Raw genomic sequence first — 55300 nt, forward strand, 5'->3', positions numbered from 1 at the left:
GCAACCGAACCTGCGTACCCACCTTGACCTGCTGTCCCACTCTCGCCACAACCAAGATCATAACCCCACAGCACCTAAGTTAGCGGCATTGGGCCGCGACCCACGCCAGCCCGGCGTCACCCACCTTCGTCGCCAACTTGGCCGCAGCCAGATACGCGGCTGATTTCGTGTGCGCCGGAATGGCGACTGCGGAACCTTCGAGGCGACCGATAAGCGAGGGCAGAATGCGGGCGGCGCCGTCATAGTCGGCCCGCTGGTACAACCGGTGGGCCTCAACAACTCCGCTGTGGAAGTGCGAGGGGTTGACCTCGCCCGAGGACTCCCGGTTCTGTCGATGGCCGAGGAGCGACCGGCGCAGGCTCTCCAGCGGAGGCATGTCAGCACTCGGCGGGCCAGGAGCACCGTGGGCCGGGCCCGGCTGTCCTCTCAGCGCGGCAGCCCTGGCGCGGACGCAGGCGAGGCGCTGTTCGCGCTCACGTTGCTCGTACTCGGCCTTGGCCGCCTCCAGCTCCAGGTACGCGGCGACAAGGGCGCCCCCGGCATCACAGGCGGCGTCAACGGCCCGCCAGAAGCGCTCGTCCGCCCGTGCGCGGCCCTTCTCGATGTGCACGATCGTGGTGCGGTCGCAGAACGCGACCTTGGCGAGCTGGCCTTGCGTCAGGTCGGCCGCGAGCCGGAACGTCGCGAGCTGTCCGCCCAAGGAACGGCGTAGCTCCGCGATGGCCTCCGGTTCCCTCGCCATGTCGTCTTCCACGCTTCCCAGTGTCGGGTTTTCAGCGGCCGCAATCAGCGTAACCGCAGGTGACAGCGGGTGTGACAACCGCACCCACAGGATAACCCACGCTCTGTAGCACCTGATTCGGTGATCTTCAAGGCACCCGGCACCGGTTGATCGGCATGTCCCCCGCCATCGGCGCCCGCATCCCGGCGCCGGGTGCCACCCACAACGACGAACAAACGAGGGCCCGAATCCCGATGCAAGGCAGCATCCCACCACCAGACGAAGCCGCACACCAGGACAGCGTGCTGATCGCCGAACTCGCGGAGATCAACACCCTGATCGGCCGCTACATCCTGCGCTTCCTGGATGCAGACGCCGGCCGCACAGAGCCGATCAGCCCCGAGGACGAGCGCGCACTGGTCGACCGAGCGACCAGGGCGATCGACATCCTCCGAGCTCGAGCCGACCGCCGCGAGCATGTCTAACCGATCAACGGTGCGCGAACCGAACATCAACTACCGCGCACTCATCCCGTACACGCCGTACGTCACCACCTGGAGCGAGGAGCGCGACCAGCCCGCCCAACTCGTCGAGCGGCCAGGCCGAGGAATCGCCTACCTCGACGAGTCGATGTCCGACCGCGACAGCCACGGCGTGCTGTGGTTCCGCACCCCGTCCCGGCCGGGCCATGGCGAACCGATGTTCGCCAAGGTGCACCCGCTCCGTCGGCGCCGATGTATGCGCCGCCTGCTGTGCAACGTCTGCGCAGGCCCGGCCGACCAGACCGACGACGGCATCCTGTGGCTGCTCAAAGACCACCGCGACGACTGGCCGGGCTGGCCGGAGAACATGGCCGTCACCGAACCACCGATCTGCGTGCCATGTGCGAGGTTGGCCAGCCGCCTATGCCCTGCGCTGCGGAAGGGCGCTGTCGCCATCCGCGTGCGCCAGGCACCCGTCGCAGGCGTCCGCGGAATGCTCTACCGCAGCGGCGGCCTGATCCCGGTGCCCTTGGACGAGGCAACCATCGCCTACGACGACCCGCGCATCCGCTGGGTACGCGCCATGAACCTCGTGCGCGAACTACACGTCGGCACCGTCGTGCCGCTGGAGGACGTATGCCGAAGCTCAACCGCGAGCTGATACGCGGCTGGCTGGAGGATCACAACTGGACGGTCGCCCGCCTCACCGCAGAGTGCAACCTGATGAGCGACGACACCTTCTCCGAGGGCACAGTCCGCAACGCCGTGAACGGCATCGACCCGATGCGCCCAGGACGGATCAAGGTCATCTGCAGAGTGCTGGCTAAGTACGGGGACAGCGTCCTCCACGAGCGCCTGACGGACGCAAAGAAGAATGCAGAGTGACCACACCACGGACTCAGCCATGGTCACCGACGTGGAGCGCCTCGACGTCCCGTTCAGCTCCACGGGAAGGGTGAGTGGCTGACCGGGTGCACCCTCCCGGTGGAGTAGCGGTCGAACCGGAATGGCTCCAGCAGTGCCTGCGGTTCGCCGAGGATCTCGGCGGCGACGAGGTCGCCGACGCCGATCATCTTGAAGCCGTGGTTGGAATCGGCAATTACGTAGGCGTTTTGCCGGAACGTGTCGAACACCGGGAAACTATCCGGAGTGAACGCGCCGATGCCGCCGGAAGGCTCCCGTCGGTACAGTCGCCGACGGCCTTCGAACCGCTTGTGGCAATGGGCGAGCGCCGAGGTCCACATGCGCACGAAGTCGTCGCCCACAGCGAATTCCGGACTGGCGGGACCATAGGGATCGATTGCCACCTGCTCGGCTGGGCGGGTGACCGGCACCGGGGCCGCGCCGCCCTGTACCCCGTCGAAGTGGAAGTCGGGCTTGTAGTACACCCCCCACAGGGCATCGGTGATCAGGCCGCCGTCCACGTCGTCGTGAAGTGGGGCGTCCGAGTCCACGTGCACCACCGGCGGCGGCTTGCCCGCGTTGTCGGTGAACTCGCCCGGATCTACCCCCAATGTGCCTTCCTGCAACGCAAGGAACGTCCACATCGGAGTGTCTACACTGGCCACCTCGATGCTGGTTGGGAGCTCGAGCATCGCCCACAGGTCACGGATCCATGGCCCGGCGGCCACCACGAGCTGGTCGCATCCGACGCGACCGGCGTCGGTCTCGACCGCGGTGACCGCGCCGCCTTCCACCCGCAGGCCGGTTACCCGCACGCCGGTGCGGATGTCGACGCCGAGCGCCCGGGCCTTGGCTGCGAGACCGCGCAGCGTCGCTCGGTTGTTGGCGTAGCCGCCGCGTTTCTCGTGCAGCACAACGGAAACGCCCGGCGCCTGCCAGTCTGCGAACAATTCGGTCAGGTACGCACGAGTCGCCGCAACACCTTCGACCAGTACCGAGTCGTACCCGATCTCCCGCTGGGAGGCATGGATGCCGGCGACGTCCTCCGCCATCACCGGCGGCGCGATCTGCAGGTAGCCGACCGGATGGTAGGCGAACGCTTCCGGGTCGGACTCCCACACTGGAACCGAATGTGCCATCAGCTCGCGCATGGCCGGCTGGAAGTAGTTGTTGCGCACAATCCCGCAGGCCACCCCGGACGCGCCGGCGCCGATCTCGGCCTTGTCCAGCACCAGCACGTCCGCGCCGCTGCCGCGGCCGGTGACGCGCAGCCGCCTGGCCAGGTGCCAGGCGGTGGACAGCCCGTGGATACCCGCACCGACGATCACGTACCGAGTCATCGAGTCCCCTCAGAGTCGGCCCGCGTACTCCTGGTTCTTGCGCAGCAGCGAGCCTTCGGTGCCCAGGTAGGCGTGCTTGGACATGTCGGCGGAGTACCGGCTGGCCGGCGGGGTGCGGTCGAGCGCCTCCGCCATCGCGCGAACGTGGTGCGGCGCCGCACCACAGCACAGCCCGAAGTAGCGCACGCCCGCGTCGGCGGCCTGCCGGGTGAACTCGGCGATCTCGTACCGGTTGCAGGTGAACGGGTCCAGCGCAACTGGGAACGGGATGCTCGGACCCGCGAAGTCCGGCTCGCGCAGTGACTGGAAAGTCGGCTGTTCGGCTGTGGTGCGGTACGGCACCGGAAGCGCCGCGACCGGCACGTCGACCGCATCAACGAGCGGTGCGAGCAGCGGTGCCATGGTCGAAGGGCCGCGGTTGCAGTTCAGCCCGACGACATCCGCGCCGGCATCGGCCAGCCGCTGGCACGCCTCGGTAACCGGCAGGCCCTCGCGAGAGAGCCCGTCGTGGTCCGCGACCAGCGTGACCACCGCCGGGAGGCCGGTCTCGCGGATCACCTCCAGCGCGATCATCGCCTCGCCGTGGTAGCGCAGTGTCTCGGCGATCATGAAGTCCGCGTTCGCCTCGGCCGCCCACCCAACCTGCTCCATGAACATCGTCCGCACGCGATCGTGAGTGCCCGGGTCCGTGGGGTCGTAAATGTTGGTGTTGCACACGTTGCCCGCGAGCAGTGTGCCGGTAGCGGAGGCCACCGCGCCGGCGAGCTGCAGCGCCTGCCGGTTGAGCGGTTCGAGCAGGTCCTCCTTGCCGATCATGCGCAGCTTCTCGCGATGCCCGTAGTAGGTGAACGCCTCCACCACGTCCGATCCGGCGTACACGAACTCCTCGTGCAGTGCGGTCACGCGCTCCGGGTGTTCCAGCACCACCTCCGGCACGAACGCCCCGGCCTGCAGGTAGCCACGACGCTCCAGCTCGAACAAGTACCCTTCGGCGCAGATCACCGGCCCTTCGGCCAGCCGCGCCAACAGCCCGTGGTCATTCATCGTTCCTCCGCTCTTGTTGTGCCGTCCGACGGCATTGACGTTGATGTCGATCAGGAATGCGGCCGCTCACAACGCCCCCTCGCCCGCTTCGTGGTGCCGGAACGCTCCGCAGGCTCCGCTACACCGACACCCTCCGCAGACTCGGCGGCATCCTGAATGTCGATGCCTCGCTCCGCAAGCTCCGCTCACAACGCCCCCTCGCCCACTTCGTGGTGCCGGAACGCTCCGCAGGCTCCGCTACACCGACACCCTCCGCAGACTCGGCGGCATCCTGAATGTCGATGCCTCGCTCCGCAAGCTCCGCTCACGACACCCCCTCGCCCACTTCGTGGTGCCGGAACGCTCCGCAGGCTCCGCTACACCGGCACCCTCCGCAGACTCGGCGGCATCCTGAATATCGATGCCTCGCTCCGCAAGCTCCGCTCATGACTCGCGGTCGCCCTGTATCAATGATTCGCTCGCAAGCTCGCTCATGGTGTGGGCACGGGGTCGCCGCCGATCTCGATGCCGTACTCCGTCCCGAAGTCGAGCAGCGCGTCCCAGAGGGACTGGCCGCTGCTGCGCTCACAATGCAGCACGTAACTCGGCACGCTCTCCCGGTCGTCCCGCACCAGATCGGTGACGAGGCCTGCCACGTGGGTGCGCAGTGCCGCACCGTTCGGGGTGACGTCATCGGCCAGGTCGATCGCGCACACGGTTGCCAGCAGGTCGGTCGCGCGATCGCCGGTGAGCCGGACGAGCGCCCGGCCGTGTGTGAGGTCGACGACCGACGTGAACTCGCCGGCCTCCGTGGCAAGCGCGCACAGCCGCTCGAGCAGTTTGTCGCCCGTCCCGGTGGCGCCGAGAACCAGCCACTCGCCAGGGCCGGCGCCGACCACCAGGCTGCCGTCGGACTCGCGGGTGACGGCGCCGAACCGAGTGCCGAGCGCTGCGGCCATCGCGCCGTCGTGCGTCGCCCGGACGAGGACCTTGGCGAGCACGGAGTGGTCGGCGAGGACCAGCGACGGGTCCGCGGCGCCCGGCTGGCCGGGGGCGATGGCACTGCGCATGACGCGGGGCGGGTGCGGGCGGAACGTACCGGGCCGGCCGATGGTCCGCAGGCGGGCACCGTCCGGGTCGACATGCGCGAGGTGTTCGGTGACCGTGGCCGGGATCCGCCGGCCGTCCGGCAGCACGGTGACCTCGGTGCCCGGCTCGGCGAGCGCGGCGTCCACCTGGCCGAGGCAGATCGGGCGGCCCAGCGTCGGCGACATCCGGCTGGAGGTGACCCGGCCTCGGATCTCGTCGCCGGTGACAATCTGGCTGGCCTCCGGAGGCACGATCGTGCCGTCGACCGGCTGCAAGCCGACCAGGCGGAGGCCGTCGCGCCGCTCGTGCTGCCAGACCAGTTCCGGTTTGCCGGCGAAGTCGTCCTTGTCGAGCTTGACCAGCCGGTCCAGGCCGACGCTGAACGCGCGGGTGAGGCCGTCGGTGTCCTGCCCGACGATCAGGTGGCCTTTCTCGAGCCGCAGGATTCGCTGCGCCTCGACGCCGAACGTCCGCACACCGAGGTCCGCGCCGTGCGCCAGCAGCGTCTCCCACACGTGCAGCCCGTAGCCGGCCGGCACGTGCAGCTCGTAGGACGGCTCGCCGGTGAACCCGATGCGCCACAGCACGCACTCGTCCACGCCGGCCAGTCGCGCCGTGCGCACGTTCATGTAGCCGAACGCCTCCGGGTCGAGGTCCACGCCTTGGGCGAGCCGGCCCACGAGCTCGGCGGCGTGCGGTCCGGCCACGTTGATACTGGCGTACGCGGTGGTCACCGGCGTGACGTGCACATTCCAGTGTGGACGTTCGGTCTGCAGCCAGCGCTCGACCCACTCCCAAACCGCGGCGGCGCCGGAGGAAGTGGTGGACATGAGGTAGTGGTCGACGCCCAGCCGCCCGGTTACGCCGTCGTCGAGCACCACGCCGTCCTCGGCGCACATCATGCCGTAGCGCACCCGGCCGACCTCGAGCCTGGACCACTTGTTGACGTACAGCAGGTTCAGCAGCTTCGGCACGTCCGGCCCGCGCAGGTCGAGCTTGCCAATCGGGGTGACGTCGATGATCCCGACGCCGTCGCGGACCGCGCGTACCTCGGCCGCCGGGTCGCCGTAGTGGTCCGGCCGGATCCACTGCCCGGCGACCAGTGGCGCGGCGCCGTTGGCTTCGTGCCAGGACTGCATGGGAGACCGGCGAACCGGGTGCACCGCGCGGCCGGCCAGCGCACCCAGCGTCACCGGTGCGTACATCGGTCGCCACGTAGTTGTGCCAGTCTCCGCGATCGTGCGACCGGAGGCCTCGGCGACCATCGCGATGGCGTTGACCATTTCCAGCTTTCCCTGCAACGGCCCCATGGTCGCCGTGGTGTACCGCTTGGCCAGCTCCGCAGAGTCGTAGCCCTCGCGCACCGCGGTGTGAATGTCTCGTGAGGACACGTCTTCGGAGAAGTCGACGATGCCGTGCGTGCTGGCCCGGAACAGCTCCGGATGCTCGTACACCGGGAGCTCCGGAACACTCGCCGGCGTGTCATCCGGTGCGCTGCCCGGGGTGGCGGTGGGAATGCGGGTGAGCCGGCGGTGCCGGACCGCGGCGGCGTGCCGAGCCGCCTCGGCGCCGACCGCGGTGGCGTGCGCGCGCAATTCGTCGAGGGTGCCGTCGCCGGCGATCCCACCGACCGCGAACACGTCGGCGCTCGACCGGCCACCGGGCAGGAAGCGCGCCGCCGCGGGGCTGTACACCGGCACGTCACCGGCCTGGTTCAGCAGCGCGGTCGGCGCGGTCCAACCGGTCGCCGTCACCAGCAGGTCCGCCTCGACCCGCCGGCCTCCCGGCAGCTCGACCGCCCGCAGTCCGCGCCGGCCATGCACGCGCACGATGTCGCCGCCGATCCGGGCGTCGACCACCTCGGCGATCTCGACGCCGGCGGCCAACAGGTCCGCGGCGGCGGCGTCGCCATCCGAGTTGGCCGTCAGCACCACCGCCCGCTCCCCCGGCTTGACCGCGTACAGGTTGATCAGCCGACGGGCCGCGGTGGACAGCATGACGCCGGGCAGGTCGTTACCCGCGAACACATACGGCCGCTCGATCAACCCACCCGCGACGACGAGCACACCGGTCCGTGCCCTGATCAGCTGCTCGCCTCCGGCGCGCTGTAGCACCGCGACCCAGTTCTGGTCGTAGCGGCAGAGAACTACCGAGTCAGTGAGCACCTCGACGCCGCTCGCCGCAACCTCAGTCCGCAACTCGACAAGCTCGTCGGGCCTACGTGCGTAGCGGAGGTGCCCGCCGAGCTGATGGTCCTCCTCGACCAGCAGCACCCGCGCGCCCGCGCGAGCGGCCGCGACCGCTGCCGCCATGCCGGCCGGTCCGCCGCCGGCGACGAGCACGTCCGGGTGGGCGTGCCGCGCGGCGCGATGATCGGACACGGTGTCCGGCGAGATCGATCCCGCGTGGGTGAATCGCCTCAGCACCCGCTCGTAGACGGGCCACAGCCGCTGCGGGCGAATGAAGGTCTTGTAATAGAAACCGGGTCCGAGAAACCGTCCGAGCAGCCGGTTCACTCCCTTGACATCGAACCGCAGCGACGGCCAGGTGTCCTGCGAGGTGACCACCATGCCGTCGGTGACCAGACGATGCGCGCCGCGCACGTTGGGCTCGTCGCCCACCTGCACCATGCAGCCGGGGTCGTGGAAGCTCGCGGTGACCAAGCCGCGCGGGCGGTGGTACTTGAGGCTGCGAGAGAACACCCGCTCGCCCGCTGCGGCCAGTGCGGAGATGATCGTGTCGCCGGCAAAGGCGGCGTGCTCCCTGCCGTTCCAGAAGAAGCGCACCATCTGGTCGCGATCGATGACCTCGTCGGGTTGCGGCGGGAGGCGGGTCATCGCGCCTCTGTCACGGTGTTGGTCACGGCGTCGGTTCCGGTGTCGCGGTGCAGCCGGACGTACCGCCGGCAGCCCGCCGTGTGATACCAACGTTCCTCGACCGCACCAAGAGGGTTGCGCCGCAGGTAAAGGTAGGCGCGCCACTCCTCGGGCGTCGCGGTGGCGGGATCCGGCCGCGGCGTCACCTCGCCCAAGTACCGGAACTCGGTCACGTTGCGGGGACCGCACCACGCGCAGGGCAGCTCGATCATCAGTGGCCCACCGCCGCCGCGCCCTTCTCGCCGACGAGCTCACCGGAGTCAAACCGATCCAGGCCGAACGCCGCGATGATCTCCGGTGTCCGTCCACTTGCGACACACTCGGCCATCGCCTCGCCGGACACCGGACCGGCCTTGAATCCGTAGGTCCCCCACCCGACGTCCACATAGAACCCCTCAACAGGGGTGGGGCCCATGATCGGCGAGAAGTCCGGGGTCATGTCACACAGCCCGGCCCACTGGCGCAGCAGGCGAACCTTCGACAGCGCGGGCATCAGCTCCAGCACGTGGCCGGCCAGGCCTTCGGCGAACTCCAGCGAGCCGCTGGTCGAGTAGGAGGCGAAAGGGTCCACGCTGGCGCCGAACACCAGCTCGCCGCGATCGGTCTGGCTCACGTAGACGTGCAGGGTGCCGGATACCAACACCGTGTCCAAGAACGGCCGCACCGGCTCGGTCACCGCCGCCTGCAGCGGGAACGTGGTCACCGGCAGTCGCACCCCGGCCAAGTCGGAAACCAGCGTGGCCCAGCCGGCGGTCGCGTTCACCACGACCGACGTGGCGATCCGGCCACGGTTGGTGCGCACCCCGGTGACCCGGCCGTTCGCGACGTCGATGCCGGTCACCTCGGTCTGCTGGTGCAGGTGCACGCCCAGGGCGTCGGCGCCGCGCGCGTAGCCCCATACGACCGCGTCGTGCCGGATGATTCCGCCCGGCGGGTGGTACAGCGCGCCCAAGATCGGGTAGCGGGCATCGCGCGAGACGTCCAGGTAGGGCACCAGCTTCGCGATCTCGCCCGGCCCGATCACCTCGGAGTCGACGCCCTGCAGCTTGTTGACCTCGGCACGCCAGCGCATGGTGCGCAGCGAGCCGTCGTTGTGGGCCAGCGTCAGATGGCCGCGGCGAGAGAACATCACGTTGTAGTTCAGGTCCGCCGCGAGCGTCCGGTAGAGGGAGAGCGAGCGGTCGTAGAACCGCACGCCCTCCGGCGTGAGGTAGTTGGACCGCAGGATCGCCGTGTTCCGTCCCGACCCGCCGCCACCGAGATAACCCTTCTCCAGCACCGCGATATCGCGCACGCCATGATTGGCGGCGAGGTAGTAGGCGGTGGCCAGACCGTGCACGCCGCCGCCGACGATCACCACGTCGTAGCGGTCCTTGAGCGGATGCGACTGCCAGGCTCGCGGCCAGTCGGCGCCGGTCAACCCGTGCCGCAGCAGGCTGAGCGCGGAGTACCGCTTCCCGTTGCACCTTCCGCGCACGACCTGGCCTCCCCGAGCTCGGCGTCTCGCCGGTCACGCCTCGCTGTGTGACCGCGCCGTCGACGCTACCGGGAGCGAGTGCCTACCACGATCTTGCTTGCATATGGAGCAACATTTGTCTACCCGCCCGGCTTGCTGACGAAGCATTCGTCGACGAGCCGGTCCCGGGGTCCCGGGCAAGGACCGCTGTCCCCCGTCGATCTTGACCGAGAGTTCCATGATGGTCTCAGGGTTCGCCTGCTGCGAGGGTCGGCCTGCCCTATCCAGTTGCCGACCAGAACTTCGACCGCGACGGCTGGGCGATCACGAACTTTTCCTGGGTACGATCTTCACGGGCGCCTCGAGACCGTCCCACCCGAGATTCTTCGACAGATACCCGGCTGCGGCCTTCACCTGACGACCGGCGGACTCCAGGTCGTGGGCGATGCGGAACTTCGGACCCGAGATGTTGATGGCCGCAACGATCCGACCGCGGAAGTCCCGCACTGGTGCGGCGGTAGCGGCGAGGTCGGTGTCGAACTCGTCGATGCAGGTGGAGAACCCCTTGGCCGCGGCGCGCTGGACCCGGCCGATGAAGTCCTCCACGGTGCGGGGCGCTTTGGGCCCGCGCGCCACCAGTCGCACGCGGCCGAGAAGCTCGCGAATATCGTTCGCGGACATATCGAACAGCAAGGCCTGTCCGCATGAGGTGGCGTGCACCGGAGTGGCGTGGCCGACGAGGCTCACGGTCTGCACCGAACGTGTGGCGTTCTCCGAAAGGAGGGTGAGTGCGTCGGTGCCGTCCCGCACGGACAGGTGCACCCGCTCGCCGACCGTGCGGACCAGACCACGCATGATCTCAGGCGCGCAGGCGAGCAGCTGGTGGTCACCGGCGCGGGCGGCCAAGGAAAAGAAGCGCCAGCCAAGCCGGTAGCCGAGCGTATCGGGGTCTCGGTCCACCAGCCCGGACTCCGCAAGGGTCTTGAGTGTCCGGGAGACCTGGCTCTTCTCCCGGCCAACAACGCGAGCCGTCTCGATCACGCCCATGGTACGTTGATCGCCGGGATCCCACTCCCCCAACGCCGTCAGGATGGCGATCACCCGCCACACGCTGTTCGTGCCTTCCTCTGCCATGCGGCTATCGTTCGCAGGCGTCGCGTAGCCGGCAACTAGGCTTGCGAATGCAGCAACTGGGCCGGCGCACCCCGCGGCCCATTGTATTCGATCTGGACTTCCTAGACTGTGACGAGGCGTTCATACGTCGCCGCCCTCGTCTACCAGTCGTTTTACCTCACGCTGCACCAGGCCCAGCCGGGCCTCCGAGATCAACGGAAGCGTTCGGCGCACCCATCGAGCCTTGGTCAGGTCGATGTCTGCGACCAACACAGCCGGCTCGCCCATCGGTGCCTGCGCCACGATCGAACCGAGCGGGTCGATCAGCCGTGAGCCACCCCAGAAGGTCGCGCCGCGCTCCTCACCCACCCGGTTCACGAACCCGACCCAGGTCTGCTGCATCCGCGCGACATGCCGCAGCAGGTCCTGCCAGTAGTCCACGTTGTCCAGCATCGTGCCGCGTGGCGTGGTGCTGACACTGTTGGTCGGCGTGAGCAGCGCATACGCGCCGTCCTGCACCGCAAGCCATGGCAGCACCGGCTGCCAGAAGTCGTTGCACACCAACACTGCCATCCGCCCGAACCGGGTGTCGAACGCTCGCATCGCCTGCCCAGGAGTGAAATGCTTGCGTTCCTCCCACGTCAGATACGTCGGCAGGAACAGCTTGCGATGCACGTGGACGACCCGCCCGCCGGACACATAGACCGCCGAGTTGTACCGGCGCAGGTCGCCGTCCTCGTAGAGGCCAACGAGTATGTCGGGCCCAATCTCGGACAGCTCCGTCACCCGCCGATCGTCGGCGGCCACCGACACGTCCTCGTCCAGGGCGCCCAGCGTGTACCCGTGCAGGTTCAGCTCCGGAAATATCACCAGATCGGCGTCCTGCGCGGCGGCCTGTTTGATCGCTGCTCGCGCGGTCTCCAAGTTGGCCTCGAAATCGCCCAGCACGCAGTCCGTCTGCGCCAGCGCCACCCGCATTGTCACACCCCCGGAAGCAAGCTGAGCCCTCCGGCGTCACGGTAACACCGCGAGATCGCCAGAACGGTCCCCCGGCCGTTGATCACACAGCCGAGATCAGCTCGCGGCGAGAGGACCAACCGTTCGCGGCCATGTAGGCGGCCTGCATGTGCGCTGCGACGGTGGGACCGTTCGGTGCTGGCTGTCGGCGGGCTCGTGGGTCCGAGGTGGGTTTCGCGGAGTTCGTCCATGAAGGCCTCCCAGACCGGTGTGCCGCCGGCGGCACGCACCTCCGTCCGGGCGGCGTACTCCTCTGCCACGGGAAGGTGTCGGATCCCCCAGGCGCTGAGTTGGGCGAGGACGGGGACCAGCTCGATCGCCTGCTCGGTGAGGCTGTAGGTGACCTTCTGCTTGTGCGAGGATCGTCGGCCTTGGTCCGGTCCCTGATCCTGACCTCGAACCGCTCACCAGTCGACTGGTATCCACTGTTCCCAACCCCGTCGTCGCGGAATCCCTACTCGACCGACTGATCAACAACAGCCACCAACTCCTCATGAACGGAGTCAGCTACCGACCCGACAAACTCCCCCCGTTTCGGCGCTGCAAGAAGCCTGATCTCACGTGGACTGCGAGCTGCCGTCCGCATCCTGGGGACCGTCAGGCAGGCAACTGGCCGTCGTTACTGTGACGGCATGGCCGACTACCTGTACGCAGGCATCGCAGTCAACGACTACGCAGCGGCACTGGCCTGGTACGAACGCCTGTTCGGCCGCCCACCAACCTTCTTTCCGCACGACACAGAGGCCGTGTGGGAGCTCGCGGAATATCGCTCGGTGTACGTCGTACAGCGGCCCGAGCACGCCGGCCACGCCCTACACACCATCCTCGTCGACGACCTCGACGCCGTCGTCGCTCAGATCGCCGAACGAGGACTGGACCCCACGAAGCGCGAGACCTACTCGAACGGCGTGCGCAAGACCACCTACCACGATCCCGACGGAAACGAGATCGGGTTCGGCGGCGCCCCACTCCAATCGAGCTAACGAGCCGGCTACGCGGCTGCCACGTAAGCCTCGACCAGGTGGCGGGTGAGGAAGCGCCCGGAGCTCTCCAGCTCGAGCGCGGGTACGTCCCGGTGGCCGCCGGGGTTCGCATGCAAGGTCTTCTCCGGCGAGGCGAAGGCGTCGAACAGCGCCAGGCCCGACGCCCGCGGGACCATCTCGTCGTCCCACTGGAGCAGGAACCGGATCGGGACGGTGATCCGGGAAGCAGCATCGGCCAGGGACTCGTGACTCGCCAGGCCGAAGACCGCCGCGGTGATCCTCGGCTCGACCGCTACGAGCGGCACGCCTATGCCGGTGCCCATCGACACGCCCCAGTAGCCGACCGGACCTGCGCCGACGTCGTCGAGGTGCTGGAGGGCGTCCAATGTGATCCGCCACTCGGGGACGGCCAGGTCCGCCAATGCGGCGTTGTACTCGGCCAGCGGGCCGGCGATGGGCTCGCCTGCCGCCACCCGCTCCCTGACGACCGCGAGCAACCGGTCACCTTCCTCGTTCTTCGGGCGGTCGCCGTGCAACGGGGCGTCTATGGCCGCTGCCGCGAGGCCGCGGGTCGTCGCGTAGTGGTGGGCGTGGGCCAGTACGGCCGGGGCCTTCTTGTGCTGGCCGCCACCGTGGCCCAGCAGGACCAACGGGCGGCTGCCGGCGGCGTCGGCGGGGGTCCAGAGGACGCCGGAGATCTCGCCGAGGGTGAAGAGACGTTCCGAGACGCCGTTCGAGGTCGTCTCCGAGATGAACCGCATGGGTGCGTTGCCTTTCGGGATGCCGTATGGGCACTCCCGGGGCCACCTATGTCAGATGGACCGCACAGCGTGAGGGAGGGGAGCACCCAGCCTGATAGCGGTAATGGGTCTCACCTCCTCCGGTCGATCACCGCGGTGTGGCCGGACGGGCGTGGTTCCACCCGGCCGTGTCGTCCCGTGGCATCGCCGTGTCGTCCCCTGGCATCGCCGTGTCGTCCCGTGGCATCGCCGTGTCGTCCCGTGGCATCGCCGTGTCGTCCCCTGGCATCGCCGTGTCGTCCCGTGGCGATGACGGCAGGTGTGACGCCACACTGGTACGCCAGAAGCCAACTCGACCAACGCCAGAGGCCAACTCGGGCACGCCAGAGGCCAACTCGACGACGCCACCGGACGACACGGGCACGTCCGAGGCCGGGTCGGACAGGAGCACCGACAGCAGCGGCCCGCCGCGCCGGACCAGCCCGCGCGCGAGCTCGTCCGGCAGGACCGGCTGCACATCCCGCTCGGCGCGGTACTGCCGTGGACGAACGTCGACGAGGCGGCCGGCAGGCTCACCGCGCAGGGCGTGGACGGCAAGATCGTCCTCACGGTGCACTGACCGCCGCGTGCCGGGCCGGTGGCGGCTGGTCGATCGCGGGACGAGGTGGGAGTGGGTTCGGGTGGGTGGGGGGACCACCCGAACCCACTCCGTCCGGTCAGTTACCCGGGGCGGGCGTGGCGCCGTCGGGGGGAACGGCGGTTGGGGTGCCGGTCGCGGGGCTGACCGGAGCGTGTGCCCGGCTGGAGGGTGTCTGCGGCCGCGAGCTCGGCGGGTCGCCGGCGTGGCCGTTGCCGGGATCGGTCGGCGTCGGAAGGTCGGTCGGCTTGCCGTCCGGGTGCTCCGCCGCGGGGTCGTCCGCGGCGGCGGCCACCGCGTCGCAGTACTCGGGGACGTTCTCCGCGCCATTGGCCGCCTCGACCAGGGCGGTGAACGCGGGGCTGTCGAGCGCCTTGCCCGGGCTGGTGCCCACCTTGGCCTCGTAGGCCTTGCACAACCCGACCATCGACGGCGACGGGTCGCCGCCCGGGTCGGCCGGCTTGCCGGCGTCCGAGGGCCGCCCGCTCGGGGTGGCCTCGGCCGGTTTCGAGCTGGCGACCGCGGGAGGGTCGGCCGGGGTCTCGGTCCAGGGCGTGGGCAGGGCACCGCTCGTCGCGGCGAGCACGACGCCGGTGGTGCTCGCGGCGGCCAGGATGGCGGCGACCTTGACGGTGAGGATCTTCGCCAGGGTGGACTTGATCATGGATGGTCTCCGGGGTTCGGGTACGTGGTCGAGCTGAGCGGCGTCCCGGAAGGCGGTCAGTGCCGCCCGCTCCCCGGTCAACTCCTCCGGGTACGCGGGCGCGGCCGCCACGCGCAGCACCGCCGCGAGCGGCCGTGCCGCATCGACGGCGGCCGGCTCGCCGGCCAACAACCGCTCGGCGGCGTGCCGGTCGACTCCACGTGATCGGTAGCTACTCATCTCGCCTCCTTTGGCGTCACGTGCTCGGTTCGCGTCACATCCGGGTCGGCCGGCGCGGCCGCGGGCTGGGCGCGCTGGTCGAGCTGCGCGGCCAACCGGCGCAGGCCACGCCACGCCGCGGTCCGCACCGCTCCCGGTCGTTTGCCCATCACCCGCGCGGCGGCGTGGGTGTCCAGCCCGACCACCACGCGCAGGAGAACCGCCTCGGCCTGGTCCCTGGGCAGCGTGGCGATCAGCGCGACGGTCGCGTTGGTCGACGCGATCCGGATGGCCTGCTCGGCGGTGTCGTGGCCGTTCGGCATGTCCGCCAGCACGTCGGCGGACAGCCCGCCGACCGGGCGGCGCTGGTTGCGACGCACGTGGTCCAGCGCGCGGTGCCGGGCGATGCCGACCGCCCAGCCGCGGAACCCGGCCCCCTCGTCCCGGAACGAGCGGATGTCCCGGGCGATCTGCAGCCAGGCCTCCGACGCGAGATCCTCGGCGTCGTCGCCGACCATCCCGCGCAGGTACCGCAGCAGACCGGGCTGCACCTCTCGGTACAGCACCCGGAACGCCTCCTGGTTCCCGTCGCGCGCCGCACGCACCGCGGCCGACAGGTCGGCCGATGCCGTGTGACCAGGTGTCACGGAGTACCTCGAACTTCTGTGCGCCGGTGGTCGCACCACAGGTGCGCGACCGCGGCGCGACACTAGTTCCCATCCCACCAGTACTGGCGTAGGAGGCGCTGAATCCGTCACACCCCGCTGGTGGGGTCGACGGGCCACCGTCGAGGCCCGGTCCTACTCCCCCACCGGGCCGTCCGCGAGCTCCGACACTATGTCCAGCTGGCCCAGGTGGCGGGCGTACTCCTGGAGCAGGTGGAACAGGACCCGCTCCAGCGTCGGGGGCTCGCCGGACAGCTCGGCGGCCGGCCAGTCGGGGCCCGGGGCGCCGAGGGTCGACAGGTCGGTCCGCTCGACCACCGCGCGGGTGTGCGCGGCCTGGGTTCGCAGGGCCGCCACCACGGAGTCGAGCGTCTCGGTCGGGGCGACGTGCCAGCGACCGTCGAGCTCGTCGGCCCAGGGGTCGGGTAGTGGGCGGGCCTCGAAGCGCCACTCGATCCAGCGGCGTTCCACGTGGCGCACGTGGTTCAGCAGCTCCAGCGGGGTCCAGCCGGACGCGAGGCGGGACGTGTGCCGCTCGGCCGCCGGCATGCCGCGTACCTTGTCGATCGCGCGGTCGCGGAAGTAGTCCAGATACCCCAGGAACACGGCGGCGCGGTTCGCGGCCGGCGCGGTCGGCTCAGGGAACATCGGCCGACCACTGGGTCAGGACCCGGTCGAGCGCCGAGAGGGTCATCGGCTTCGGCAGGTAGGCGTCGAAACCGGCGTCCACGACCTGCTGGCGGTCGCTGTCCCGGATGAAGCCCGACACCGCGACCAGCTTCATGCGGTCCGCGTCGAGGTGGCCGCGGAGGTGCCTCGCGATCTGGAGGCCGCCGATGTCCGGCAGGCCCAGGTCGCACAGGACGACGTCGTAGCGGGACGCGGCCACCGCGGCCAGGCCCGTCTTGCCGGTCGCCGCCACCGTGACAGTGTCCCCCCTGCGCTCCAGCAGGGCCCGGTAGGTCGCCGCCAGGTCCGCGTTGTCCTCGATCACCAGGAAGCGCAGCGGGGTCCGCGCGCCCTGCACCGTCTCGTGTGGACTGTCCGGCTCCGGTGCCGACGCGAGTGGCAGGCGCACCCGGAACTCCGCCCCGGTGCCGGGCCCGTCGCTGTGCGCGGTGACCGTCCCGTCGTGCAGCTCGCTGATCGACCGGACGATCGCCAACCCCAGCCCGAGACCGCTGACCGCCGTCATGCCGGACGGCGCGGCCCGGGTAAACACCTCGAACAGCGAGTCCGCGACCGCCGGGTCGAAACCGATGCCGTCGTCCCGGACATCGAGCACCGCCTCGTGGCCCGCGGTGGCGACCGACACGACCACCGTGGCACCCGGCGCGGTGTACTTCAACGCGTTGCTCACGAGGTTGCTCAGCAGCTGCGCCAACCGGATGCGGTCCCCGGATACCGGCACCGGCGACGAGGGCAGCGTCAGCCGCAGCGCGCGCCGGCCCGCGGCGAACTCCGCCGCCACGTCCGCGGCGGTCTCGGACACGATCGACCGCAGGTCCACCCGCTGCCGGTCCAGCGCGAGCCGGCCGGTGAGCGCCCTGGTGGCGTCGAGCAGGTCGTCGGTCATCCGGATCAGCGCACCGGTCTGGCGCGCCAGCACGGCGAGCGCCGCGTGCCCGACCGGCACGTCCAGCGCCAGCAGCTCGACCGCGGCTTGGATCGCCGCCAGCGGGTTGCGCAGCTCGTGCGACAGCGTCGCGATGAACCGGTCCTTCGCGCGCTGCTGCTGGCGCAGCGCCTCACCCGTCGCGGCCAGCTCGTCGTTGGTGAGCCGCAGCCGCAGGTTCATGTCCTGGACCTCGCGGGCCCGCGCGAGCAGGTCGGCCTCCAGCCCGCTGAGCCGCGCGAGCGCCCCGGCCACCGGGCCGCGCCCGGACCGGACGAGGTCGGTGACGTCCAGCACCCGGTGGATGATGTGGGTGATCGTCCCGTCCTCGGCCAGGATCGGGGTGTTGATCGGGCTCCACCACCGCTCCTCGAACGACTCGCCCACCTGGATGTCGTAGCGCTGCGGCGCCATCGTGTCCGACGCCCCGGTCGCGAACACGATCTCCAACGACCGGCGCAGGTTGCGCACCCCGTCGGCGCCGCGGTCCTCCGGGTTGGCCGGGAACGCGCTGAAGATCGGCACGCCGACGAGCATGTCGCGCCGGGTGGTCGTCGCGGCCAGGTACGCCTCGTTGACCGCCACGATCGTGAGCGCGGGGTCCAGCACCAGGTACGGCGTCGGCGCGGCGTCGAACAGCCGCTGGTAGTCGGGCGGGTTCATCGGCGGGCCTCCGTCACGGGTCGAGGCGGTACCCGAAGCCGCGCACGGTGGTGATCTTGGGAACCTCGACGCCGGCGTCCGCGAGCTTGCGGCGGATCCGGTACACGTGCTCGTCCACCGTCGCCTGCGCCTGCCACTCCGCCTTCGACTCCCAGACCTGTGCGAGCAGTTGCTCGCGCGAGTACACCCGGCCCGGGCTCGCCGCGAGGAACTCCAGGAGCATGTACTCACGCGGGGTCAGCGCGATCTCCTCGCCGGCCGCGCGGATCACGTGCGCCCCGGTGTCGATCACCAGCCCGCCCAGGTGGATGACCGGGGGCGCGGCCGGGTCGGCCCCGGCCCGGCGCAGCACCGCGCGGATCCGGGCCACCAGCTCGCGCAGGAAGAACGGCTTCACCAGGTAGTCGTCGGCGCCGAGCTCGAGCCCGACGACCCGGTCGGCCTCCTCGCCCCGGCCGGTCACGACGATCACCGGGAGCTGGTCGTGCCCGCCCTGGCGCAGCGTGCGCAGCAGGTCCAGGCCGTCGCCGTCGGGCAGCCCCAGGTCGAGCACCACCAGGTCGACCCGGCCGAACCCGCCGCGCGCGCTCGCCGCGTCGTTGGTGCGCACCACCTCGAACCCCACCCTGGTCAGGTAGGCGTCGCACATCGCCACCAGGTCGAGGTCGTCCTCGACGAGCATGATCGTCGGACGCCGACCGGTGGAACCGCCTGCGCCCTCGGTGGGTTCCACGTTGATCCGATGTTGAGGTTCCGTAGGGCAAAACGACCAGGTTGGCACGCTATCAAGGACACGGCCGACGGACACCGTTCGTCACCCGATCGCCAGCACCGGCCCGAGGAGACCGAGCCATGTCCACCACCGATACCGACAACCGGGTAGTGGACCTCGCGGTGAACCGCCTGTTCCGGATCGGGCTCGACCTGCACGGGGCGCTCGCCCTGGTCGACCCGCAGTCGCCCGATCAGGTTGCGGGGCAACGGATCCGCGCGGCCATCGCCCGGATCGACGAGACCATCGGCGAGCTGCGGCTGGCCGTCATGAACGGCGAGCGGTGACGGTTCGGACCCTGCTCGTCGACCACCGGTGGACCATGCGGCAGGACCAGGGTGGACCGCCGCGCGGGTCAGGCCCCGGTGAGCGGCACGCGCCAGACCAGCCGGGTGCCGCCGTCCGGGCGGGCGGCGGCGCTGCTGCTCCCGCCGCAGGTCGCGGCCCGGCGCTCCAGGTTGAGCAGCCCGCTGCGCGCGACGTCGGCCGGCATGCCGAGGCCGTCGTCGGTGACGCCGACGACGAGGTCCGTGCCGGCCTCGACGGTGACCGTGACGTCGGTGGCGCGAGCGTGGCGCACCGCGTTGCTGAGCGCCTCGCGCAGCGCCGCCAGCGCGTGCTCGCCGACCAGGTCGGGCACGAGCGTGTCGACCTCGCCGGAGATCCGCACCGCGGGCGAGACGTCGGTGTCCGCGCTGACCTCCGCGACGATGTCGAGCATGCGGCGGCGCAGGCTCGCCCGGTTGTCCTCCTTGCCGGTGTGCAGGTCGAAGATCGACATGCGGATCTCGCGGACGGTCTCGTCGAGCTGGCCGACGACGCGGCTGACCCGGGCGCGGGCGTCCGGGTCGGCGATCCGGCGGACGACGCTCTGCAGGCTCATGCCGGCGGCGAAGAGCCGCTGGATGACGTGGTCGTGCAGGTCGCCCGCGATGCGGTCGCGGTCGGCCAGCACATCGAGCATCCGCTGCTGGCGCTGCTTGTCCGCGAGCTCGATCGCGAGCGCCGCCTGGTCGGCGAAGGAGGCGAGCAGCGGCAGCTGCTCCTGGCCGAACTGGCTGCCGCCCTTGTCGCGCAACGCCAGTAGCAGCCCGCTGACGCCCGCGGGCGGGCCGAACGGCACCGCGTGCGCCGGGCCGAACTCGCCGAGCCTCGCGAGGTCGTCGCCGACCATGTGCGCGAAGTCGGCGAACACGGTCGGCGTCCGGTCGGTGATCACCGCGGCCACCGCGGGCGCGCTCGCCGGCACCGGGTGGCCGATCATCTGCTGTCCGCGCGGCCCGTCGCCGGCACGGACCACGAGCGTGTCCGCGGCGTCGTCGGCCAGCAGGATCACCGCGCAGTCCGAACCGGACAGCTCGCGGGTCCGCCGGGCGATCAGCGTGAGCGCCTCGGCGCCGGACGCCCCGCCGAGCAGCAGCGAGTTGACCTCGCCGGACGCCTGCTGCCAACGTTCCCGGAGGTGGGCCCGCTCGAACGGTCCGGCGTCCTCGACCGCGACGCCCGCGGCCGTGCCGAGGCCCGCGGTGAACTCGGCCGCGCCCAGCCCCGGGAGGGATCCGCCCGTGGCGGATCGCCGTGGCTCCTGGTGCGGTGCGGTGTGCGGCATGTCCACTCCCGACCTCGAGCAGACCGGGGGTGCGCCTCGATCCGCGGCCGATCGGCATCCGTCATATCGGGCGGTCTTCAGAGGTCGTTACGGGGTCAACGACCTCGTCCGTCCAGCGGCGGCGGCAGCCGGTCGAGGAGCGAGGCCCAGGACGCCAGCAGGTCCCGACCGTCGATCATCAGCGTGATCACGGTGTGGATGGTGCGGGCGACCGGCCGCAGGTTGCGGGACAGGAGTCCGATGTGCTCGGCGACCGCGAGGAGCTCCTCGCCTTCCCCGAGCCCGGCCGGCTCGCTCTCCACGACCGCGCGCAGCCGACGCACGAGGCCGACCACTCGGTCCTCCACCGCCGGATCCTCGCCGATCTCGTGTTCGGCCCGCTCGGCGATGATCCGCACGTCCTGGTCGGCTCCGTGCAGCAGGACGAGGAGATCGTTCGCCATGAGCCGGAGGTCGGCGACCGGCCGGTCCAGCGCGTCGGCCAGCCGGCGGGCGAACGCGAGCCGGTCCGCCGGCTGCTGCTCGACGGCCACCTGCATGTACATGCCGACCTTCGCGAACCCCTCGTCGAGCGCGGCGACGGCCTGCCGCCAGACCGGCACGGCCGTCTCGGTCCTCGCGAGGATGTCGAGGTAGGCCGGCGCGTCGACGCTCGGCTCGGTCACCTGGACCTGCTCGGCGGCGGCCGACGCGGTCGCGAGGCGAACGGCGAGCCGCGCGACCTCGCGCCGGTAGTCACCGGAGTCGCGGTCGGCGAAGCGCAGGTCCGTCCAGTCCTCCCAGCCGAACGTGCGCACCAGGGCGATCAGCTCGTCGGGACAGGGCTGCGCGTGCAGGTCCGCGAAGTCGACGTAGCGGATCGGCATCACGAGGTCCTGGACGCCGAGCTGGCGCGCGCGGCGGGCGAACGTGTCCAGCTCGCGGCGGCACTCCGGCCGCCGGAAGTACCGCCGGGTCACGATCGGGACGAAGAACGTGGCCTGGGCCAACGCCCCGTCGATCGACTGCTTCCAGTCCTCACCCCAGCGCAGCTGGTCACGCTCGAGGAACAGTTCCAGCCTCTCGCCGGTGATCAGCTCGTACTGGGACTCCAGGTCGCGGGCGAGGTCCGCGATCCGGCCTCCTTCGGCGGCGTTGTCGTCGTGCGAGTACGACCAGAAGCCCCGGCTCGTGACCATCGCGCCCCCTCTCGCCGGGGGGATCGGTCAGCGCGGGACGAGCGTTTCGGCCTTCGCCGCTCGTAGCGCGAAATGGCCGGCCACGGCCACCACCACGCCGGACGCGACCACCAGGGCCACCGGCGCACCCAGGTTCAGGACGGTGATCACGATGAACGCGTCGAACAACGCCACCAGCGTGAACCCGACCCGGTCCACGTACCGCGGCGACGGCGCGGGCAGCCGGCGGGCGGTGCAGGCCAGCCACAGCATCACCAGGCCCAGCACCACGAACGCGGCGAACAGCGCCCGCGACACGGCGTCGAGGCGGGACCACTCCTCGGCGACGGCCGCGGCCAGGAAGGCCACCGTCGCGACCAGGGACCAGAGGTAGACCTCGAAGTACGCCCGGCGGCGGTGGGCCACGCAGCCGGCGAGCAGCGCCACCGTGCCGGTGAGCGCGTGCAGGGCGATGAGGACCGCGTGCATGACAACCTCCCACTGTGCTAGGTCCAGCATCGACCTAGCACAGTGGAATGTCAACGAGTCAGGCCAGGTGGTTCAGCGCATCCTCGATCGCCCGGTGGAAGGTCGGGTAGGCGTAGATCATCTGGCGCAGCACCGTGGTCGGCACCTCCGCGTGCACGGCGACGACGAGGGCGCCGAGCACCTCGCCACCGTTCGGCCCGGCCGACGTGGCGCCCACGAGCACCCCGCGGTCGGCGTCCTCGACGAGCTTGATGAAGCCGTCGTTGCCGAGCTTGTGGATGTAGCCGCGCGACGACGCCGGGATCTGCGAGATCCCGGTCCGGACCCGCAGCCCGCGCGAGCGCGCCGCCGCCTCGGACAGGCCGACCGAGCCGACCTCCGGGTCGGTGAACGTCACCCACGGCACGGCCCGGTAGTCCGCGGTCTCCGGGTCGTCGTCGCCGAGGATGTCGGCCGCCGCGATGCGGGCCTGGTACATCGACATGTGCGTGAACGCGCCCTTGCCGGTGATGTCGCCGATCGCCCACAAGCCGTCGGCCGCACGCATCCGCTCGTCGACCTCGACGCCGCGGGCCGACTCGTCCAGCCCTACCGCGCCGACGCCGAGCGCGGCCATGTCGGTGCGCCTGCCGGCGGCCACCAGCAGCCGGTCGGCGGTGAGCGCCTCCCCGTTGTCGAGCTTCACCGAGAACTGGCCGGCCTCGTAGCGCACCAGGGCGGCCGACAACCCGGTGCGCACCGCGATCCCGTCGGCGTCGAACGCCTTGGCCAGCAGCGCACCGGCCTCCGGCTCGTCGGCCGGCACGAGCCGGTCCGCGTGCTGCACCACGGTGACCGCCGCGCCGAACCGGGCGAACACCTGGGCCAGCTCGCAGCCGACCGGGCCGCCGCCGAGCACGATCAGCGAGCCGGGCACCTCCTCGACCGCCACCGCGTCCCGGTTGGTCCAGTACGGCGTCTCGGCGAGCCCGTCGATCGGCGGGACGGCCGGGTCGGTGCCGGTGTTGAGCACGATCCCCTTGCTGGCCAGGAAGACCCGCTCACCGTCCGATGTGGACACCGTGACCTCGCGCGGCCCGGTGATCCGGCCTCGGCCGCGCACGAACGTGCCGCCGGCGTCCTCGAACCGGTTGACCGCAACGGTGTCGTCCCAGTTGTCGGTAGCCTCCTCGCGGATCCGCCTGGCCACCGGCGCCCAGTCACGCTCGACGCTCGCCGACCCCGCGAGCGTGTCGACCCGACGCGCCTCGCCGAGCGCGTCGGTGGCTCTGATCATCATCTTCGTCGGCACGCACGCGTAGTACGGGCACTCGCCACCGACGAGCCGCGCGTCCACGCCCACCACGGCCAGACCGGCCCTGGCCAACCGGGCGCCGACATCCTCGCCGCCCGGCCCCATCCCGATGACGACGACATCCACCTCGGTACCCGGCATCTCAGCTCCCAGCGGCTCGGTTGGCGTGTGCACAGCACAGCATGTCGGGACATGAGCCGCAGCGGGAGGTGTCGCGCCACTTGACTCTGGACCCGGCTCCAAGGTTTACCGTCGGGTCATGACCACGAGCGCACCGGCCGGGCTGCTCGTCGCCGAGCTCGCCGCGGCGGCCGAGGTCGGCCCGGACACCATCCGGTACTACGAGCGCACCGGCCTGATCGACCCGCCGCCGCGCACCTCGGGCGGTTACCGCCGGTTCCCACCGGACACGGTCGACCGGCTCCGGTTCATCCAGGGCTGCCAGCGGCTGGGTCTGCGCCTGCGCGACATCGGCGACCTGCTTTCCATTCGGGACACCGGGGTGTGCCCGTGCGAGCCCGCCGAGGAGCTGCTGCGCCGCCGGATCGACGAGCTGAACGAGGAGGTCACGAGGCTCACCTCGCTGCGGGCGGACCTCGTGCACATGGTCGACGCGCTGCCCCGCGAGCCGTGCCCGAACCCGCGCCCCGGCACCTGGTGCCCACCGGTCATGAACGAAGGAGGTGATTCCTGATGTGCTGCGACGACCTGATCTGCGGCAGCGGCTGCGGCTGCGGCTGCGGTTGCGGCTGCGGCTGACCTGATCCCCGCCGGCGAGGCGCCCGCCGGCCCTGTATCGATGGTTCGCTCGCACGCTCGCCCTGCATTGATGGTTCGCTCGCAGGCTCCGGGACGCCGCTCACGGTCGCCCTGTGACACTGGTTCGCTTGCAAGCTCGCTCACGGGACCAGCACCGCCGCGCCGTTGACGCGGCCTTCCGCCAGGTCGAGCAGCGCGCGGTCGGCCGTCTCGAGTGGATAGTCGGTGGTCTCGACGCGCAGCCGGTGCTCGCCGGCGAACTCCAGGAACTCCCTGGCCTGGCCCCGGGTGTTGGCCGTGACGCTGCGCAGCTGCCGGTCCTGGAACAGATGCCTCTGATAGTCGAGCGGCGGGATGTCGCTGAGGTGGATGCCCGCCACCGCCAGGGTCCCGCCCCGGTCCAACGCTTCCAGCGCGACCGGCACCAGCGACCCGGCCGGCGCGAAGATGATCGCCGAGTCCAGCGGCGGCGGCTCCGCCGACACGGACGCGGCACCGAGCGAGAGGGCCAGCTCCCGGGCGGCCGCGCTCCGGGTCACCACATGAACCTCCGCACCCCGCGCGATCGCCACCTGCGCGGCCAGGTGCGCACTCGCCCCGAACCCGTAGATCCCGAGCCGCCCACCCGCCGGCAGAGCCGAGCGCAGCAGCGCGTGGTACCCGATGATCCCGGCGCACAGCAGCGGCGCGAGCGCGCTGTCGGCGTACCCGGAAGGCAGCCGCAGCGCGAAGTCGGCCGGCACGACCGCGAGGTCCGCGTAGCCGCCGTCCGCGTCCCACCCGGTGTAGGTCGACGATGGACACAGGTTCTCCGCGCCCCGCAAGCAGAACCTGCACCTCCCACACGTCCCGCGCAGCCACGCGATGCCGACGAGCTCCCCCGGCGCGAAGCCACCCGAGGCCGCGACCACCTCGCCGACGACCTCGTGCCCCGGCACCACATCCGCCCGGTGCACCGGAAGGTCCCCCTCGGCCACGTGCAGGTCGGTCCGGCACACCCCGCAGGCCCGCACCCGCACGAGCAGCTCCCCCGCCGCCGGCTGCGGCGCCGACTCCGACCGCAGCCGCAGCGGCCAGGACGCCGCAGGCCCCGGATGCTCGACCCGCCAGGCACGCATGGGCCCATCCTGCCCGCACAGCACTCGGGCCCGCACCCGGAAGGCGCGGGCCCGAGGCCGGCGAGCGAGCCGAACCGGCTAACAGTTCGGTGCGCTCCAGAACCGGCTGGACTTGTTGCCGACGTGGGTGTGGTCGTTGTGGTCGGGGTAGCCCTGGCTGAGCAGCTCCTCGAACCCGGCGGACTTGCCCGCGTTCCACATCTGGCACTGCGACGGGCCGCTCGACAGACCGAGGTCCGCCGCCTGCCCGTACATGTGCAGGCTCGTCGACGAGCCGCCGACCGCCGAGTTGCACGACACGCTGCGGAACGACGAGGTGATCACGATCCCGCGATCACCCAGCTTGTGCCGCATCGCTTCCAGCTGCCACATGATCCGGCGGATGTTCTCCTTGGCCGTCGCCGCGGTCACCTTGCCGCCGTTGAAGTTGTTCGCGCCGCAGTTGTCGTCGAACTCCGAGTACGCGAAGTGCGCAGGGGTGCAGTCGGAGTCCTGCAGCGCGTAGATCTTGCTGAAGGTCGCCGGCCCGGCGATGCCGTCGGCGGCTAGCCCGTAGCCGGACTGGAACCGCTTCACGGCGTTGGTCGTGGCCGGCCCGTAGGAGCCGTCCAGGGCGAGGTTCTCCCCGTAGGAGACCCAGCCCGCCACCCGGATCTGGAGCTGGGTGACGTCCGCACCGCTCGCGCCGGGCGAGAGCGTGCGGTTCCAGGTGTAGCAGTCGTCCGCCGCGGCCGTCGGGGCCGCGACCACGGACACGGTGACCGTGCCGGCGATCGCGAGGACGAGCACGGCGAGAAGGTAGGCAAGACGTTTGTGCATAACGCCTCCACTGAGAATGCGACGGTGCAGGGAGTGCCGTCGCCGCGAAGGATCGTCCAGCGCAAATCATGCCAAGTCAACTGATAGTTAGATATTTTCCGCCATTTGTCGCAATGCAACAGGTCTCGTGTGCGGCCGGTCAGCCCTTGACCGCACCCGCGGTGAAGCCGGCGATGAACTTGTCCAGGAAGAGGTTGAACACGAACGCGATCGGCACCGCGACGAGCACCGTGGCCGCCTGCAGCGACTGCCAGAAGAACACGTCACCGCGGATCAGCTCGGTCGGCACCCCGGTGCTGACCGGCATCTGCGCGGGCGGCGAGACGAACGCGAGCGCGTAGATGAACTCGCTCGCGGTCAGCGTGAACGCGAACACCACCACCGCGACGATGCCCGGGAACACCAGCGGCACCACGGCCCGCGCGAACGCGCCCAGCCGGCTGTAGCCGTCCACCATGGCCTGTTCCTCGACATCCCGGGGCACCGACCGCAGGAAGCCCATCAGCAGCCACACCGACACCGGGATCGTGATCGTCGGGTACACGAGCACCATCGACCACGTCGAGTCCTGCAGACCCAACCCGACGACCACCCGGGACAGCGACAGGAACAGCAGGCTCGGCGGGATCAGGTACACGAGGAAGATCGCGATCCCGAGCGGCCCGGACCACGGCCGGTCCAGCCGGGCGAGCGCGTAGGCCGCGGGCAGCGCGAAGGCCAGCGTGATCAGCACGACGAGCACGCCCACCCACAGCGTGTTCCACGCGAACGTGAGGAACTGGGTGTCGGTGAACAGGTAGGTCATGTGGTCCGGCGTGGCCGGCCGGTTGAACAGGAACGGGTTGTTGTCGGCGTTGTACAGGTCGCGGTTCTGCTTGAACGCGGTGATCGCGCTCCACAGGAACGGTCCCGCGCTCACCACCGCGACCACGATGGCGGCGACGTACACGCCGATCCGCGCGCCCGCGTGCCGGCGGCTGTACTTGCGGCGCAGCGCCGCGGCCTGCGCCTCGGACATGCGGGTGGCGTCCACATCGGTTCGGCCGACCATCTCAGCTCACCTCGATCCGGCGCACCAGGCGGAGGATGCCCACCGCGACCGCGAGCAGCAGCGGGAACAGGAACAACGCGATCGCCGCGCCACCGGCCACGTCACCGCCGTCGATGCCGCGGTAGAACGCCCAGCTGGTCAGCACCTGGGTGGCGTCGTTGGGCCCGCCGCGGGTGAGGACGCGGACCACCGCCATGTCGGTGAACGTGAAGATCGCGCCGAACAGCGCCGCCACCGCGATCACCGGCATGACGAGGGGGATCGTGATCTCGAACATCCGCCGCCAGTAGCCCGCGCCGTCCACCTTCGCCGCCTCGTCGATGTCCCGCGGGATCGCCACGAGGCCGGCCATCAGGATCACCGCGGCCAGCGGGACCAGCCGCCACACGTGCACCGCGATCACCGACGTCATGGCGAGACCCGGCTCGCCGAGCCAGTACATCTGCCCGCCCTTGGGGAGCAGGCCGACCTGGCGGAGCACCCAGTCGATCGGCGAGTAGATCGAGTCGAGCAGCCACAGCCACGAGATGGACGACAGCGCGACCGGCGTGGTCCAGGGCAGCAGCACCAGGAACCGCACGATCCACTTGCCGCGGAAGTTCGCCACGAGGATGTTCGCCAGGATCTTGCCGAAGATCACGATGAACACCATGGACACGCCGGTGAACACGAACGTGTTGCCCAGCGAGCGCCAGAACACCGGGTCGTCGAAGGCGCGGGCGAAGTTGCGGAAGCCGACCCAGTCGAACGACGGGTCGCCCGCGGACACGTCGGAGAACGCGAACCCGATCGCCAGCGCGAACGGGATCGCCACCAGCGCGATGATGTAGACCACGCTGGGCAGCAGGAAGAGCCACGCGAGCACGCCGTCCCGGTCGGCGATCCTGCGCCGCGCCAGCTCCTTGACCGGGGTTGGCTCGACCTTTGCCTCCGTGGCGGTCGCCATCAGACGCCCAACCGGATCGGCTCGGTGCGCAGCCCTTCTTCTCCCGCGTCGAAGAACCGCAACCTACTGGCGTGCACGGCGAAGTCGTGCGTCTCGCCGGCGGTGATCGGGGTCTCCACCGTGGCCGGCAGCCGGGCGACGACCCGGGTGGGCTCGCCGATCCCGGTGACCGTGCCGTACAGGTGCCGGTCGCCGGACAGGTACTCGATCCGGTCCACCGCGAGCGGCATCACCGCGCGGTCGTCGGAGCGCACGACCTCGACCGGGAGCAGGTGCTCGGGCCGGAAGCCGACCAGGTGGCCGTCCCGCGGCACGAGGTTCATCGGCGGCGAGCCGATGAACGTGGCGACGAACGTGTCCGCCGGGTCGTCGTAGATCTCCGCCGGCGGCCCGACCTGGCGCACCGTTCCCTGGTACAGCACCGCGATCCGGTCGCCGAGGCCCATCGCCTCGACCTGGTCGTGGGTCACGTAGATGGTCGTGGTGCCGATCTCGTCCTGGAATGACTTCAGCTCGTCGCGGGCCGACGCACGCAGCTTCGCGTCCAAGTTGGACAGTGGCTCGTCGAGCAGGAACACCTGCGGCTCGCGGACCAGTGCCCTGGCGAGCGCGACCCGCTGGCGCTCGCCGCCGGACAGCTGGCGCGGCTTGCGGGCGAGGAGCTTCTCGATCTCGAGGAGCTCGGCCGCCCACCGCGCCTTCCGGTCCCGTTCCTCCTTCGCCATGCCCACCGCACGCAGCGGGAACACGATGTTGGCCAGCACCGTCTTGTGCGGGTAGAGCGCGTAGCTCTGGAACACCATGGCGATCTTGCGGGCGCGCGGCGGCAGCCCCGTGACCACGTGGTCGTCGATCAGGATGTCGCCGCTGGTCGGCTCCTCCAGACCGGCGATGGTGCGCAGCAGGGTGGTCTTGCCGCACCCGGACGGGCCGAGCAGGACAAGGTACTCACCGTCGCCGGCGGTGAGGTTCACGCCGTCGATCGCGTGCACCTTCCCGCTGTCGAACTGCTTGGTCAGCTCGCGGACCTCGACGACCGCCACCCGGACTCCCTCTCAGCATTGATGCTCGCTCCGCAAGCTCCGCTCAGCAGCATGGTCGCTCAGCCGCCGACGAGCCCTTGGGCACGCCACTTGTCGAAGATCGCGTTGACCTGGCCGGCCGCCTCGGTGACCGACTCCTGCGGGGAGGCCTCGCCGCGCACGGCCCGCGCGAACATGTTCGGGATGACGAAGGTGTTGAACACCTCGCCGATCGCGGTCGACGCCGGCCCGGGGTGGCCGATGTTCGCGCTCCACGGGATCGCGTCGGACAGGAACGCGAGCTTGTCGGCCGGCTTCGCGCCGAACGGGTCGTCGTTGAGCCAGGCGTCCCGGTCGGGCGTGAGCTTGTCCCACGCGCAGAAGTCGTAGAGCTTCGAGTGGTAGGTGGCGGAGGCGAAGTTCGCCGTGTAGTGCAGCAGGAACTCCTTGGCCGCGTCCGGTGCCGTCGCGTGCTGCGGGACGATCCAGTTGTAGAGCACGTGCTGCGCGGCGAGGGCCGCCTTCGGGCCACGCAGCGCCGGCACGAAGTGGACGTCGTCGGCGACGTCCGGGTTGGACTCCTGCGCGGTGCGCCACGCGGAGATCGAGTTGACCACATAGGACAGCTTGCCGGCGACGAGGCCCTGGTTGTTGCTGGCGGCGTTCCAGGAGAACACCTCGGGCGTCATGGCCTGCTTGTAGAGCTTGGTCATGAACTCGACCGCGGCCACGGTCTCCGGCGAGTCGAGGATGACCTTCTCGTTCTCGTCCTGCTCGGACGCGCCGTAGGACCACATCAGCGCGCGCAGCACCATGTTGGAGTCGATCTCCTGGGACATGCCGAGGCCGAGCTGGATGCCGTCCTTGCTCTTGATCTCGGTCGCGCCGGTGAGCAGGTCGTCCCACGTCGTGGGGCCGTCGGCGAAACCCGCCGGCTCCCACAGCGACTTGCGGAAGTTGCCCGGGTCGGGGACCCAGCCCGGCGAGTAGGCGTAGAACTTGCCGGTCGTGGGGTTGGAGCTGGACTTCGCGCACAGCGACAGCTGCTCGCCCCAGCGGGAGCTGGCCTCGTCGACGAGGTCCTTCATGTCGAGCACGCTCGGCTCGTACTGGGACAGCGTCGCGATGTACTGGATGAGGTCGTGGCCCTCGCCGGCCTGCACCTCGGCGGCGATGCGGGTCGGGATCTGCGCCTGGTCCACGTGGTCGACGGTGACCTTCACGCCGGTCCGGTTGCCCCAGTCCTGCGCGAACTTGTCGAACCAGGTGTCGTGGCTCGGCACGAAGTGGCTCCACAGAAGGATCTTCAGCTCACCGGAGAGCTTGCTCGCGGGCTCGGCGAAGGTCGTCTCGGGAGCCTCGCCGGTCGAGCCGGGATCGGTGGTCGGGGACTCCTCACTGGCACAGGCACTGCCGAAGCCTGCGGCCATGGCGGCGACCGCCGCCGCGCGTAACACGTCGCGCCGGCTGTGAGGAACACGGAAAATGCGGGGAACGCCTTCGTTCATCGCGGACTCCAGCCCTCGAAGGTGTATCAGAGGGGCACCGTAACGCCGTAATGAGTCACATCACTAGACCCGATCAAGAACCGTGACCTCTGACCTGGGCGAACACCGCACACCCGTTCGCCCTGCGAACACCACTGAATCGTTCCCGAGCCGCGAGTCCAACCCACAGAACCCGCGAGTCCAACACTCGCGACCTGCGAGTCCAACATTCGTCACTCCCGGACGGGGACTCGCGGGTCCGGAACGTTGGACTCGCGGGGTTACTTCGGGCGGGAGCCGTAGTCGCCGAAGGGGTTGTCTCGTTCGCGGACCGCTCGGCGGAAGCCGACGTTCCGCGAGCGCGTCACGAAGTCCTGGCCTTCCTGGGTGTGCCTCGCCACGCCGTCCAGCAGGGTGCCCAGGGTCCGCGCGGAGCGGAGGCCCATGTTCTCCGCCGTCTGGTTGCACAGCAGCTTCAACATCTCCAGCTGGTTGCCCGGCAGCATCGCCATCCGCCTCGCCAGGGCGGTCGCGTGCTCCGACAACGCGGCGTCCGGCACGCATTCGCAGATCAACCCTATCTCCGCCGCGCGCGGGGCCGGGATCTCGTCGCCGGTCAGCAGGTACCGCTTCGTCTGCTCGAAACCCAGGCGGTAGATCCACATCGGCGTCGTCGGGGTGCCCCACACGCGCGACGGCGGGTAGCCGAACGTCGCGCCCTCCCCCGCCACGATCAGGTCCGTGCACAGCACGAGATCCGTCCCACCCGCGACGCACCAGCCGTGCACGGCCGCGATCGTCGGCTTGGCCGCGTACCAGAACTTCAGGTACACGTCCACGAACGAGCTCAGCATCCGGTAGTCCCGCGCCGAGTCCCACACCCGCCCGCTCGCCGCCTCGGTCGCCTGCAGCTCGGTCGACCAGTCGAGACCGTAGCCCGCGCAGAACGCCGGGCCGTCCGCACGCAGCAACATGACCCGCACGTCGGGTTCCGCGTCCGCGTCGTCGATCGCCGCGGACAGCTCGTCGCGCAGCTGCGGGGTGATCGTGTTGTACTCGTCGGGCCGGCACAGGATGATCGAGCGGACGCCGGCCTCCGTCTCCGTTCGTACCGCCGGACCCATCACTTGACCCGGGCGCGCTCGAGGATCGCCGCGGTGTCCACTCCGGACGGAAGGGTGCCGAAAGCGATGCCCCAGTCGCCGCCCAGCCGGGAGGCGCAGAAGGCGTCCGCGACCGCGGGGTGGCCGTACCGCACGAGCAGGGATCCCTGCAGCACCAACGCCATCCGCTCGACCAGCCGGCGGGCGCCGGCCTGCGCGGCGACCGGGTCGGTCAGCCCGCCGAGCTCCGCCCGGAGCGTGGCGACCGCGTCGTCGAGCCGGCGGTCCGCACCGGCGGCGGTCGAGACCTCGGCGAAGAACGCCTCGGTGCCCGACCCCATGGCCCGCAGCACGTCGAGCGCGGCGACGTTGCCCGAGCCCTCCCAGATCGAGATGAGCGGCGCCTCACGGTACAGCCGCGGCATGCCGGACTCCTCGACGTAACCGTTGCCGCCCAGGCATTCCAATGCTTCCGCCGCGTGCGCGGAGGTCCGCTTGCACACCCAGTACTTGCCGACCGCGAGCCCGATCCTGCGGAACGCGGCCGACTGCTCGTCCCCCGCGACGGCCCGGTCGGTGGCGCCGGCGAGGCGCATGGCGAGCGCCGTGGCGGCCTCGGACTCGATCGTCAGGTCCGCCAGCACGTTGCGCATCAACGGGGTGTCGACGAGGTAGCCGCCGAACGCCTGCCGGTAGCCGGCGTGGTGCACGGCCTGCACGAGTCCCGCGCGCATCCCGGCGGCGCCGGCGATCACGCAGTCCAGCCTGGTCATGTTGACCATCTGGATGATCGTGCGGACGCCGTGGCCCTCCTCCCCCACGAGCCACGCGACGGCCTCGTCGTACTCGACCTCGGCCGAGGCGTTGGACCGGTTGCCGAGCTTGTCCTTGAGCCGCTGCAGGTACATGCGGTTGCGGGTGCCGTCGGGCAGGACGCGCGGGAGGAGATAACAGGACAGCCCACTGCCGTCCTGCGGGACACCCGAACCCGAGGCTGCCTGGGCGAGCACGAGGAAGACGTCGCACATCGGCGCGGAGGTGAACCACTTGTGGCCGGTGAGCAGGTAGCTGCCGTCGGGCCGCGAGACCGCGCGGGTGGTGTTGGCGCGGACGTCGGAGCCGCCCTGCTTCTCGGTCATCGACATGCCGGCCGTCAGGCCCTGCTTGGTCTCCGGGGCGCGCAGGCCCGGGTCGTAGGCGGTCGCCGCGAGCAGCGGTTCGAACCGCCCCGCCAACTCGGGGCTGTGCCGCAGCGCGGGGACCGCGGCGTAGGTCATCGAGATCGGGCAGGCGTGGCCGGCCTCGACCTGGCCCCACAGGTAGAACTTGGCGGCCCTGGCGACGTGCGCGCCCTCGCGTTCGTCGCGCCAGGGGGCGGCGTGCATGCCCTGCTCGACCGCGACGGTCATCAGCTCGTGGTAGGCCGGGTGGTACTCGACCTCGTCGATGCGGTTGCCGTAGCGGTCGTGGGTGCGCAGGACCGGCTCGTTCTCGTTGGCGACCCGGCCCCACTCCTGCGCCTGCGCGGTGCCGGCCAGCCGGCCGAGCTCGTGCACGGCGTCCTCGGCCCACCCCGCGCCCTCCCTGCGCAGGCCCTCGAGCAGCGACGGGTCGTCTGCGGTGTCATGGCCGACGAGCGGCGGGACCTGGTTGGTTACTGCGTGAGTGGCCACCATGGTCGCGATGTTACATTTTCTGAACACGCGACACCAGAGTTGTAAGGATGTCATGCTCGAGATCCCCGGCCTCCGGCCGCTCACCGCCCGGTCGGCGGTGCTGAGCACGCTGCTGGGCGCGCACCCGCCCCGGTTGCCGGCACGGAGCCTGGTGAAGGTGGGCGAGCTGTTCGACATCGCCGAGGGGACGATCAGGGTCGCACTGTCCCGGATGGTCGCGGCCGGCGACCTCCTGCAGGTCAACGGGGACTACGAGCTGACCTCGCGGCTCGAGCGACGGCAGGCGAGGCAGGACCAGAGCCGCACCCCGGCCGTCCGGCCGTGGGCGGGCGACTGGGAGATCGCGGTGGTGACCGCGGACCGCCGCCCACCGGCCGAGCGGATCGCGTTCCGCCAGACGATGGCCGGGCTGCGGCTCGCCGAGCTGCGGGAGGGCACGTGGCTGCGCCCGGCGAACCTGTCCCGGCCGCTGTCCGTCGACTGCGTGGTGCTCGTCGGCCGCCCCGTCGACGACCCCGGCGGCCTGGCCGCGTCGCTGTGGGACCTGCCCGCGTGGGCGGCCCGGGCCCGACTGCTGCACGACGCGCTCGACGAGGCCGACGGGCTGCCGGCGAGGTTCATCCTCGCGGCGGCCGTCCTCCGCCACTTCGTCGCCGACCCGCTCCTGCCCGCCGAGCTGCTGGCCGCCGACTGGCCGGGCGACGCGCTGCGGTCGCGCTACGAGCGGTTCGACCGGTCGTTCCAGGCAATGCTGCGCGCCCACCTCGGCATCTGACCCCGCTCCCGCCGACCGGACGGCGCCGGGCTCGGCCTCCGGCCCCGGAATCCAGCCTACGGACGGGCACCGACGGTTCCGCCCGAAGCGGATCAAGCCTGTGGACAACCCCGAACCCGCGGGGGCCCCCCGCATTCCAGCTTATCGACGCACACCGACGATTTCGGGCATCCGCGGACCTGGCCTGTGGGCAACTCACCGGTCGTGGCGAACGGCGGCCCGGCGACGCGTTCGGTAGCGTGCCCCTGTGATCGGCTTGCCAGACCACGTGACCGCCTGCCTGTTCGACCTCGACGGGGTGCTCACCGGCACCGCGGAGCTGCACCGCGCGGCGTGGAAGGAGACCTTCGACGCCCTGCTGCGCGCCCGCGACGGCGCCGCGTTCGCGCCGTTCACCGAGGCCGACTACAACAACTACGTCGACGGGCGGCCGCGGTTCGACGGCGTCCGCGCGTTCCTCGTCGCCCGCGACATCTCGCTGCCCGAGGGCACGCCGGGCGACCCGCCGTCCGACGACACGGTGGGTGGCGTGGGCAACCGGAAGAACGAGCGGGTGCAGCAGATCATCGCCGAGCGGGGGGTCAACCCCTACCCCGGCTCCGTGCGGTACATCCAGGCCGCCAAGGACGCGGGACTCAGGATCGGGGTCGTCACCTCGTCGGCCAACGGTGCCATGGTGCTCGACGCCGCGGACCTCACCAAGTTCGTCGAGGCACGCATCGACGGCGTGGTGATCGTCGAGCGCAAGCTGCACGGCAAACCGGCCCCGGACTCGTTCCTCGCGGGCGCCGAGGCGCTCGGCGTCGACCCGAAGAACGCCGCGGTGTTCGAGGACGCACTCTCCGGTGTGCAGGCCGGCAGGACCGGTGGCTTCGGCTACGTCGTCGGCGTCGACCGGGCCGGCCAGGCCGACGCGCTGCGCCAGCACGGCGCCGACATCGTGGTCACCGATCTCGCCGACCTGTTGGAGGAGAAGTGAAAGGCTTCCAGGTCGCGCCGTGGGAGCTGCGCTGGAACACCCTCGACCTCGACGCGCTCGAGCAGACCGAGGCGATCTTCGCGCTCTCCAACGGCCACATCGGACTCCGCGGCACCTTCGAGGAAGGCGAGCCGCGCGGCATCCCCGGCACCTACCTCAACGGCTTCTACGAGCAGCACCCGCTCCCCTACGCCGAGGCAGGCTACGGCTACCCGGAGGACGGCCAGACGATCGTCAACGTCACCGACGGCAAGATCGTCCGGCTGCTCGTCCAGGACGAGCCGCTGGACATGCGCTACGGCCGCGCCGTCGAGCACCACCGGGCGCTGGACTTCCGCTCCGGCACGCTGCGCCGGGACACCGTGTGGGAGTCGCCGACCGGCCGCCGGGTCCGCGTCCGCACCGAGCGGCTGGTCTCGTTCACCCAGCGCGCGGTCGCCGCGATCCGCTACGAGGTCGAGCCGATGGACGGCGGCGTGCAGCTCGTCGTCCAGTCCGACCTGCTCGCCAACGAGCCGGTCCTCGTCCAGAGCAAGGACCCGCGCGTCGCCGCGATGCTGTCCGCGCCGCTGGTCGCCGAGGACGCGGCCGCCAAGGACTACCGGGCCTCGCTCGTCCACCGGACCAGGCGGTCTCAGCTGCGCCTGGCCGCCGCGATGGACCACGAGCTCGAGACCGACGACGGGCTGCGCTGCGAGATCCATGCCGAGGCGGACCTCGCCCGGCTGACCGCCGCGGTCGACGTGCCGAGCGGCTCGGCGCTGCGCCTCACCAAGTACCTCGGCTACGGCTGGTCGGCCCGCCGGTCCGCGCCGTCGCTGCGCGCGCAGGTGGACGCCGCGCTGTCCGGCGCGCTGCAGACCGGCTGGACGGGCCTGCTCGCCGAGCAGCGGGCGTTCCTCGACGACTTCTGGGCCAACGCCGACGTCGTCGTCGAGGGCGACGAGGAGCTGCAGCAAGCCGTGCGGTTCGCGCTGTTCCACGTCCTGCAGGCCGGGGCCCGCGGCGAGAGCCGGGCCATCCCGGCCAAGGGCCTCACCGGCCCCGGCTACGACGGGCATTCCTTCTGGGACACCGAGACGTTCGTGCTCCCGGTGCTCACGTACACGATGCCGGAGGCGGCCAGGGACGCGCTGCGCTGGCGACACTCCACTGTGGACAAGGCGAAGGAGCGCGCGGACGCGCTCGGGCTCGCCGGCGCGGCGTTCCCCTGGCGGTCCATCGACGGTGCCGAGTGCTCGGCGTACTGGCCGGCCGGCACCGCGGCGTTCCACGTCTCCGCGGACGTCGCCGACGCCACCGTGCGCTACCTGGCCGCCACCGAGGACACCGAGTTCGAGCGCGACCACGCCGTCGAGCTCCTCGTCGAGACCGCGCGGCTGTGGTCCTCGCTCGGCCACCACGACGTGCACGGCGGGTTCCGCATCGACGGCGTCACCGGCCCCGACGAGTACTCCGCGGTGGTGGACAACAACGTCTACACGAATCTGATGGCGCAGCGGAACCTGCGCGAGGCGAGCGACGTGTGCGCCCGCCAGCCCGAGGCCGCCGCGATGCTCGGCGTCACCGACGAGGAGACCACGTCCTGGCGCGCGGCCGCGGACAAGATGGTGGTCCCCTACGACACGGTGCTCGAGGTGCACCCGCAGTCCGAGCGGTTCACCGAGCACGCCGAGTGGGACTTCGAGAACACGCCCGACGAGCACTACCCGCTGCTGCTGCACTACCCGTACTTCGACCTGTACCGCAAGCAGGTGGTCAAGCAGGCCGACCTGATCATGGCGATGTACCTGCGCGGCGACGCGTTCACCCCCGAGCAGAAGGCACGCAACGTCGCCTACTACGAGCCGCTGACCGTGCGCGACTCCTCGCTGTCGGCGTGCACGCAGGCGGTGCTCGCCGCGGAGGTCGGCCATCTGGACCTGGCGTTCGACTACTTCGCCGAGGCCGCGTTCACCGACCTGCACGACCTGCACGACAACGTGCGCAACGGGCTGCACATCGCCTCGCTGGCCGGCGCGTGGATGGTCGCGGTCGCCGGGTTCGGCGGCATGCGCGACCACGACCGCTCGCTCGGCTTCGCGCCGCGGCTGCCCGCCGCGCTCACCCGGCTCACGTTCCGGATGACCTACCGGGACAGCCGGTTCTCCGTCGAGATCGACCAGAACGGCGCCGAGTACCGGCTGCTGTCCGGGCCGGAGCTGTCGGTGACCCACCACGGCGAGGACATCACGATCGTCGCCGACCCGGTGCGCCGGTCGATCCCGCCCGCGCCGCGGCATCCGACGCCGACCCAGCCCGCCCGCCGGGCACCACGCCGCCGAGGTCGCTAGGTCGTGTCTCGTGGATCTTGGTCGATGGGATTCGTGATCCAGCTGTCTCCTGGCAAGGCGGCGGAAGGCCGCGCATACCGGGTTGTATTCGGGCCTTCCGACAACGCGGCCAGGGGGCAGCTGGGCGCGAATACCACGATCCAAGATCCGCGAGACATGGCCTAGTACCCCCCGCCGGGGAGCGCTAGAGGAGCACCACTTCGCGGGTGCCGTCCGGGCCCGTTACCGTCAGCCGCTCGCCGCCTTCCTTGACCGCGCGGTAGACGAAGTCGCCGTAGCCGACGAGCCGGCGCAGGGCCTCGGTGAGCGAGACGCCCTCGCGCCGGATCACGTCCTCCAGCGCCCGCACCATGTCCGGCGAGATGGCGACGTTGATCCGCTTCGGCTCCGTGCGGGGGCGGCTTTGCCGGGCGTCGTCGACGTCCGGGCGGCTACCCGACATGGCCACATCCTGATCTGTGCGCATAGCGAGCACTTCCTGACAAGTGATCGGCCCTTGTTGTGATCCCGCCCCGGACAAAGCCTCGGTATGGCTGGTTGCCCGCCGCCGCCAGGCAGCAGTAGCAAGTCTGGCACGCGAAATGCAGTGATGCAACATGTCATATGCGCCTGATAAATGTTGTTTATGTGCCATTCTGGAGCTAATCTGCTCTTGAGAGTGACGTTCGAAGGAACGACGAGCCATGCAAGACACCAGCCCGGCAGCGAACCAGCGCCCCGAACCGGTCGGCGGCCGCGACGGCGACGGTCAGGCTTGGGTGGCGGTCACCTGGCTGGAGGACGATGTCGACGAACCGGTCGACACCCCGCTCATCGCCCTGCTCCCCGTACCGGACTCGCCATGACCCCGCCGGCACCGGAACCGCCGCGGCTCCTGCGCCGGTTCCGCCGGCCGCCAGCCGGGGAGGTCGATGAGGACGGCACCTGGGTCGACCGGTCGCCGCCGGGCAACCGTGCGCTCATCGCCCGCGGCCGGGAGCTGGAACTGCGCGCGCAACAGGCCGAGATCGAGGCGAGGTCGGCCGCGCGCCGGCACTACCTGCGCATGCAGACGTGGGTGCTGCTCGGCGTCGGCGCGCTGATCCTGCTGACGATCATCGCGCTGGTGCTGGGACTCTGGGTGGACGCCATCAGCGCCTCGTTCGCCACCGAGCTCGCGCGGATCATGCTGCCGATCCTGCTGGGCGCCGCGGCGACGATCGTGGGTGCGTTCTTCGGCGCCGGCGCGGGGGTGGGCCCGGGGCGCGACTTCGACACCCGCCGCACCCGCAGGCGGTCGCGCCGCTCGGACTAGGTCGTGTCTCGTGGGTCTTGGTCGATGGGATTCGTGATCCAGCTGTCTCCTGGCAAGGCGGCGGAAGGTCGCTCATACCGGGTTGTATTCGGGCCTTTCGACAACGCGGCCAGGGGGCAGCTGGGCGCGAATACCACGATCCAAGATCCGCGAGACATGGCCTAGCGCGGCGCCGGGATCAGGAGCACCAGGGGCGTGTCGACCGGGCAGTCCGCGGCGTCGAACCAGGTGCCGTCGAGCGGCTCGACACCACTCACCAGCAGCGGTCCGCCACGAAGTGGGACACGGGTCGGCGAGATCACCGCGCACGCGCCAGGTTTCGTGGTGGTGGCGGCGCGGGGCAGAGCTGGTGTCCGGCATGTGCGTGTTTGCCCTCCTCGGCGCCAGAGTCGAGGATAACGCCGGGTCGACACGGTGACAACACTCGGTGAGTGTCGATTATGTGTAGCCCACGTGTTGCATACGCACCGGACACACACCTACACTTAACCCGTTTGGCCGCTACCTATCTCACAGGATGTGATCATGTCGGCGAAGGGCGCACGAACCGAGGCCGCCGAGACCCAGCGCGCGGAGCCGAAGCGGATCAACGTCGCGGTCTCCCCCGACACCGTCCGTGCCCTGGAGCACGTGATCGAGCGAGAGGGTGTCACCCTCACCGAGGCCCTCCGCCGCCTGATCGGCTACGGCGACTTCGTCTACCGCGCCGTGCGGGAGAACAGCGAACAGCTGATCGTCAAGGGGCAGGACGGCACCCGCGAGGTCGTCCTCCTCTAAGCGTTGGACACGCGGGGTTGGCACAGCCTCGCGCCGCGACCAACGCAAGCTCAGGGGACCGTGACGGCACCCAACCACCAACCACCAGAGGTCCGCACCGTCCGCCGGGACGCAACCAACACTGTGAATTCCGGGGAGGCGGACTAGCCCAGCGCCTGCCAGTCGAGGACCGGCGCGGCCAGGTCGCGGATCGTGGCCAGCAGGCCCAACCGCGCCGCGCGGACCGCCGGGTCCTCGGCCATCACCAGGACGTCGTCGAAGAACATGTTGATCGGCGCGGTCAGCCCGCTCGCCGACGCCACGAAGTCCGCCAGCGGGTGCGGACCCGCGCCCAGCGACTCGGCGACCTTGACCAACGCCTGGTGCAGCGCGCCCTCCGCCGGCTCCGTCAGCAGAGCCGGGTCGTAGCGAGCGTCGGTGTCGGCCGGCACGATGCGGCGGACCCGCTGCAGCGCGGCGACCAGCGCGGCGAAGTCCGCGTCGCCGACCCGGCGCTCGATCTCGGCGAGCGTCTCGTCGGCCGTGGCCGGCGGGAGCGCCACGACGGCGGCGACATGCCGGTGGTCGTGACCGGCGTCGAGCAGCTGCTGCTCGAACCGGCGCACCGCGAACTCCGCCATCTCGTCCAGCGTGGCCGGCGGCACCTCGATGCCCTGTGCCCGCACGTGCTCGGCGGCCGCCGCGAGACCCCGCGACACGGTGAGACCACGCAGCGACGGGTGCGCCCGCAGGATGCTCACCACCCCGGCCGCCGCGCGGCGCAGGCCGAACGGGTCCGAGCTGCCGGTGGGCGCGGCACCCACGGCGAACAGGCCGACCAGCATGTCGAACCGGTCCGCCAGCGCCAGCACCGCACCCGGCACCGACACGGGCGGCGCGTCACCGGACGAGCGCGGGCGCTCCATGTCGAACAGCGCCTGCGCCACCGCCTCCGGCTCGCCGGCCCGCACCGCGTACTCGCGCGCCATCACGCCGGCCAGGCTGGTCAGCTCGATCACCATCTGCGAGCCGAGGTCGAACTTGGCGAGCGCCGCCGCCCGCTCCAGCGTCGAACGGTCCGAAGTGGACAGCTCGGTGCCGAGGTCAGCCGCGACCGCGGCGATCCGGGCCGCCCGGTCGGCCATCGAGCCCAGGCGCTCCTCGAAGGCCAGCCGCTCCAGGCCCGCCTTCATCGTCTCCGGCGCCACCTTGAGATCGGCCCGCCAGAAGAAGCTCGCGTCCTCGTACCGCGCCCGCAGCACCGCCTCGTTGCCCGCGCGCACCGCGTCGACGTCGCAGGACCCGTTGGCCACCGCGACGAAGTGCGGCAGCAGCGTCCCGTCGGCGGCCCGCACCGGAAGGTACCGCTGGTGCTTGCGCATGACCGTGGTCAGGATCTCCTGCGGCAGCTCGAGGTAGGACGAGGCGAACCCGCCGAGGATGGCGTTCGGCTGCTCGACCAGGTTGGTGATCTCGTCGAGCAGCGCCGCCTCGCCGTCGACGTCGATCGTGCCGCCGGCCGACTCCGCGAGCGACCGGGCGGCAGCCACGACCGCCGCCCGGCGCTCCTGGATGGACGCCGTGATCCCGTGCTCCGCCAACAGCTCCAGGTACCCGGACGCCGACGACACCTCGATGACCGGCGCCTCCGCGGTGCGGTGCACCCTGGTGGTGCGACCGGACGTCAACGAGGACGCCGCGACCGGCACGAGCCGCGCACCGAGCAACGCCACCAGCCAACGCACCGGCCGGGTGAACGACAGCTTCGGGTCGTTCCACCGCATGTTCTTGTCCGCCCGCAGCTCCGAGACGAGCTCGCCGAGCACACCACTGAGCACCTCGACCGCGCCGCGGCCAAGCTCCTTCCTGGTCACCCCGACGTGCTCGACGCCGTCGACCTCGACCCGCTCCAACGCGGAGACCTCGACGCCCTGCCCGCGGGCGAAGCCCCGCGCGGCCTTGGTCGGCTCGCCGGACGCGTCGAACGCGGCGGTGACCCGCGGCCCGCGCACGAACCGCTCCGCGTCCGGCTCGGCGGGCGCCACGTCGGGCACCAGCGCCACGATCCGGCGCGGCGTCGCGTGCACCTCGACGTCGCCGTGCGCGAGCCGGGTGCCGGCCAGCTTGCCGGCCAGCGAATCCCGCACCGCCCGCGCGGTCCGGGTGACCTCGCCCGGGGGCAGCTCCTCGGTGCCGATCTCGAACAGCAGCGGCGCGGGCTCGGTGACCGTCGCGAACGACGCGGGCGCCGAAGCCTGCGCGGGTGCCTCGGCCAGGCCGAGCGGGTGGCCGAGCTCATCGCGCCGCTCCGCCCACAGCGCCGACACCTCGCGGGCGAGGCCGCGCATCCTGGCGAACGCCTTCGCGCGCTCGGTGGTGCTGATCGCGCCGCGCGAGTCCAGCACGTTGAACGTGTGCGAGCACTTCAGCACGTGCACGTACGCGGGCACGGGCAGCCGGGCGTCGAGCATCCGGCGGGCCTCGGCGGCGTAGTCCTCGAACAGCCGACGCTGGGTGTCGACGTCCGCGTCGTCCAGGTAGAACCGGCTCATCTCGTACTCGGCCTGGCCGAACGCCTCGCCGTAGGAGATGCCGGGCGCGTAGGCGATGTCCTTGAAGTGGCTGACGTTCTGGACCGCCATGACGATGCGCTCGACGCCGTAGGTGATCTCGACCGGCACGGGGTCCACACTCATTCCGCCGGCCTGCTGGAAGTACGTGAACTGGGTGATCTCCAGCCCGTCCAGCCAGACCTCCCAGCCCAGGCCCCACGATCCGGTGGCCGGGTTGGCCCAGTTGTCCTCGACGAACCGGATGTCGTGCGCGTGGCTGTCGATCCCCAGGACTGCCAAGCTCGCGAGGTACTGCTCCTGCGGGTCGCCCGGGTCGGGCTTGAGGATGACCTGGAACTGGGTGTGCGTCTGCAGCCGGTTGGGGTTCTCGCCGTACCGGGCGTCGTCGGGCCGAACGCTGGGCTCGACGTAGGCCACCCGCCACGGCTCCGGACCGAGCACGCGCAGGATGGTCGCCGGGTTGAGGGTGCCGGCGCCGACCTCGGTGTTGAACGGCTGCACGATCATGCAACCGCGGTCGGTCCAGTATCGGGTGAGCGCGAGCAAGGCGTCCTGCATGGTCAGCACCGCACAACCCTAATGTTTCGACCCGATGGCCGAGTCGATGGGCGGCGCGTACCCAATAACATGAATAGTGTGACCGGTTCATTACCCACGCGGTCGCGCCGCCCGGTCGCGATACTTTTCGTGCTGTCGGTGGTCGCGCTGCTGACCACCACCGCGCTGACGGTGATCGCGATCTCCTCCGCCGACGAGCCGGAGCCGTGCTGCGCCGGGCCGGTGGCCGAGGCCGGTGCGCTGCCCTCCCCCACCCGGCCCGCGGACGCCACCCGCAAGGAAGGGCTGCCACACTGCCTGATCGGCTCGTGGCGCATGGCCGACGAGGTCCTGATGACGAAGTTCTACACCGACGTCGACGCGCTGCCGCTCACGACGTCCGGCCGCTACTACGAGCTCCGTGCGGACGGCACCGGTGTCGAACGCAACGCCAACATCAACATGGTCGGCAACTACCAGGGCAACGAGCTACGCCTCGTGGTCAACGGCTGGCGCGAGTTCACCTGGACGGCGACCGGCACGACGCTCACTTTCGTGGCGGTCACCAAGGCGAAACTGACGTGGTCGTTCTACGACCAGCGCGGCCTGCTCGAGACCCAGCCGGAGGGCCCGCGCGCGCTCAACGAGCTGAACAACTACACCTGCTCGGGGGCATCGGTGACCGAGACGGACGCGGGCGGCTCACGGTCGGTGTGGAGCCGCACCACCGACTACGGGGCGTACGGATGAGGCGGTCACTCGCGCTCGGGCTCGCGGCCGCGGCGGTGCTGGCCTCGGCGTCACCGGCTGCCGCGGAACCCACCAGTCCCGAGGAGCGGGCCGCGGCGATCGCCCGGCCCGCCGTGGTGCTCGTCGAGGTCAACTGGCACGGCTGGATCCGCGACCCGCGCACCGGCGAGGTGTTCGGCGGGCCCGCGGGCTACAAGGCCACCACCTCGTGCAGTGGCGCGGTCGTGCACGAGGACGGGTACGTCGTGACCGCCGGAGCCTGCCTCGACCCGGCACCGATCGTCGCGCTCGCGGTGGCGGAGCTGACCAAGCTCGGCCGGGTCGAGGACCCCGCGACGGCTGCCACCCAACTCGCCGACAACGCCGTGCTGGAGGGCGCGACCGAGGGCAGCTCACCGGTCCGCGACGTCCGGGTCGAGCGCGTCGTCGGCGGCTCGGCCACGCCGGAGCGTGACATCGCCCCGGCCACCGTCGTCGACGTCCGCGGGCCGGGTGACGTCGGCGTGCTCAAGGTGCCGCGCGGCCGCATGTCCGCCGTCGCACTCGCCGATGTCGGCGACCTGCCCGCCGGCACCCCGGTTCTCGCCATCGGCTACCCGGAGGCCGAGGACGCCACCGAGCCGGTCAACGAGAGCGGCCAGATCACCACCCGCAGGGCCATCGCCGACAAGCCGTACTACGAGGTCAGCGCGCCCGCGCGGACGAGCATGACCGGCGGCCCGGTGGTGGACATGGACGGCCGGGTGATCGGCCTGACCACCTCGGCCGACGAGGACGGCAACACCCTGGTCACCGCGTCGACGTCGGTGGCCGACCTGCTGCGCCGCGAGGGCGTCGAGGCCACCCCGAGCGCCAACGACCGCAACTACACCGCCGGGCTCGAGCACTACTTCGACGGCGAGTACGCCAAGGCCGTGGAGTTCTTCGACGCCGTGCTCGCCGCGACACCCGACCACCAGCAGGCCGGCGAGTACCGCCGGCTCGCCGCGGGGCGCGAGGACACCGGCCGGCCGCTGCTGGTCTGGCTGATCGCGGCGTGCGGCGCGGTCGCGGTGCTCGCCGCCGCCGCCGGGGCGATACTGCTGGTCATGCGGCGCCGGCACGCCGGCGCCGACCTGCCGACCCCGCCGTTCGGCTTCCCGATGCCGACCGCCGGCCCGGCGAGCGGGCCGATCCCGGTGGCGGGACCGGTGAGCGCGCCGATACCGGTGGCCGAGCCGCCCGCGGACGGCCAGGTGACCACGCCGTCGGTCGCCTCCGACGTGACCATGCCGGCGGTCGGGCCGGGGAAGGACGGGACGGCCACGTGAACCCGCGCCACACTCGACGGGTGCTGGTCCAGGTGCTCGCCGGGGTGGTGGAGCTCGTGGTCGTCGTGGTGACGCTCGCGTACCTGTTCCAGCGCCGGCTCATCTACCTGCCATCGTCCGGCCCGGTCCCACCCGCAGCGACGGTCCTGCCGGGCGCCCGCGACGTGCGGCTGGAGACGGGCGACGGGCTGACCCTCGGTGCCTGGTACGTCCCCGCGGCCAGCTCTGACACCGGCGCCGACCTGGGCGTCAGCGTGCTGATGGCGCCGGGCAACGCGGGCGACCGGTCGATGCGCGCGCCGCTGGCCGAGGCACTGCGGGCACGGGGGATGTCGGTGCTGCTGCTCGACTACCGCGGCTACGGCGGCAACCCGGGCGACCCGACAGAGGAAGGGCTCGCGCTGGACGTGCGCGCGGCGCGGTCCTACCTGGTCGACGAGCTGAACGTGCCACCGGACCGGGTGATCTACTTCGGCGAGAGCCTCGGCGCCGCCGTGGTCAGCGAGCTCGCCACCGAGCACCCGCCGGGCGGGATGCTGCTGCGCTCGCCGTTCACGTCACTGGCCGACGTGGCCGCGACGCTGTACCCGTTCCTGCCGGTACGGCTGCTGCTCAAGGACCGGTTCCCGGTGGTCGAGCACGTCCGGGAGGTGCGGGCGCCGACCGTGGTCGTGTACGGGTCGGCGGACTCGGTGGTGCCGACGGAGCAGAGCCGGGCCGTGGCGCGGGCGGTCGCCGGACCCGTCACCTCCGTCGAAGAGCCCGGCGCCGATCACAACGACGCGGTACTCCTCGACGGCCCCCGACTGGTCGACGCCACGGCCCGGCTCTCCGTTCGGGCGGCCGGGTAGCACCACCGGGCTTGATCACGTCGCCGGTCGCCGTGCCCCGACCCGCCGATGCCCTGAACGACGCGCTCAGGGCGTTCAGCGTCCCCAACGACGCGTTCGAGGCATTCAGGCGACGTGCTCCCCGCGGCGCTTGCGGTGCTGGTAGGCGGCTCGCCGCTCGCCCTCGTCCAGCCCGCCCCAGATGCCGTAAGGCTCGTACACGGTCAACGCGTGGTGGCGGCACTCGACGATGACGGGGCAGCCGCGGCAGATCTCCTTGGCCTTCTCGATGCGCTGCTCGCGCGCCTGGCCGCGCTCGGCCCGCGGGTGAAAGAACATGTCGCTGTTCTGGCCTCGGCAGGCCCCGAGGCGCTGCCAGTCCCAGGTCTCGGCCACGGGACCGGGCAGCCTCGACACGTCAACCATGGGTCTGCTCCTTCACGTACGTTCGTGCTTCGTCGTGCGAGAAGTTGGTACCCCGGCGTGGCGGGCGGCAAACCCCGGCAGGGTCGGACCGGTGTCGGGCTGGTGCATCGTTCCTGGAAGGCGTCATGATGATCCGGTACGAACAGCGGCGGGGAGGGCAGTAGCGGTGGCACGACCGATCTGGAGCGGCGCGATCAACTTCGGTCTGGTGACGATCCCGGTCGAGTTGTACAGCGCGACCGAGGACCACACGATCAGCTTCCGCCAGTTCGAGCGGGGCACGTCGGACCGGATCCGGTACAAGCGGATCAACGAGCGCACCGGCAAGGAGGTGGCGTTCTCCGACATCGTGAAGGGCGCCGACCTCGGCGGCGGCGAGTACGTGATCATCGAGCCGGACGAGCTGGACGCCATCGCGCCCGGCAGGTCCCGGACCATTGACATCAACACGTTCGTCGAGCTCGACGACATCGACCCGGTCCACTTCCAGAAGACGTACTGGCTGGCGCCGGCCAAGGAGGAGTACGGGAAGTCCTACGGCCTGCTGCTCCAGGCGATGGAGAAGACCAACCGGGCCGGGATCGCGTCGTTCGTGATGCGTGGCAAGGAGTACCTCACCGCGGTGCGCGCGGGCGACGGCCTGCTGGTGCTGAACACACTTCTGTTCCCCGAGGACATCCGGGATCCCGCCAAGGAGCTGAAGTCGCTGCCGGAGCTCACCACCGCACGCGGCAAGGAGATCGACATGGCGGTGAGCCTGATCGACTCGATGACCGACGAGTGGCGGCCCGAGGACTTCCACGACACCTACACCCAGCAGGTCGAGAAGCTGATCGAGGACAAGCGCGAGGGCAAGGACATCGTCGCCGAGACCGAGCCGAGCGAGCCGACGAAGGTCGTCGACCTGTTCGAGGCGCTGTCCCGCAGCGTCGAGGGCCGCAAGAAGCGCCGCGACACGCCCGCCGCCGCGCCGTCCGAGCCTTCGGCGGAGGACCTGGACGGCCTCAGCAAGGCCGATCTGGACAAGCTGGCTCGCGACCTCGACATCAAGGGCCGCTCCAAGATGAGCCGCGAGGAGCTCGGCAAGGCGGTCGCGGAGGCGAGGAGCGCGGGCGCCGCCTGAGCCGGGCCGGTCAGGCGCGCTTGTAGAACGGGAGCCCGACCACCTCGACCGGGGTGGCCTTGCCGCGCACGTCCACCGCCAGCTTCGTGCCCGGCTCGGACAGCGCGGGCGGCACGTACGCCATGGCGATCGGGTGGCCCAGGGTCGGCGACAGAGCGCCGCTGGTCACCGTCCCGACCGGGGTGTCGCCGTCCAGCACCGGATAGCCGTGCCGCGGGGCGCGACGGCCTTCGCAGGTCAGGCCCACCAACGTGGCCGGCGCCGACGTCGTGCTGCGCTGCTCGAGCGCGGCGCGGCCGACGAAGTCCGCGGGCTTGTCCAGCTTCACCACCCGCCCGAGACCGGCGTCGAACGGGCTCATCTGCGCCGAGAGCTCGTTGCCGTACAGCGGCATGCCGGCCTCGAGCCGCAGCGTGTCGCGGCACGCCAGCCCGCACGGCAGCAGGTCGGCGCCGCCCGCCTCGGTCAGCGTCCGCCACACGTCGGCGGCGTGCGGCGCCTCCGCGTACACCTCGAAACCGTCCTCACCGGTGTAGCCGGTACGCGCGAGGAGCACGTCGTGGCCACCGATCCGGGTCGGCGTGCTGCCGTAGTACGGCAACGCCGGCAGGTCCGCGTCGGACACCTTCCCGACGACTCCCACCGCGAGCGGGCCCTGCACCGCGATCAGCGCGCAGTCCCGCGACCGGTCCGCCACCTCGACCGTGAACCCCTCCGACCGGGCAAGCAGCTCGCCGGCCACCACCGCCGCGTTCGACGCGTTGGCCACCACCATGAAGTGGTCCGCACCGATCCGGTACACGACCAGGTCGTCGAGCACCCCGCCGTCGACGTCGCAGATCATCGTGTACCGGGCGCGCCCCACCTTCACCGCCGACAGCTTGCCGACCAAGGCGTAGTCGAGCGCCCGCGCCGCCTCCGGCCCGGTGAGCTCGATCTCGCCCATGTGCGACAGGTCGAACAGGCCGGCGGCCTCGCGCACCGCCCGGTGCTCGGCCAGCTCGCTGCCGTAGCGCAGCGGCATCGACCACCCGGCGAAGTCGGTGAACGTCGCGCCGAGTGCGGTGTGTACGTCGTGCAGCGGAGATGCGGTGCTCATGGGAGCGATCCTGCCTGTTGGGACGGGTGCCCGGAACAATGGGGGTATGCGCGCATGGCTCGTGGCGGCCGCTGCGGCCTACGCGGCCGTCGGCGCCACCTTCACCAGCCACAGCATCCCCGCGCTCGTCGCCGTGCTCATCCCGGGCGTCGCCGCGCTGGTGGCGGTCGCCGTGCTCCCCCGACCCCGCGAGGAGACCGGTCACCGGGTCGGCGCGCGGCACCGGGCGTGGCTGGTCTGGGCGGTCTGCTTCGGCGGGTGGGAGCTGACCGCGCTGTTCCTCGGCGAGCTGTCGTTCAGCCTGCTGCTCGACCCGGTGCTGGAGATCTACCCGCTGCGCCTTGCCGGCTGGGGCCTGTGGCTGTCCGCCGGCTGGCTGCTGGTCAGGAGGTGACGGATGCTCTCCTGGCTCCTCGGCGCCGGCTTCGTGGTCCTCGTCCTGGCGGGCCTGGCCGTCGAGCTCACCGCTCGCCGGGCAGCGCGCCCGACGGCCGGCGAGCTCGTGACCGTCCTCGTGGCCACCCGCACCGGCCGCATCGCCGTGGTGGTGCTCTGGGCGTGGGTCGGCTGGCACTTCCTGGCCCGATGACACCGGCGGCCGTCAGTCCAGGCGGAAACCGTAGGGCAGCTCGAGCCGGTGCGCCGCAAGGAGGTCCGCGTCGGCGAGCAGGTCGCGGGTCGGGCCGTCGGCGATCACCACGCCGTCGTCGATCAGGATGCTCCGGGGGCACAGCTGCAGCGCGTACGGCAGGTCGTGGGTCACCATCAACGTCGTGCGGCCCAGGGCCAGCAGCACCTCGGCCAGCTCGCGCCGGGCCACCGGCTCCAGGTTGGACGACGGCTCGTCGAGCACCAGGATCTCCGGGTCGCACGCCAGCACCGTGGCCAGCGCGACGCGCCTGCGCTGGCCGCCGGACAGGTGCAGCGGGGACCGGTCGATGTGCTCGAGCATCCCGACCGCGGCCAACGCCTCGTGCACCCGGGCGTCCAGGGCCGCGCCGGACAGGCCGAAGTTGGCCGGGCCGAACGCCACGTCCTCCCCCACCGTCGGCATGAACAGCTGGTCGTCGGGGTCCTGGAAGACGATGCCGACCCGGCGCCGCACCTCGTGCAGCGTCGACTTCGCCATCGGCAGGCCCGCCACCTCGATCCGCCCGGACCCGCCGGCCAGCACGCCGTTGAGGTGCAGCACCAACGTCGTCTTGCCCGCACCGTTCGGCCCGAGCACCGCCACCCGCTCCCCCGGCCCGACCCGCAGGTCCAGCCCGTACAGCGCCTGGTGGCCGTCCGGGTAGGCGAACGCCAGCCGTTCCACCAGCAGCGCGGGCGGCGCCAGCGCTGCGGCCGCCGCCTCGGGTAATGACTCGCTCACGGCAGCCATACTGCCGCCCCCAGCACGGACGCGGTCACCAGCACCGGGAGCAGTCCGGTCAGCCACACCGAGGGCGCCGCCGGCGCGCCGTGGTCGGGCATCGTGCCGGTCCAGCCGCGCGACACCATCGCCAGGTGCACCCGCTCACCGCGCTCGTAGCTGCGGACGAACAACGCGCCGATCCCCCGCGCGGTAGCGCCGACCTGCCACAGGAACCGCGGGTCGTGGCCGCGGGAGATGCGCGCGGTGCGCATCCGCCTGGCCTCGGCCACGATCACCTCGAGGTAGCGCAGCATCAGCGTCGCGATCGTGGTCAGCACCGCGGGCACACGCAGCCGCTGCATGCCGACGATCAGCTCGCGCGGCGTGGTCGTGGCCGCGAGGGTCAGCGACGCCAGCACGCCGACCGTGCCCTTCGCGAGGATGTTCCAGCCGGCGAGCGCGCCCGGCTCGGACAGGCTCAGCCCGAGGAAGGCGAACCGCGGGCCGCCACCCAGGAACGGCATCACGACCGCGATCACCACGAACGGCACCTCGATCACCGCGCGCTTGGCGAAGTGTCCGACCGGGACGGACGCGACCGCCCAGATCGCCAGCAGCAGCAGGAGGTACAGGCCGAACGCCCAGAACTCGGTGCGCGGTGTGGCCACCACGCAGATCACGCCGAGCAGTGCCGCAAGGATCTTCACCTGGGCCGGCAGCCGGTGCACCGGCGAGGTCCCCGGCCGGTGCAGCACGTGCGTGGCGTGCCCGCCGCTCACGACGCCCCCTCGCGGGCTCGGTCGAGCCGCTCGCGGTCGCCCTGTGACATTGGTTCGCTCGCAAGCTCGCTCATGACGCCCCCTCGCGGGCTCGGTGCCGCCGCTCGCGGTCGCCCTGTGACATTGACTCGCTCGCCAGCTCGCTCATGTCCGGCCGCGCTCGGTCGGCTTGTCGGATCGCTTGCGCAGCAACCAGAACAGGCCGCCGGCGACGGCCAGCGTGGCCACCACGCCGAGCACGCCCGCGACGCCGGTGAGCCGGCCGTCGCCGCCGACGGCGTAGTCCGCGAGCGGGCTGCCCGACATGTCGTGCTCGCCGGCGTTCCGCGCGATGCAGTCCCCGCGCAGCTCCTCGCCCTGCGAAGTCTCGACCACCTCGCAGCCCTCGAGGGTGGCGGAGTCCAGTCCGTCCGGGTCGGAGTCGGCGAAGTAGGACAGCGCGCCCGCGATCACCAGCGCCGCGAGTGCGAACCCGGCGAAGAAGAGCCAGCTCCGGCCGCGCTTGGTCCCGGTCGTCATGACGCCGTCCCCTGGGTGGTCGTGCGCACCGGCGCGTCCCGCAGCTCGAGCGGGCGCGCGGTGCCGCGCAGCAGGTACACGAGGTCGGGCCGGGCGGCGGCGACCGCGGTGACGGTCAGCGCGGTGATCACGCCCTCGCCGGTGCCGATGAGGACGTGCAGGCCGATCATCGTGCCGGCCACGCCGCCGAGCGAGAACGCCGCGTCGCCGCCGATCGCGAACTCGAGCACGAACCCGAGCGAGGCGATGACGGTGTTGCACAGGGCGGCGACGAACGCGACCGCGGCGAGGCCCGCCCGGCCGCGGGTGGCGAACCGGCGCAGCAGCAACGCGATGCCGAAGCCGGCGGCGGTGCCGATGAGCGCCATGTTGGTGATGTTGGCGCCGAGCGCGGTGAGCCCGCCGTCGGCGAACACGAGTGCCTGCACGACGAGCACGATGCTCACGCACAGCGCGCCGACCCAGGGGCCGACGAGGATGGCTGCCAACGCGCCACCGAGCAGATGACCGCTCGCCCCCGGCAGGATCGGGAAGTTGATCATCTGGGTGGCGAAGACGAAGGCCGCGACGAGACCGGCCATCGGCGCGGTCCGGTCGTCGAGGTCGCGACGGGCGCAGACCAGGGCGACCGCTATGCCGATCACCGCGACGCCACCGAAGATCACCGAGGTGGGCGCGTTGATCAGGCCATCGCTCATGTGCATGGCTACTGAGTCGGACACGAGTCTCACACTAGTTTCCTTCGGAGCCCTATCGCCAGAGGATTGCAACAAACTCCTGGTTGCGACGACGCCTACGATCAGGCGCGTGAGCACGGCGGTCCCCACCCTGACCTACGCCGAGCGCCGGCCGAGCGAGCCGGTGCGGACGCTGCTGACCAGGGACTACCTCGGCTTCGCCCAACCGCCCGGCACCAGCGACCGGTGGCTCGCCACGCCGACCCCCACGGCGACCGTGATCGTCAACACGGGCGGCGCGTTCGGCGGCTACCCCCGCGCGTTCGCCACCGGGCTCACCGACACCCACGACGTGATCGAGCAGGTCGGCGCGATCGAGTGCGTCGACCTCAAGCTCACGCCGCTGGGTGCCTACACGCTGCTCGGCGTTCCGATGGACGAGCTGACCGGCCGGGTCGTCGACCTCGCCGACGTGCTCGGCCCGGCCGGGCACCGGTTGACCGAGCGGCTGGCGAACACCGCCGGGTGGGACGCGCGCTTCGCGGTGCTCGACGAGTTCCTGCTGCGCCGCGCCGAGGAGGGCCCGACGCCGGCACGCGAGGTCGCCTGGGCCTGGCGTCGGCTGGTCGAGTCCTGCGGAGTGCTGTCGATCGGCGAGCTGGCGCACGAGGTCGGCTGGAGCCGCCGGCACCTGGTGACCCGGTTCCGCCAGCAGGTCGGGCTGCCACCGAAGACCGTCGCCCGGATCGTCCGGTTCGACGGGCTGCTGCGCCGGGTGGGTACCGCGGGCCGTGCGGCGTGGTCGCGGATCGCGACCGAGTGCGGGTACTACGACCAGGCGCACATGAACCGGGACTTCCGCGAGTTCGCCGGCACGACGCCGACGGCGTTCCTGGCGCGGCTGCCGGAGCGGATGGCGGAGCGGATGGCGGCGGAGGTCACATCCGTCCAATACACCTGGGTGCCGGCCGGATAGCGTCGGCCGCATGATCATTCCAGCGGTGCGTTACGACGATCCGGACAAGGCGGTGGCCTGGCTCGTCGAGGCGTTCGGCCTCACCGAGCACACCGTCTACCGCGACGAGCAGGGCAAGGTCGGCCACGCGGAGCTCCGCGCCGGCGACGACACGGTCATGGTCAGCGGCCCGCGCGACCCCGGCTGGCTGGGCGGCGCCGCGGCGAACCCGCTGGCGTCCCCGATCAGCGTCTACGTCGTGGTCGACGACCCGCGGTCCCACTTCGACCGCGCGAAGGCCGCGGGCGCCGCGATCGTCCGCGACCTGGAGCACATGGACTACGGCTCACACGAGTACTCGGCCCGCGACCTCGAAGGCAACCTCTGGTCCTTCGGCACCTACCGCCCCTGACCCCGCGGGGTCAGACGAAGGCGTTCAGGCCGGTCAGGGACCTGCCGATCAGGAGCTTCTGGACCTGGCTCGTGCCCTCGTACAGGGTCATGACCCGCGCGTCCCGCAGGATCTTGGCCACCGGGTACTCGTCGAGGTATCCGTAGCCGCCGTAGACCTGGATGGCGAGGTTGGCCGCGGCGACCGCGTTCTCGCTCGCGTGCAGCTTCGCCATCGAGGCCTCCGTCCGGAACGGCAGGCCGCGGTCGATCAGGTCCGCCACCCGCCACACCAGCAACCTGGCCGCGTCGGTGCCGACCGCCATGTCGGCCAGCATCTGCTGCACCAGCTGGAAGCCCGCGATCGGCTTGCCGAACTGGTGGCGCTCCCCCGCGTACCGGGTCGAGGCCTCCAAGGCGGCTCGCGCGAGACCGACGCAGCCCGCGGCCACCGACATGCGGCCCTTGTCCAGCGCGGCCATCGCGACCTTGAAGCCCTGGCCCGCCGCGCCGAGCACGGCCGAGGCGGGAACGCGGACGTCGGAGATGATCAGCTCGCCCGTCGACTGGCCGCGCAGACCGAGCTTGCCCTTGATCTCACGGTGCTCGAAACCCGGCGACGAGGTCGGCACGAGGAACGCCGTGACGCCACGCGGGCCCGGCTCGCCGGTGCGCGCGAACACCAGCGCCAGGTCCGCCCACGTCCCGTTGGTGATGAACATCTTCGAGCCGGACAGCACCCAGTCCGAACCGTCCCGGACGGCCTTGGTCGACAGGTTGCCCGCGTCGGAACCGGTGTCGGGTTCGGTGAGGCCGAAGCAGGCCAGCGACTCGCCGGAGCACAGCCCGGGCAACCACGAGGACCGCTGGTCGGGCGTGCCGAAGGACAGGATCGTCTTGCCGACCAGCCCCAGCGACACCGACACGATGCCGCGGATGGCCGAGTCGCCGCGGCCGATCTCCTCCATCATCAGGCAGTACGCGAGGTGGTCGCCGCCCGACCCGCCGTACTCCTCGGGCACCGTCAGCCCGAGGAACCCGACCTCGCCCAGCTTCCCGACGATCGACCGGTCGACCTGCTCGGCCCGGTCCCAGTCACGGACGTTCGGCACGACCTCGCGGTCGACGAAGTCGCGCGCGAGGTCGCGCAGCGCCGCCTGCTCTTCGCTGAGGGACAGATCCATGCCGGCGACCATACCTAAGCGGACGCTTAGCCGACACCCGCTCCGTGCACGGCGACCCACCGGTCCATCGAGTACTGCACCATGGTGATCAGCGTTTCCTTGACCGACTCGCGGTCCCGCGCGTCGCACGACACGATCGGCACGTGCTCGGAGATGGCGAGCGCGTCGCGGACCTCCTCGATGCCGTGGCTCTGCTGACCGTCGAAGCAGTTGAGGCCGATCACGTAGGGCAGCCCGCGGTCCTCGAAGAAGTCGATCGGCGAGAACGAGTCGGCGAGCCGCCTGGTGTCGGTGAGCACGACCGCGCCGATCGCGCCGCGGACCAGGTCGTCCCACATGAACCAGAACCGCTCCTGGCCCGGCGTGCCGAACAGGTACAGCACCAGGTCGGAGTCCAGTGACACGCGGCCGAAGTCCATCGCCACGGTGGTGGTGGACTTGGTCGGCGTCGCGTCGAGGTTGTCGATGTCCGCACTCGCCTCGGTCATCACCGCCTCGGTGGTGAGCGGCGTGATCTCGGAGACCGAGCCGACGAACGTGGTCTTGCCCGCGCCGAATCCGCCCCCGACGACGATCTTCACCGATGTCATCGAGGGGACCGGCGTCTCGCCAGAGGCCCTAAAGCCGACGGAGTCCACTCAAAACCCTTTCCATCAACATGAGGTGTGCCTTGTTGGCCCCACCGGTAGCCGTCTTGTGCACGATGACGAGGCCGAGGCCGGCCATGTCGCCCAGCAGCACCTTGGCCACGCCGAGTGGCACGTGCAGCAGGGTGGCCACCTCGGCGACCGATCGTGGTTCGGCGCACAGCTCCGCCACGGAGCGGTGCTCGGTATGGGTCAAGGCCCCGATGTCCTCACCGAGCTCACTGGTGGTGACGAGGGCCTCGATCCGCATGTCCATCGCGGACTTCGTGCGGCCGCGCGTCCACGCGTACGGGCGCACGATCGCCGCGTCCGCCGCGTCGGCGAGGTCCGCCTCCACGGTGTCCAGCTGCCACTCCGGCCGGGCGGGCCGGGGTTGCGGGTAGGGCCAGTCGATCCGCTTGACGATCTCGTGGCTCGCTATCGGTGCCGTGTGGACGTCCGGTGTGGACGGTGCCGGCTCCGGCGGCGGGAGGTCCGCCTTGTTCTTGCGTCTGCGCCGGCCGCCGCCGAGCGTGAAACCGTT

The 55300-nt window shown here is 71.0% G+C and carries 58 protein-coding genes (1 of these 58 cut by a window edge); 20 read left to right on the forward strand and 38 right to left on the reverse strand.

Translation table 11 applies throughout. The annotated features are described in order from the left end of the window. Window positions 1–79 precede the first annotated feature (79 nt). Window positions 80–754 (reverse strand): helix-turn-helix transcriptional regulator, encoded by a 675-nt coding sequence (locus GEV28_RS11235; protein ID WP_291411397.1) that lies wholly within the window; start codon window positions 752–754, stop codon window positions 80–82. 134 nt (window positions 755–888) lie between these two features. On the opposite strand from GEV28_RS11235, the gene GEV28_RS11240 reads away from it, so the two are divergent. Genes GEV28_RS11240 through GEV28_RS11250 form a run of 3 tightly spaced genes read left to right on the forward strand, consistent with a single transcriptional unit; the run spans window position 889 to window position 2088 of the window. Next, a complete protein-coding gene (locus GEV28_RS11240) occupies window positions 889–1206 on the forward strand; it encodes a hypothetical protein (RefSeq protein WP_291411399.1) in 318 nt (105 codons plus the stop codon). A 10-nt stretch (window positions 1207–1216) separates the two neighbouring features. After that, window positions 1217–1864, forward strand: a complete 648-nt coding sequence (locus GEV28_RS11245) for a hypothetical protein (RefSeq protein ID WP_291411401.1) — start codon at window positions 1217–1219, stop codon at window positions 1862–1864. Then, on the forward strand, window positions 1840–2088 hold the full coding sequence (locus GEV28_RS11250; RefSeq protein WP_291411403.1) for a hypothetical protein: 249 nt from the start codon (window positions 1840–1842) through the stop codon (window positions 2086–2088). Before GEV28_RS11245 ends, GEV28_RS11250 begins: the two co-directional genes overlap by 25 nt. A gap of 53 nt (window positions 2089–2141) precedes the next feature. Here GEV28_RS11250 and GEV28_RS11255 read toward each other — a convergent pair whose 3' ends face one another. The 7 genes from GEV28_RS11255 to GEV28_RS11285 all read right to left on the reverse strand — a co-directional run bounded on the left by GEV28_RS11255 (window position 2142) and on the right by GEV28_RS11285 (window position 11981). Beyond that, complete coding sequence (locus tag GEV28_RS11255; RefSeq protein ID WP_291411405.1) at window positions 2142–3446, reverse strand: FAD-binding oxidoreductase; 1305 nt, start codon at window positions 3444–3446, stop codon at window positions 2142–2144. A 9-nt stretch (window positions 3447–3455) separates the two neighbouring features. Further along, entirely contained in the window at window positions 3456–4490 is a 1035-nt protein-coding gene (locus tag GEV28_RS11260; RefSeq protein WP_291411407.1) for a homocysteine S-methyltransferase family protein, read from the reverse strand. Window positions 4491–4960: 470 nt separating this feature from the next. After that, window positions 4961–8395 (reverse strand): 2Fe-2S iron-sulfur cluster-binding protein, encoded by a 3435-nt coding sequence (locus GEV28_RS11265; protein WP_291411409.1) that lies wholly within the window; start codon window positions 8393–8395, stop codon window positions 4961–4963. Beyond that, complete coding sequence (locus tag GEV28_RS11270; RefSeq protein ID WP_291411411.1) at window positions 8392–8646, reverse strand: sarcosine oxidase subunit delta; 255 nt, start codon at window positions 8644–8646, stop codon at window positions 8392–8394. The genes GEV28_RS11265 and GEV28_RS11270 overlap by 4 nt, the downstream gene beginning before the upstream one ends. Then, window positions 8646–9911 carry an FAD-dependent oxidoreductase gene (locus GEV28_RS11275; RefSeq protein ID WP_291411413.1) on the reverse strand — a complete coding sequence of 422 codons (1266 nt, stop codon included), beginning with the start codon at window positions 9909–9911 and terminating at the stop codon, window positions 8646–8648. Before GEV28_RS11275 ends, GEV28_RS11270 begins: the two co-directional genes overlap by 1 nt. A gap of 303 nt (window positions 9912–10214) precedes the next feature. Continuing rightward, window positions 10215–11024 (reverse strand): IclR family transcriptional regulator, encoded by an 810-nt coding sequence (locus tag GEV28_RS11280; protein WP_291411415.1) that lies wholly within the window; start codon window positions 11022–11024, stop codon window positions 10215–10217. Window positions 11025–11144: 120 nt separating this feature from the next. Next, window positions 11145–11981: a nitrilase-related carbon-nitrogen hydrolase gene (locus GEV28_RS11285; protein WP_291411417.1), complete on the reverse strand. Its 837-nt coding sequence runs from the start codon at window positions 11979–11981 to the stop codon at window positions 11145–11147. Between the two features lie 671 nt (window positions 11982–12652). On the opposite strand from GEV28_RS11285, the gene GEV28_RS11290 reads away from it, so the two are divergent. Then, complete coding sequence (locus GEV28_RS11290) at window positions 12653–13003, forward strand: VOC family protein (protein WP_291411419.1); 351 nt, start codon at window positions 12653–12655, stop codon at window positions 13001–13003. An 8-nt stretch (window positions 13004–13011) separates the two neighbouring features. Here the strand turns inward: GEV28_RS11290 and GEV28_RS11295 are convergent, their stop codons facing one another. From GEV28_RS11295 to GEV28_RS11325, 7 genes are all read right to left on the reverse strand, one after another. Further along, window positions 13012–13764 (reverse strand): alpha/beta hydrolase, encoded by a 753-nt coding sequence (locus GEV28_RS11295; protein ID WP_291411421.1) that lies wholly within the window; start codon window positions 13762–13764, stop codon window positions 13012–13014. Between the two features lie 127 nt (window positions 13765–13891). Continuing rightward, window positions 13892–14359 (reverse strand): hypothetical protein, encoded by a 468-nt coding sequence (locus GEV28_RS11300; protein WP_291411422.1) that lies wholly within the window; start codon window positions 14357–14359, stop codon window positions 13892–13894. Window positions 14360–14459: 100 nt separating this feature from the next. Beyond that, window positions 14460–15263, reverse strand: coding sequence for a hypothetical protein (locus GEV28_RS11305; protein ID WP_291411424.1), 804 nt, complete (start codon window positions 15261–15263; stop codon window positions 14460–14462). Continuing rightward, on the reverse strand, window positions 15260–15889 hold the full coding sequence (locus GEV28_RS11310; protein ID WP_291411426.1) for an RNA polymerase sigma factor: 630 nt from the start codon (window positions 15887–15889) through the stop codon (window positions 15260–15262). Before GEV28_RS11310 ends, GEV28_RS11305 begins: the two co-directional genes overlap by 4 nt. 153 nt (window positions 15890–16042) lie before the next feature. After that, the gene (locus GEV28_RS11315; RefSeq protein WP_291411428.1) at window positions 16043–16555 is read right to left on the reverse strand and encodes a DUF664 domain-containing protein; all 513 of its coding nucleotides are present in this window, start codon (window positions 16553–16555) and stop codon (window positions 16043–16045) included. Beyond that, the gene (locus tag GEV28_RS11320) at window positions 16545–18185 is read right to left on the reverse strand and encodes an ATP-binding protein (RefSeq protein ID WP_291411429.1); all 1641 of its coding nucleotides are present in this window, start codon (window positions 18183–18185) and stop codon (window positions 16545–16547) included. Before GEV28_RS11320 ends, GEV28_RS11315 begins: the two co-directional genes overlap by 11 nt. A 13-nt stretch (window positions 18186–18198) precedes the next feature. Further along, window positions 18199–18918 carry a response regulator transcription factor gene (locus tag GEV28_RS11325; protein WP_291411431.1) on the reverse strand — a complete coding sequence of 240 codons (720 nt, stop codon included), beginning with the start codon at window positions 18916–18918 and terminating at the stop codon, window positions 18199–18201. Between the two features lie 119 nt (window positions 18919–19037). Here GEV28_RS11325 and GEV28_RS11330 point away from each other — a divergent pair, with 119 nt between their 5' ends. Next, window positions 19038–19244, forward strand: a complete 207-nt coding sequence (locus tag GEV28_RS11330; protein WP_291411433.1) for a hypothetical protein — start codon at window positions 19038–19040, stop codon at window positions 19242–19244. A gap of 68 nt (window positions 19245–19312) precedes the next feature. On the opposite strand, the gene GEV28_RS11335 is transcribed toward GEV28_RS11330, so the two are convergent. The 4 genes from GEV28_RS11335 to GEV28_RS11350 form a co-directional block, all read right to left on the reverse strand. After that, a complete protein-coding gene (locus GEV28_RS11335) occupies window positions 19313–20566 on the reverse strand; it encodes a GAF domain-containing protein (RefSeq protein WP_291411435.1) in 1254 nt (417 codons plus the stop codon). A 95-nt stretch (window positions 20567–20661) separates the two neighbouring features. Beyond that, window positions 20662–21744: a toll/interleukin-1 receptor domain-containing protein gene (locus GEV28_RS11340; RefSeq protein WP_291411437.1), complete on the reverse strand. Its 1083-nt coding sequence runs from the start codon at window positions 21742–21744 to the stop codon at window positions 20662–20664. A 27-nt stretch (window positions 21745–21771) separates the two neighbouring features. Beyond that, window positions 21772–22212 (reverse strand): hypothetical protein, encoded by a 441-nt coding sequence (locus GEV28_RS11345; protein ID WP_291411439.1) that lies wholly within the window; start codon window positions 22210–22212, stop codon window positions 21772–21774. Between the two features lie 58 nt (window positions 22213–22270). Beyond that, window positions 22271–23647, reverse strand: coding sequence for an NAD(P)/FAD-dependent oxidoreductase (locus GEV28_RS11350; protein WP_291411440.1), 1377 nt, complete (start codon window positions 23645–23647; stop codon window positions 22271–22273). A gap of 118 nt (window positions 23648–23765) precedes the next feature. Between GEV28_RS11350 and GEV28_RS11355 the strand changes: the two genes are divergently transcribed. Continuing rightward, window positions 23766–24200, forward strand: a complete 435-nt coding sequence (locus GEV28_RS11355; RefSeq protein ID WP_291411443.1) for a MerR family transcriptional regulator — start codon at window positions 23766–23768, stop codon at window positions 24198–24200. A gap of 205 nt (window positions 24201–24405) precedes the next feature. On the opposite strand, the gene GEV28_RS11360 is transcribed toward GEV28_RS11355, so the two are convergent. The 8 genes from GEV28_RS11360 to GEV28_RS11395 all read right to left on the reverse strand — a co-directional run bounded on the left by GEV28_RS11360 (window position 24406) and on the right by GEV28_RS11395 (window position 33487). Continuing rightward, entirely contained in the window at window positions 24406–25383 is a 978-nt protein-coding gene (locus tag GEV28_RS11360) for a zinc-binding alcohol dehydrogenase family protein (protein ID WP_291411445.1), read from the reverse strand. Between the two features lie 78 nt (window positions 25384–25461). Beyond that, the gene (locus tag GEV28_RS11365; RefSeq protein WP_291411447.1) at window positions 25462–26202 is read right to left on the reverse strand and encodes a M15 family metallopeptidase; all 741 of its coding nucleotides are present in this window, start codon (window positions 26200–26202) and stop codon (window positions 25462–25464) included. Window positions 26203–26341: 139 nt separating this feature from the next. Then, entirely contained in the window at window positions 26342–27253 is a 912-nt protein-coding gene (locus GEV28_RS11370; RefSeq protein WP_291411449.1) for a carbohydrate ABC transporter permease, read from the reverse strand. 1 nt (window position 27254) lies between these two features. After that, window positions 27255–28199: a carbohydrate ABC transporter permease gene (locus GEV28_RS11375; protein WP_291411451.1), complete on the reverse strand. Its 945-nt coding sequence runs from the start codon at window positions 28197–28199 to the stop codon at window positions 27255–27257. After that, complete coding sequence (locus GEV28_RS11380) at window positions 28199–29242, reverse strand: ABC transporter ATP-binding protein (RefSeq protein ID WP_291411453.1); 1044 nt, start codon at window positions 29240–29242, stop codon at window positions 28199–28201. Before GEV28_RS11380 ends, GEV28_RS11375 begins: the two co-directional genes overlap by 1 nt. Before the next feature lie 59 nt (window positions 29243–29301). Next, window positions 29302–30678 carry an extracellular solute-binding protein gene (locus GEV28_RS11385; protein WP_291411455.1) on the reverse strand — a complete coding sequence of 459 codons (1377 nt, stop codon included), beginning with the start codon at window positions 30676–30678 and terminating at the stop codon, window positions 29302–29304. 311 nt (window positions 30679–30989) lie between these two features. Further along, window positions 30990–31832 carry a crotonase/enoyl-CoA hydratase family protein gene (locus GEV28_RS11390; protein WP_291411457.1) on the reverse strand — a complete coding sequence of 281 codons (843 nt, stop codon included), beginning with the start codon at window positions 31830–31832 and terminating at the stop codon, window positions 30990–30992. Next, window positions 31832–33487 (reverse strand): acyl-CoA dehydrogenase family protein, encoded by a 1656-nt coding sequence (locus GEV28_RS11395; protein WP_291411459.1) that lies wholly within the window; start codon window positions 33485–33487, stop codon window positions 31832–31834. Before GEV28_RS11395 ends, GEV28_RS11390 begins: the two co-directional genes overlap by 1 nt. Window positions 33488–33539: 52 nt before the next feature. Here GEV28_RS11395 and GEV28_RS11400 point away from each other — a divergent pair, with 52 nt between their 5' ends. From GEV28_RS11400 to GEV28_RS11410, 3 genes are all read left to right on the forward strand, one after another. Further along, a complete protein-coding gene (locus tag GEV28_RS11400) occupies window positions 33540–34262 on the forward strand; it encodes a PaaX family transcriptional regulator C-terminal domain-containing protein (RefSeq protein ID WP_291411461.1) in 723 nt (240 codons plus the stop codon). Window positions 34263–34509: 247 nt separating this feature from the next. Then, window positions 34510–35241: a beta-phosphoglucomutase family hydrolase gene (locus GEV28_RS11405; RefSeq protein WP_291411463.1), complete on the forward strand. Its 732-nt coding sequence runs from the start codon at window positions 34510–34512 to the stop codon at window positions 35239–35241. After that, window positions 35238–37574 carry a glycosyl hydrolase family 65 protein gene (locus GEV28_RS11410; protein ID WP_291411465.1) on the forward strand — a complete coding sequence of 779 codons (2337 nt, stop codon included), beginning with the start codon at window positions 35238–35240 and terminating at the stop codon, window positions 37572–37574. Before GEV28_RS11405 ends, GEV28_RS11410 begins: the two co-directional genes overlap by 4 nt. Before the next feature lie 184 nt (window positions 37575–37758). On the opposite strand, the gene GEV28_RS11415 is transcribed toward GEV28_RS11410, so the two are convergent. Further along, on the reverse strand, window positions 37759–38016 hold the full coding sequence (locus tag GEV28_RS11415) for a ribbon-helix-helix protein, CopG family (RefSeq protein ID WP_291411467.1): 258 nt from the start codon (window positions 38014–38016) through the stop codon (window positions 37759–37761). Window positions 38017–38257: 241 nt separating this feature from the next. On the opposite strand from GEV28_RS11415, the gene GEV28_RS11420 reads away from it, so the two are divergent. The 3 genes from GEV28_RS11420 (at window position 38258) to GEV28_RS11430 (ending at window position 39645) form a co-directional block, all read left to right on the forward strand. Then, window positions 38258–38419, forward strand: a complete 162-nt coding sequence (locus GEV28_RS11420) for a hypothetical protein (protein ID WP_291411469.1) — start codon at window positions 38258–38260, stop codon at window positions 38417–38419. Then, window positions 38416–38868: a hypothetical protein gene (locus GEV28_RS11425; RefSeq protein WP_291411471.1), complete on the forward strand. Its 453-nt coding sequence runs from the start codon at window positions 38416–38418 to the stop codon at window positions 38866–38868. Before GEV28_RS11420 ends, GEV28_RS11425 begins: the two co-directional genes overlap by 4 nt. Before the next feature lie 525 nt (window positions 38869–39393). Continuing rightward, the gene (locus tag GEV28_RS11430) at window positions 39394–39645 is read left to right on the forward strand and encodes a ribbon-helix-helix protein, CopG family (protein ID WP_291411473.1); all 252 of its coding nucleotides are present in this window, start codon (window positions 39394–39396) and stop codon (window positions 39643–39645) included. A gap of 143 nt (window positions 39646–39788) precedes the next feature. On the opposite strand, the gene GEV28_RS11435 is transcribed toward GEV28_RS11430, so the two are convergent. Beyond that, window positions 39789–42755, reverse strand: a complete 2967-nt coding sequence (locus GEV28_RS11435; protein ID WP_291411516.1) for a glycine--tRNA ligase — start codon at window positions 42753–42755, stop codon at window positions 39789–39791. A 78-nt stretch (window positions 42756–42833) separates the two neighbouring features. Here GEV28_RS11435 and GEV28_RS11440 point away from each other — a divergent pair, with 78 nt between their 5' ends. The 3 genes from GEV28_RS11440 to GEV28_RS11450 are packed head-to-tail and all read left to right on the forward strand — an operon-like array spanning window position 42834 to window position 45645. Continuing rightward, on the forward strand, window positions 42834–43484 hold the full coding sequence (locus GEV28_RS11440; RefSeq protein ID WP_291411475.1) for a hypothetical protein: 651 nt from the start codon (window positions 42834–42836) through the stop codon (window positions 43482–43484). Beyond that, on the forward strand, window positions 43481–44794 hold the full coding sequence (locus GEV28_RS11445; RefSeq protein ID WP_291411477.1) for a serine protease: 1314 nt from the start codon (window positions 43481–43483) through the stop codon (window positions 44792–44794). Before GEV28_RS11440 ends, GEV28_RS11445 begins: the two co-directional genes overlap by 4 nt. 20 nt (window positions 44795–44814) lie before the next feature. Beyond that, entirely contained in the window at window positions 44815–45645 is an 831-nt protein-coding gene (locus GEV28_RS11450; RefSeq protein WP_367115086.1) for an alpha/beta hydrolase, read from the forward strand. A 105-nt stretch (window positions 45646–45750) separates the two neighbouring features. Here the strand turns inward: GEV28_RS11450 and GEV28_RS11455 are convergent, their stop codons facing one another. Then, the gene (locus GEV28_RS11455) at window positions 45751–46050 is read right to left on the reverse strand and encodes a WhiB family transcriptional regulator (protein WP_291411479.1); all 300 of its coding nucleotides are present in this window, start codon (window positions 46048–46050) and stop codon (window positions 45751–45753) included. Window positions 46051–46216: 166 nt separating this feature from the next. On the opposite strand from GEV28_RS11455, the gene GEV28_RS11460 reads away from it, so the two are divergent. Then, entirely contained in the window at window positions 46217–47173 is a 957-nt protein-coding gene (locus GEV28_RS11460) for a Ku protein (protein ID WP_291411480.1), read from the forward strand. 10 nt (window positions 47174–47183) lie between these two features. Here GEV28_RS11460 and gcvT read toward each other — a convergent pair whose 3' ends face one another. Then, entirely contained in the window at window positions 47184–48272 is a 1089-nt protein-coding gene (gene gcvT / locus GEV28_RS11465) for a glycine cleavage system aminomethyltransferase GcvT (protein WP_291411482.1), read from the reverse strand. Window positions 48273–48318: 46 nt separating this feature from the next. Here gcvT and GEV28_RS11470 point away from each other — a divergent pair, with 46 nt between their 5' ends. Both GEV28_RS11470 and GEV28_RS11475 read left to right on the forward strand, forming a co-directional pair. Further along, entirely contained in the window at window positions 48319–48666 is a 348-nt protein-coding gene (locus tag GEV28_RS11470; RefSeq protein WP_291411484.1) for a hypothetical protein, read from the forward strand. Window positions 48667–48669: 3 nt separating this feature from the next. Further along, on the forward strand, window positions 48670–48861 hold the full coding sequence (locus tag GEV28_RS11475; protein WP_291411486.1) for a DUF6186 family protein: 192 nt from the start codon (window positions 48670–48672) through the stop codon (window positions 48859–48861). A gap of 12 nt (window positions 48862–48873) precedes the next feature. Here GEV28_RS11475 and GEV28_RS11480 read toward each other — a convergent pair whose 3' ends face one another. The 4 genes from GEV28_RS11480 to GEV28_RS11495 all read right to left on the reverse strand — a co-directional run bounded on the left by GEV28_RS11480 (window position 48874) and on the right by GEV28_RS11495 (window position 51646). Next, entirely contained in the window at window positions 48874–49653 is a 780-nt protein-coding gene (locus GEV28_RS11480; RefSeq protein ID WP_291411489.1) for an energy-coupling factor ABC transporter ATP-binding protein, read from the reverse strand. Next, entirely contained in the window at window positions 49641–50405 is a 765-nt protein-coding gene (gene cbiQ / locus GEV28_RS11485; RefSeq protein ID WP_291411491.1) for a cobalt ECF transporter T component CbiQ, read from the reverse strand. The genes GEV28_RS11480 and cbiQ overlap by 13 nt, the downstream gene beginning before the upstream one ends. Window positions 50406–50549: 144 nt before the next feature. After that, entirely contained in the window at window positions 50550–50924 is a 375-nt protein-coding gene (locus GEV28_RS11490) for a PDGLE domain-containing protein (protein ID WP_291411493.1), read from the reverse strand. After that, entirely contained in the window at window positions 50921–51646 is a 726-nt protein-coding gene (locus GEV28_RS11495; protein WP_291411494.1) for an energy-coupling factor ABC transporter permease, read from the reverse strand. Before GEV28_RS11495 ends, GEV28_RS11490 begins: the two co-directional genes overlap by 4 nt. Before the next feature lie 85 nt (window positions 51647–51731). Between GEV28_RS11495 and GEV28_RS11500 the strand changes: the two genes are divergently transcribed. Both GEV28_RS11500 and GEV28_RS11505 read left to right on the forward strand, forming a co-directional pair. Next, window positions 51732–52577, forward strand: a complete 846-nt coding sequence (locus tag GEV28_RS11500) for an AraC family transcriptional regulator (RefSeq protein ID WP_291411496.1) — start codon at window positions 51732–51734, stop codon at window positions 52575–52577. Window positions 52578–52587: 10 nt separating this feature from the next. Continuing rightward, entirely contained in the window at window positions 52588–52968 is a 381-nt protein-coding gene (locus GEV28_RS11505) for a VOC family protein (RefSeq protein WP_291411498.1), read from the forward strand. A gap of 10 nt (window positions 52969–52978) precedes the next feature. Here the strand turns inward: GEV28_RS11505 and GEV28_RS11510 are convergent, their stop codons facing one another. The 3 genes in view from GEV28_RS11510 to GEV28_RS11520 are tightly spaced (at most 26 nt apart) and all read right to left on the reverse strand, a layout consistent with a single transcriptional unit that may run on beyond the window. Next, entirely contained in the window at window positions 52979–54130 is a 1152-nt protein-coding gene (locus tag GEV28_RS11510) for an acyl-CoA dehydrogenase family protein (RefSeq protein WP_291411500.1), read from the reverse strand. A gap of 26 nt (window positions 54131–54156) precedes the next feature. After that, a complete protein-coding gene (locus GEV28_RS11515) occupies window positions 54157–54768 on the reverse strand; it encodes an ATP/GTP-binding protein (RefSeq protein WP_291411503.1) in 612 nt (203 codons plus the stop codon). Next, window positions 54749–55300 carry the 3' portion of a DUF742 domain-containing protein gene (locus GEV28_RS11520; RefSeq protein WP_291411505.1) on the reverse strand. 81 nt of this gene lie beyond the right edge of the window, so the window shows 552 of its 633 coding nt (coding positions 82–633); the start codon falls outside the window, past its right edge; it ends in the stop codon at window positions 54749–54751. Before GEV28_RS11520 ends, GEV28_RS11515 begins: the two co-directional genes overlap by 20 nt.

The organism is Actinophytocola sp. (assembly GCF_009379765.1).
In the GTDB taxonomy this organism is placed as follows: domain Bacteria; phylum Actinomycetota; class Actinomycetes; order Mycobacteriales; family Pseudonocardiaceae; genus Actinophytocola.

Bases quoted from the DNA above. Each gene is read 5' to 3' on its own strand.
- GEV28_RS11255 (WP_291411405.1), bottom strand. From the start codon at position 3,446: ATGACTCGGTACGTGATCGTCGGTGCGGGTATCCACGGGCTGTCCACC.
- GEV28_RS11315 (WP_291411428.1), bottom strand. From the start codon at position 16,555: ATGTTCCCTGAGCCGACCGCGCCGGCCGCGAACCGCGCCGCCGTGTTC.
- GEV28_RS11510 (WP_291411500.1), bottom strand. From the start codon at position 54,130: ATGGATCTGTCCCTCAGCGAAGAGCAGGCGGCGCTGCGCGACCTCGCG.
- GEV28_RS11375 (WP_291411451.1), bottom strand. From the start codon at position 28,199: ATGGCGACCGCCACGGAGGCAAAGGTCGAGCCAACCCCGGTCAAGGAG.
- GEV28_RS11345 (WP_291411439.1), bottom strand. From the start codon at position 22,212: ATGCACGCGGTCCTCATCGCCCTGCACGCGCTCACCGGCACGGTGGCG.
- GEV28_RS11355 (WP_291411443.1), top strand. From the start codon at position 23,766: ATGACCACGAGCGCACCGGCCGGGCTGCTCGTCGCCGAGCTCGCCGCG.
- GEV28_RS11365 (WP_291411447.1), bottom strand. From the start codon at position 26,202: ATGCACAAACGTCTTGCCTACCTTCTCGCCGTGCTCGTCCTCGCGATC.
- GEV28_RS11400 (WP_291411461.1), top strand. From the start codon at position 33,540: ATGCTCGAGATCCCCGGCCTCCGGCCGCTCACCGCCCGGTCGGCGGTG.
- GEV28_RS11390 (WP_291411457.1), bottom strand. From the start codon at position 31,832: ATGGGTCCGGCGGTACGAACGGAGACGGAGGCCGGCGTCCGCTCGATC.
- GEV28_RS11260 (WP_291411407.1), bottom strand. From the start codon at position 4,490: ATGAATGACCACGGGCTGTTGGCGCGGCTGGCCGAAGGGCCGGTGATC.
- GEV28_RS11480 (WP_291411489.1), bottom strand. From the start codon at position 49,653: ATGGCTGCCGTGAGCGAGTCATTACCCGAGGCGGCGGCCGCAGCGCTG.
- GEV28_RS11350 (WP_291411440.1), bottom strand. From the start codon at position 23,647: ATGCCGGGTACCGAGGTGGATGTCGTCGTCATCGGGATGGGGCCGGGC.
- GEV28_RS11285 (WP_291411417.1), bottom strand. From the start codon at position 11,981: ATGCGGGTGGCGCTGGCGCAGACGGACTGCGTGCTGGGCGATTTCGAG.
- GEV28_RS11445 (WP_291411477.1), top strand. From the start codon at position 43,481: ATGAGGCGGTCACTCGCGCTCGGGCTCGCGGCCGCGGCGGTGCTGGCC.
- GEV28_RS11295 (WP_291411421.1), bottom strand. From the start codon at position 13,764: ATGCGGTTCATCTCGGAGACGACCTCGAACGGCGTCTCGGAACGTCTC.
- GEV28_RS11370 (WP_291411449.1), bottom strand. From the start codon at position 27,253: ATGGTCGGCCGAACCGATGTGGACGCCACCCGCATGTCCGAGGCGCAG.
- GEV28_RS11270 (WP_291411411.1), bottom strand. From the start codon at position 8,646: ATGATCGAGCTGCCCTGCGCGTGGTGCGGTCCCCGCAACGTGACCGAG.
- GEV28_RS11470 (WP_291411484.1), top strand. From the start codon at position 48,319: ATGCGCGCATGGCTCGTGGCGGCCGCTGCGGCCTACGCGGCCGTCGGC.
- GEV28_RS11505 (WP_291411498.1), top strand. From the start codon at position 52,588: ATGATCATTCCAGCGGTGCGTTACGACGATCCGGACAAGGCGGTGGCC.
- GEV28_RS11435 (WP_291411516.1), bottom strand. From the start codon at position 42,755: ATGCAGGACGCCTTGCTCGCGCTCACCCGATACTGGACCGACCGCGGT.
- GEV28_RS11490 (WP_291411493.1), bottom strand. From the start codon at position 50,924: ATGACGACCGGGACCAAGCGCGGCCGGAGCTGGCTCTTCTTCGCCGGG.
- GEV28_RS11395 (WP_291411459.1), bottom strand. From the start codon at position 33,487: ATGGTGGCCACTCACGCAGTAACCAACCAGGTCCCGCCGCTCGTCGGC.
- GEV28_RS11335 (WP_291411435.1), bottom strand. From the start codon at position 20,566: ATGCCGCACACCGCACCGCACCAGGAGCCACGGCGATCCGCCACGGGC.
- GEV28_RS11340 (WP_291411437.1), bottom strand. From the start codon at position 21,744: ATGGTCACGAGCCGGGGCTTCTGGTCGTACTCGCACGACGACAACGCC.
- GEV28_RS11320 (WP_291411429.1), bottom strand. From the start codon at position 18,185: ATGAACCCGCCCGACTACCAGCGGCTGTTCGACGCCGCGCCGACGCCG.
- GEV28_RS11425 (WP_291411471.1), top strand. From the start codon at position 38,416: ATGACCCCGCCGGCACCGGAACCGCCGCGGCTCCTGCGCCGGTTCCGC.
- GEV28_RS11430 (WP_291411473.1), top strand. From the start codon at position 39,394: ATGTCGGCGAAGGGCGCACGAACCGAGGCCGCCGAGACCCAGCGCGCG.
- GEV28_RS11265 (WP_291411409.1), bottom strand. From the start codon at position 8,395: ATGACCCGCCTCCCGCCGCAACCCGACGAGGTCATCGATCGCGACCAG.
- GEV28_RS11280 (WP_291411415.1), bottom strand. From the start codon at position 11,024: ATGGCAGAGGAAGGCACGAACAGCGTGTGGCGGGTGATCGCCATCCTG.
- GEV28_RS11360 (WP_291411445.1), bottom strand. From the start codon at position 25,383: ATGCGTGCCTGGCGGGTCGAGCATCCGGGGCCTGCGGCGTCCTGGCCG.
- GEV28_RS11415 (WP_291411467.1), bottom strand. From the start codon at position 38,016: ATGTCGGGTAGCCGCCCGGACGTCGACGACGCCCGGCAAAGCCGCCCC.
- GEV28_RS11330 (WP_291411433.1), top strand. From the start codon at position 19,038: ATGTCCACCACCGATACCGACAACCGGGTAGTGGACCTCGCGGTGAAC.
- GEV28_RS11475 (WP_291411486.1), top strand. From the start codon at position 48,670: ATGCTCTCCTGGCTCCTCGGCGCCGGCTTCGTGGTCCTCGTCCTGGCG.
- GEV28_RS11290 (WP_291411419.1), top strand. From the start codon at position 12,653: ATGGCCGACTACCTGTACGCAGGCATCGCAGTCAACGACTACGCAGCG.
- GEV28_RS11250 (WP_291411403.1), top strand. From the start codon at position 1,840: ATGCCGAAGCTCAACCGCGAGCTGATACGCGGCTGGCTGGAGGATCAC.
- GEV28_RS11420 (WP_291411469.1), top strand. From the start codon at position 38,258: ATGCAAGACACCAGCCCGGCAGCGAACCAGCGCCCCGAACCGGTCGGC.
- GEV28_RS11305 (WP_291411424.1), bottom strand. From the start codon at position 15,263: ATGAGTAGCTACCGATCACGTGGAGTCGACCGGCACGCCGCCGAGCGG.
- GEV28_RS11455 (WP_291411479.1), bottom strand. From the start codon at position 46,050: ATGGTTGACGTGTCGAGGCTGCCCGGTCCCGTGGCCGAGACCTGGGAC.
- gcvT (WP_291411482.1), bottom strand. From the start codon at position 48,272: ATGAGCACCGCATCTCCGCTGCACGACGTACACACCGCACTCGGCGCG.